48 protein-coding genes (2 of these 48 only partly in view) are annotated in these 57365 nt (G+C 71.5%); 32 read left to right on the top strand and 16 right to left on the bottom strand.

The features are described from left to right. From BHU06_RS13985 to BHU06_RS13965, 5 genes are all read right to left on the bottom strand, one after another. Positions 1–340, bottom strand: the start of a protein-coding gene (locus BHU06_RS13985) for a DUF1631 family protein (RefSeq protein WP_070399787.1). It extends 2096 nt beyond the left edge of the window; 340 of the gene's 2436 nt are visible here — the first part of the coding sequence; its start codon is at positions 338–340; the stop codon falls past the left edge of the window. 95 nt (positions 341–435) lie between these two features. Next, complete coding sequence (gene secF, locus BHU06_RS13980) at positions 436–1386, bottom strand: protein translocase subunit SecF (protein WP_070399786.1); 951 nt, start codon at positions 1384–1386, stop codon at positions 436–438. Between the two features lie 21 nt (positions 1387–1407). Further along, complete coding sequence (secD, locus tag BHU06_RS13975; protein WP_070399785.1) at positions 1408–3291, bottom strand: protein translocase subunit SecD; 1884 nt, start codon at positions 3289–3291, stop codon at positions 1408–1410. A 120-nt stretch (positions 3292–3411) separates the two neighbouring features. Further along, positions 3412–3729: a preprotein translocase subunit YajC gene (yajC, locus tag BHU06_RS13970; RefSeq protein ID WP_070399784.1), complete on the bottom strand. Its 318-nt coding sequence runs from the start codon at positions 3727–3729 to the stop codon at positions 3412–3414. A gap of 91 nt (positions 3730–3820) precedes the next feature. Next, the gene (locus tag BHU06_RS13965) at positions 3821–7420 is read right to left on the bottom strand and encodes an indolepyruvate ferredoxin oxidoreductase family protein (RefSeq protein WP_070399783.1); all 3600 of its coding nucleotides are present in this window, start codon (positions 7418–7420) and stop codon (positions 3821–3823) included. 177 nt (positions 7421–7597) lie between these two features. On the opposite strand from BHU06_RS13965, the gene BHU06_RS13960 reads away from it, so the two are divergent. From BHU06_RS13960 to BHU06_RS13930, 7 genes are all read left to right on the top strand, one after another. Next, positions 7598–8092 (top strand): Lrp/AsnC family transcriptional regulator, encoded by a 495-nt coding sequence (locus BHU06_RS13960; protein WP_070399876.1) that lies wholly within the window; start codon positions 7598–7600, stop codon positions 8090–8092. Between the two features lie 355 nt (positions 8093–8447). After that, positions 8448–9053, top strand: a complete 606-nt coding sequence (locus tag BHU06_RS13955) for a hypothetical protein (protein ID WP_070399782.1) — start codon at positions 8448–8450, stop codon at positions 9051–9053. Between the two features lie 166 nt (positions 9054–9219). Continuing rightward, complete coding sequence (locus BHU06_RS13950; protein ID WP_070399781.1) at positions 9220–9876, top strand: hypothetical protein; 657 nt, start codon at positions 9220–9222, stop codon at positions 9874–9876. Further along, positions 9873–10343 (top strand): hypothetical protein, encoded by a 471-nt coding sequence (locus BHU06_RS13945; protein ID WP_070399780.1) that lies wholly within the window; start codon positions 9873–9875, stop codon positions 10341–10343. The genes BHU06_RS13950 and BHU06_RS13945 overlap by 4 nt, the downstream gene beginning before the upstream one ends. A gap of 7 nt (positions 10344–10350) precedes the next feature. After that, positions 10351–11160, top strand: coding sequence for a hypothetical protein (locus tag BHU06_RS13940; RefSeq protein WP_070399779.1), 810 nt, complete (start codon positions 10351–10353; stop codon positions 11158–11160). A gap of 8 nt (positions 11161–11168) precedes the next feature. Further along, entirely contained in the window at positions 11169–13133 is a 1965-nt protein-coding gene (locus tag BHU06_RS13935) for a carboxypeptidase-like regulatory domain-containing protein (RefSeq protein WP_070399778.1), read from the top strand. A 61-nt stretch (positions 13134–13194) separates the two neighbouring features. Continuing rightward, a complete protein-coding gene (locus BHU06_RS13930; protein WP_070399777.1) occupies positions 13195–13668 on the top strand; it encodes a hypothetical protein in 474 nt (157 codons plus the stop codon). Positions 13669–13784: 116 nt separating this feature from the next. On the opposite strand, the gene BHU06_RS13925 is transcribed toward BHU06_RS13930, so the two are convergent. Then, positions 13785–14225 (bottom strand): helix-turn-helix domain-containing protein, encoded by a 441-nt coding sequence (locus BHU06_RS13925; protein ID WP_070399776.1) that lies wholly within the window; start codon positions 14223–14225, stop codon positions 13785–13787. A gap of 348 nt (positions 14226–14573) precedes the next feature. On the opposite strand from BHU06_RS13925, the gene wbaP reads away from it, so the two are divergent. Genes wbaP through BHU06_RS13835 form a run of 18 tightly spaced genes read left to right on the top strand, consistent with a single transcriptional unit; the run spans position 14574 to position 35229 of the window. Next, complete coding sequence (gene wbaP, locus BHU06_RS13920; RefSeq protein WP_070399775.1) at positions 14574–16148, top strand: undecaprenyl-phosphate galactose phosphotransferase WbaP; 1575 nt, start codon at positions 14574–14576, stop codon at positions 16146–16148. Then, positions 16148–17149, top strand: coding sequence for a GDP-L-fucose synthase (locus BHU06_RS13915; protein ID WP_070399774.1), 1002 nt, complete (start codon positions 16148–16150; stop codon positions 17147–17149). Before wbaP ends, BHU06_RS13915 begins: the two co-directional genes overlap by 1 nt. Then, positions 17146–18297 carry a GDP-mannose 4,6-dehydratase gene (gene gmd / locus BHU06_RS13910; protein WP_070399773.1) on the top strand — a complete coding sequence of 384 codons (1152 nt, stop codon included), beginning with the start codon at positions 17146–17148 and terminating at the stop codon, positions 18295–18297. Before BHU06_RS13915 ends, gmd begins: the two co-directional genes overlap by 4 nt. 18 nt (positions 18298–18315) lie before the next feature. Next, complete coding sequence (locus BHU06_RS13905; RefSeq protein WP_070399772.1) at positions 18316–19638, top strand: lipopolysaccharide biosynthesis protein; 1323 nt, start codon at positions 18316–18318, stop codon at positions 19636–19638. Continuing rightward, positions 19635–21215: a GMC oxidoreductase gene (locus BHU06_RS13900; RefSeq protein WP_070399771.1), complete on the top strand. Its 1581-nt coding sequence runs from the start codon at positions 19635–19637 to the stop codon at positions 21213–21215. The genes BHU06_RS13905 and BHU06_RS13900 overlap by 4 nt, the downstream gene beginning before the upstream one ends. Next, a complete protein-coding gene (locus BHU06_RS13895; protein WP_070399770.1) occupies positions 21212–22159 on the top strand; it encodes an aldo/keto reductase in 948 nt (315 codons plus the stop codon). Before BHU06_RS13900 ends, BHU06_RS13895 begins: the two co-directional genes overlap by 4 nt. Then, the gene (locus tag BHU06_RS22830; protein WP_070399769.1) at positions 22147–23433 is read left to right on the top strand and encodes a hypothetical protein; all 1287 of its coding nucleotides are present in this window, start codon (positions 22147–22149) and stop codon (positions 23431–23433) included. Before BHU06_RS13895 ends, BHU06_RS22830 begins: the two co-directional genes overlap by 13 nt. Further along, a complete protein-coding gene (locus BHU06_RS22825) occupies positions 23430–24437 on the top strand; it encodes an acyltransferase (RefSeq protein WP_175442857.1) in 1008 nt (335 codons plus the stop codon). The genes BHU06_RS22830 and BHU06_RS22825 overlap by 4 nt, the downstream gene beginning before the upstream one ends. Positions 24438–24461: 24 nt before the next feature. Further along, positions 24462–25592 (top strand): glycosyltransferase, encoded by a 1131-nt coding sequence (locus tag BHU06_RS13880; RefSeq protein WP_070399767.1) that lies wholly within the window; start codon positions 24462–24464, stop codon positions 25590–25592. Further along, complete coding sequence (locus tag BHU06_RS13875) at positions 25589–26800, top strand: polysaccharide pyruvyl transferase family protein (protein ID WP_070399766.1); 1212 nt, start codon at positions 25589–25591, stop codon at positions 26798–26800. The genes BHU06_RS13880 and BHU06_RS13875 overlap by 4 nt, the downstream gene beginning before the upstream one ends. Then, positions 26797–27369 (top strand): putative colanic acid biosynthesis acetyltransferase, encoded by a 573-nt coding sequence (locus BHU06_RS13870; protein WP_083293235.1) that lies wholly within the window; start codon positions 26797–26799, stop codon positions 27367–27369. Before BHU06_RS13875 ends, BHU06_RS13870 begins: the two co-directional genes overlap by 4 nt. After that, complete coding sequence (locus BHU06_RS13865; protein ID WP_070399765.1) at positions 27362–28318, top strand: nitroreductase family protein; 957 nt, start codon at positions 27362–27364, stop codon at positions 28316–28318. Before BHU06_RS13870 ends, BHU06_RS13865 begins: the two co-directional genes overlap by 8 nt. A gap of 10 nt (positions 28319–28328) precedes the next feature. Continuing rightward, complete coding sequence (locus BHU06_RS13860; protein WP_070399764.1) at positions 28329–29300, top strand: glycosyltransferase family 2 protein; 972 nt, start codon at positions 28329–28331, stop codon at positions 29298–29300. A 14-nt stretch (positions 29301–29314) separates the two neighbouring features. Beyond that, the gene (locus BHU06_RS13855; protein WP_070399763.1) at positions 29315–30217 is read left to right on the top strand and encodes a hypothetical protein; all 903 of its coding nucleotides are present in this window, start codon (positions 29315–29317) and stop codon (positions 30215–30217) included. Further along, positions 30214–31476, top strand: a complete 1263-nt coding sequence (locus BHU06_RS13850; protein ID WP_070399762.1) for a glycosyltransferase WbuB — start codon at positions 30214–30216, stop codon at positions 31474–31476. Before BHU06_RS13855 ends, BHU06_RS13850 begins: the two co-directional genes overlap by 4 nt. 34 nt (positions 31477–31510) lie before the next feature. After that, complete coding sequence (locus BHU06_RS13845) at positions 31511–32281, top strand: polysaccharide biosynthesis/export family protein (RefSeq protein WP_139147072.1); 771 nt, start codon at positions 31511–31513, stop codon at positions 32279–32281. A gap of 13 nt (positions 32282–32294) precedes the next feature. After that, the gene (locus BHU06_RS13840; RefSeq protein WP_083293234.1) at positions 32295–34694 is read left to right on the top strand and encodes a polysaccharide biosynthesis tyrosine autokinase; all 2400 of its coding nucleotides are present in this window, start codon (positions 32295–32297) and stop codon (positions 34692–34694) included. A 10-nt stretch (positions 34695–34704) separates the two neighbouring features. After that, entirely contained in the window at positions 34705–35229 is a 525-nt protein-coding gene (locus BHU06_RS13835) for a DnaJ domain-containing protein (protein WP_070399759.1), read from the top strand. On the opposite strand, the gene BHU06_RS13830 is transcribed toward BHU06_RS13835, so the two are convergent. From BHU06_RS13830 to BHU06_RS13810, 5 genes are all read right to left on the bottom strand, one after another. Further along, positions 35226–36458 carry a murein transglycosylase A gene (locus BHU06_RS13830; protein ID WP_175442856.1) on the bottom strand — a complete coding sequence of 411 codons (1233 nt, stop codon included), beginning with the start codon at positions 36456–36458 and terminating at the stop codon, positions 35226–35228. The genes BHU06_RS13835 and BHU06_RS13830 overlap by 4 nt on opposite strands. 112 nt (positions 36459–36570) lie before the next feature. Then, positions 36571–37200: a response regulator transcription factor gene (locus BHU06_RS13825; protein ID WP_070399758.1), complete on the bottom strand. Its 630-nt coding sequence runs from the start codon at positions 37198–37200 to the stop codon at positions 36571–36573. A 34-nt stretch (positions 37201–37234) separates the two neighbouring features. Beyond that, complete coding sequence (locus tag BHU06_RS13820) at positions 37235–39283, bottom strand: nitrogen regulation protein NR(II) (RefSeq protein WP_070399873.1); 2049 nt, start codon at positions 39281–39283, stop codon at positions 37235–37237. A gap of 151 nt (positions 39284–39434) precedes the next feature. After that, positions 39435–40244 carry a carbon-nitrogen hydrolase family protein gene (locus BHU06_RS13815; RefSeq protein WP_070399757.1) on the bottom strand — a complete coding sequence of 270 codons (810 nt, stop codon included), beginning with the start codon at positions 40242–40244 and terminating at the stop codon, positions 39435–39437. Between the two features lie 61 nt (positions 40245–40305). Beyond that, positions 40306–44448, bottom strand: coding sequence for a YhdP family protein (locus BHU06_RS13810; RefSeq protein ID WP_070399872.1), 4143 nt, complete (start codon positions 44446–44448; stop codon positions 40306–40308). A 14-nt stretch (positions 44449–44462) separates the two neighbouring features. On the opposite strand from BHU06_RS13810, the gene glnE reads away from it, so the two are divergent. Both glnE and BHU06_RS13800 read left to right on the top strand, forming a co-directional pair. Beyond that, on the top strand, positions 44463–47258 hold the full coding sequence (gene glnE / locus BHU06_RS13805) for a bifunctional [glutamate--ammonia ligase]-adenylyl-L-tyrosine phosphorylase/[glutamate--ammonia-ligase] adenylyltransferase (protein WP_254668175.1): 2796 nt from the start codon (positions 44463–44465) through the stop codon (positions 47256–47258). A 7-nt stretch (positions 47259–47265) separates the two neighbouring features. Continuing rightward, entirely contained in the window at positions 47266–47865 is a 600-nt protein-coding gene (locus BHU06_RS13800; RefSeq protein WP_070399755.1) for a rhomboid family intramembrane serine protease, read from the top strand. 7 nt (positions 47866–47872) lie between these two features. Here BHU06_RS13800 and BHU06_RS13795 read toward each other — a convergent pair whose 3' ends face one another. Continuing rightward, entirely contained in the window at positions 47873–48712 is an 840-nt protein-coding gene (locus tag BHU06_RS13795) for a ferritin (protein ID WP_070399871.1), read from the bottom strand. Between the two features lie 356 nt (positions 48713–49068). Between BHU06_RS13795 and BHU06_RS13790 the strand changes: the two genes are divergently transcribed. Beyond that, the gene (locus tag BHU06_RS13790) at positions 49069–50418 is read left to right on the top strand and encodes an NAD(P)/FAD-dependent oxidoreductase (RefSeq protein WP_083293232.1); all 1350 of its coding nucleotides are present in this window, start codon (positions 49069–49071) and stop codon (positions 50416–50418) included. A gap of 13 nt (positions 50419–50431) precedes the next feature. On the opposite strand, the gene BHU06_RS13785 is transcribed toward BHU06_RS13790, so the two are convergent. Then, on the bottom strand, positions 50432–51046 hold the full coding sequence (locus BHU06_RS13785) for a glutathione S-transferase N-terminal domain-containing protein (RefSeq protein WP_070399754.1): 615 nt from the start codon (positions 51044–51046) through the stop codon (positions 50432–50434). Between the two features lie 111 nt (positions 51047–51157). On the opposite strand from BHU06_RS13785, the gene purB reads away from it, so the two are divergent. Continuing rightward, positions 51158–52573, top strand: coding sequence for an adenylosuccinate lyase (purB, locus tag BHU06_RS13780; protein WP_070399753.1), 1416 nt, complete (start codon positions 51158–51160; stop codon positions 52571–52573). Positions 52574–52609: 36 nt separating this feature from the next. On the opposite strand, the gene BHU06_RS13775 is transcribed toward purB, so the two are convergent. After that, on the bottom strand, positions 52610–53023 hold the full coding sequence (locus tag BHU06_RS13775; RefSeq protein ID WP_070399752.1) for a DUF3717 domain-containing protein: 414 nt from the start codon (positions 53021–53023) through the stop codon (positions 52610–52612). 66 nt (positions 53024–53089) lie between these two features. Next, complete coding sequence (locus BHU06_RS13770) at positions 53090–53770, bottom strand: TerC family protein (RefSeq protein ID WP_070399751.1); 681 nt, start codon at positions 53768–53770, stop codon at positions 53090–53092. 343 nt (positions 53771–54113) lie between these two features. Here BHU06_RS13770 and BHU06_RS13765 point away from each other — a divergent pair, with 343 nt between their 5' ends. Both BHU06_RS13765 and BHU06_RS13760 read left to right on the top strand, forming a co-directional pair. Next, the gene (locus tag BHU06_RS13765) at positions 54114–54824 is read left to right on the top strand and encodes a TerC family protein (RefSeq protein ID WP_070399750.1); all 711 of its coding nucleotides are present in this window, start codon (positions 54114–54116) and stop codon (positions 54822–54824) included. 7 nt (positions 54825–54831) lie between these two features. Beyond that, on the top strand, positions 54832–55182 hold the full coding sequence (locus BHU06_RS13760; protein ID WP_070399749.1) for a phage holin family protein: 351 nt from the start codon (positions 54832–54834) through the stop codon (positions 55180–55182). A 30-nt stretch (positions 55183–55212) separates the two neighbouring features. Here BHU06_RS13760 and BHU06_RS13755 read toward each other — a convergent pair whose 3' ends face one another. Then, positions 55213–56817 carry a M48 family metalloprotease gene (locus tag BHU06_RS13755; protein WP_083293231.1) on the bottom strand — a complete coding sequence of 535 codons (1605 nt, stop codon included), beginning with the start codon at positions 56815–56817 and terminating at the stop codon, positions 55213–55215. 127 nt (positions 56818–56944) lie between these two features. Between BHU06_RS13755 and moaC the strand changes: the two genes are divergently transcribed. Continuing rightward, positions 56945–57365, top strand: the 5' portion of a protein-coding gene (gene moaC / locus BHU06_RS13750) for a cyclic pyranopterin monophosphate synthase MoaC (protein ID WP_302622819.1). The gene runs 47 nt beyond the window's last position; only the first 421 of its 468 coding nucleotides appear in the window; it begins with the start codon at positions 56945–56947; its stop codon lies beyond the right edge, outside the window.

The raw sequence follows: 57365 nt of genomic DNA, 5'->3' as shown, positions 1-57365 counted from the left end.
TGCGCGAGGCCAGGATCTGATCGTCGATGGCGCCTTCGGTCACCAGTTCGAGCTGGCCCGAAAGGCTGGCGGGTTCGGTGAGGCCGGCGCGGGCGGCCAGGTGCTTGCGCAGCGCGTTGCGGCAGTCCTCGACCCAGATGGTCTGGCGCTTCTTGAAGGCCGCCCAGGTGTCGCGGCGGATCTGCACGTCGCTCGAGGTGCCCGGCTGGTCGAGCAGGACGGTGAGGCGCTGTTCGATGGCCTTGGCCAGGTCCGGCAGGGACCGCCCCACGTGCAGCACATGGCGCTCACGCGCCTGCTGGGCAAGGGCAAACCCCGTCGGTTGGGAAGGCGACACCATGTTTTTCAGTATGACACGAAGACCCTGCGTTCCATGCCCGCGAAACCCCTGGACGCCGCCGTTGGGCGGGCTTGGTATGGCAACTACGCCACGGACTACACCACGGCGCCGGCGTTCGGGTCGTCCGGATCGCCTTCGCTCTTGGTTGGCTTGACCAGGTCTTCGCGCTTGATGCCCAGCCACAAGGCCATGGCCGCCGCGACGAACACCGAGGAATAGATGCCGAACAGGATGCCGATGGTCAGCGCCAGGGCGAAGTAGAACAGCGTGGGGCCGCCGAAGAGCAGCATGGACAGCACCATGACCTCGGTCGAGCCGTGCGTGATGATGGTGCGGCTGATGGTGGAGGTGATGGCGTGGTCCACCACCTGTTGGGGCGTCATCTTGCGCTGGCGCCGGAAGGTCTCGCGGATGCGGTCGAAGATGACCACCGATTCGTTGACCGAGTAGCCCAGCACCGCCAGCGTGGCCGCGAGCACGGCCAGCGAGAACTCCCACTGGAAGAAGGCGAAGAAGCCCAGGATGATGACCACGTCGTGCAGGTTGGCGATGATGGCCGAGACCGCGTACTTCCATTCGAAGCGGACGGCCAAGTAGATGATGATGCCCCCGATCACCAGGGCCAGGGCGATCAGGCCGTTGTGCAGCAGCTCCTCGCCCACCTGCGGCCCGACAAACTCGGTGCGGCTGAGCGTGACGGCCGGGTTCTGGGCCTTGAGCGCGGCGAACAGGGCCTCGGCCTGCTGGCCGGAGCTTTGTCCCTGCACGGCGGGCAGGCGCAGCAGCACGTCGCGCGAACTGCCGAAGTTCTGCACGGGCACCTCGAGGTAGCCCAGATCCTCGACCACGCGCCGCACGGCGGCGAGGTCGGCCGGCTGCTCGTAGGCCACCTCGACCACGGTGCCGCCGGTGAATTCCACCGACAGGTGCAGGCCGCGCGTCACGAGGAAGAACACGGCCAGCAGGAAAGTGATGAACGAGATCGCGTTCAGCACGATCGCGTGCCGCATGAACGGGATGTCGCGGCGGATGCGGAAGAACTCCATCGTGGGCTCCGGGTGCGGGGGTCAGTCGGCCTTGGCGGGGGTGGCGTCGCCCTCGGGGCGCCACACCGTGCCGACGGAGATGGACTTGAGCTTCTTCTGGCGGCCGTACCAAAAGTTCACCAGGCCGCGCGAGAAGAACACGGCGGAGAACATGCTGGTGAGGATGCCCAGGCAGTGCACCACGGCGAAGCCGCGCACCGGACCCGAGCCGAACAGCAGCAGCGCCAGGCCCGCGATCAGCGAGGTGACGTTGGAGTCGAAGATCGTCGCCCAGGCGCGGTCGTAGCCCGCGTTGATGGCCGCCTGCGGCGTGGCCCCACGGCGCAGCTCCTCGCGCACCCGCTCGTTGATGAGCACGTTGGCGTCGATGGCCATGCCCAGCGCCAGCGCCATGGCCGCCATGCCGGGCAGGGTGAGCGTGGCCTGCAGCATGGACAGCACGGCCACCAGCAGCAGCACGTTGAAGCCCAGCGCGATGGCGGAGAACACGCCGAACATCATGTAGTAGACGCACATGAAAGCCGCCACCACCACGAAGCCCCAGGTCACGCTGTGGAAGCCCTTGGAGATGTTCTCGGCGCCCAGGCTGGGACCGATGGTGCGCTCCTCGATGATCTCCATCGGCGCGGCCAGCGAGCCGGCGCGCAGCAGCAGCGCGGTGTCGCTGGCCTCCATGGTGGTCATGGCGCCGGAAATCTGCACGCGCCCGCCGCCGATCTCGGTGCGGATCACGGGCGCCGTCACGACCTCGCCCTTGCCCTTCTCGAACAGGATGATGGCCATGCGCTTGCCCACGTTGTCGCGCGTGACGTCGCGGAAGATGCGCGAGCCCTTGCTGTCGAGCGTGAGGTGCACCGCGGGCTCGTGGGACTGGCCGTCGAAGCCGGCCTGCGCGTCGGTGAGGTTCTCGCCGGTGAGCAGCACCTCGCGCTTGACGATGACGGGGCGGCCGCTGCGCTCCAGGTAGCGCTCGGAGCCGAAAGGCACGGGCCCGGTGCCGCGCTCGGCGGCCAGGCCGTCGGCGCTTTCGTCGACCAGGCGCACCTGCAGCGTGGCGGTGCGGCCCAGGATGTCCTTGGCCTTGGCGGTGTCCTGCACGCCGGGCAACTGCACCACGATGCGGTCGGCGCCCTGCTGCTGGATCACCGGCTCGGCCACGCCGAGCTCGTTGATCCGGTTGTGCAGGGTGGTCATGTTCTGCTTGAGCGCCTGATCCTGAACCGCGCGCGCGGCCTCGGGGCGGATGGTCGCGGTGATGCGGGTGTCGCTGCCCTCGGCCGTCTCGGTCAACACCAGCTCGGTGAACTGCGCCCGCGCCAGGTCGACCACCGCGTTGCGCGTGGCCTCGTCGCGCACGCGCAGCTCGATGGTCTGGCCGCTGCGCTGGATGCCGCCGTGGCGGATGTTCTTCTCGCGCAGGGCGTTGCGCAGGTCGGTGGCCAGCACATCGGCGCGGCGCTCCAGGGCGGCCTTCATGTCCACCTGCAGCATGAAGTGCACGCCGCCGCGCAGGTCCAGGCCCAGGTACATGGGCCGGGCGTGCAGGGCCGACAGCCAGGCCGGCGTGCGCGGCACCAGGTTCAGCGCCACCACGTGGCTGGGATCGGCGGCGTCGGTGTTGAGCGCGCGGTCGATGGCGTCGCGCGCCTTCAGCTGGGTATCGGTGTCATCGAAGCGCGCGCGCACCGAGCTGCCTTCGAGCGAGAGCGCGCTGGGGGTGATCGAGGCCGCCGACAGCGCCTGCTCGACCCGCGCGACCGTGCCCGTGTCCACGCGCACCGTGGCCTTGGCCGCCGACACCTGCACCGCCGGCGCTTCGCCGAACAGGTTGGGCAGCGCGTAGATCGCGCCAACCAGCAGGGCGATCACGATGATCGCGTACTTCCACAGCGGGTATCGGTTCATACAGGGCCTTCGGCGCTCGCGAGGTCTTGGTCAGAAACGCGACGGACCGGCCTGCGCCGGTCCGCTCGCGTGGCCCCCTTGACGGGGCCACGGGCCGGTGTCGGCCGGCCCGTGCGGGGTTTACTTGATCGTGCCCTTGGGCAGCACCTGCACGACGGCGGTGCGCTGCATCTGGACTTCCAGGCCGGCGGCAAGTTCCACGCCGATGTAGGTGTCGCCGATCTTGGACACCTTGCCGAGGAAGCCACCGGCGGTGACGATCTCGTCGCCCTTGGCCACGGCCTCGATCATGGCCTTGTGCTCCTTCTGGCGCTTGAGCTGCGGGCGGATCATCACGAAGTACAGCACCACGAACATCAGCACCAGGGGCAGCAGGCCCAGCAGGGTGGACTCGGTGCCACCAGAGGCGGCTTGGGCGTAGGCGGGGGAAATCAACACAGGCGGTCTCCAGCGGGTTCAGAACAACCGGCGATTGTATGCCGCCCCCTTGACAGAGGCGGGTTTCTCAGCCGCTGAAGCCGCCGCCGCGTCAGGCGGCCTGGCGCGCCGGCGCCGCGGTGGCGCCTTCACGCCAGCGCGCCAGCAGCGCCTCGCGCCGCGCGGCGGCGGCCTGGGCGTGGCGCTCCTTCACGTGGCCAAAGCCCTTGATCTGCTCGGGCAACCGCGCGATCTCCAGCGCCAGCGCCTGGCTGTCGGGCGTGAGCCCGGACAGCAGGGCCTCGACGTCGGCGCGGTACTGGGCGATCAGGGCGCGCTCCATGCGGCGCTCGGCGGTGCGGCCGAAGGGATCGAGCGCGCCGCCGCGCAGGCCCTTGAACTTCGCCAGCCAGCGGAAGGCCGTGAACATGAAAGGACCGTAGGGCCGCTTGACCAGCTCGCCGCGCTCGTTCTTCTTGGCGAACAGCGGCGGCGCCAGGTGCACCTTGAGCGAGAAGTCGCCCTCGAACTGGGCCGCGATCTTGTCGTGGAAGGCGGCGTCGGTGTGCAGGCGCGCCACCTCGTACTCGTCCTTGTAGGCCATGAGCTTGAACAGCGAACGCGCCACAGCCTCGCTCAGCGCGGTCTTGCCCAGGGCCTGCGACTCGGCCTGGCGCACGCGCTCGACGAAGTCGCGGTATTCGCGGGCGTAGGCCGCGTTCTGGTAGCCGGTGAGGAAATCGGCCCGGCGGGCGATGAGCTGCTCCAGCGTCTCGCGCGGCTGGAACTGGATGACCTGCGCGGCCGGACCGGCCAGACCGCTGGCGGCCAGCACGGCCGGCAGGTCGTGCGCGGCGCGGCGGCCCCATTCGAAGGCGGCCTTGTTTTGCTCCACCGCCACAGCGTTGAGCTCGATCGCGCGCATCAGTGCGGCCTGGCCCAGCGGGATCCAGCCCTTCTGCCAGGCGTAGCCCAGCATCAGCGGGTTGGTGTACAGGCTGTCGCCGAGCAGGCGGGTGGCCAGGTGCTCGGCGTCCACCACGCCCACCGCCTGATGGCCCAGGTGGTTGACCAGGGTGTCCACGCAGGCCTGCGCAGGGCTGAGCCAGTCGGGGTTCTTCACGAAGGCCGCCGTGGGCGTGGCGCTGCTGTTCACGGCCACGTGCGTGCGGCCTTCGCGCAGGCGCTGCCAGGTTTCCTTGTTGGCGGCCACGATCGGGTCGCAGCCGATGACCAGGTCGGCCGAGGCGGCCGAGACGCGGGTGGTGCGGATGCGCTCCTGCGAGTCGCCGATCAGCACGTGGCTCCAAGTGGCGCCGCCCTTTTGCGCCAGGCCCGCCGCGTCCTGCGTGACGATGCCCTTGCCTTCCAGGTGCGCGGCCACGCCCAGCAGCTGGCCGATGGTAATGACGCCCGTGCCGCCCACGCCGGCGACGATGATGCCCCAGGCGTCGTGGCCCAGCGCTGGCAACGTCGGGTGCGGCAGCGCGCCGCCCTCCCACCCGACCTTGGCCGCGCCCTTCTTCTTGCGCAGCTGGCCGCCCTCCACCGTCACGAAGCTCGGGCAGAAGCCGTTCACGCAGGAGAAGTCCTTGTTGCAGGTGCTCTGGTTGATCTGGCGCTTGCGACCGAAGGGCGTCTCCAGCGGCTCCACCGACAGGCAGTTGGACTTCTCGCCGCAGTCGCCGCAGCCCTCGCACACCAGCTCGTTGATGACCACGCGCTGGTTCGGCTCGGCCATGGTGCCGCGCTTGCGGCGGCGGCGTTTTTCGGTGGCGCAGGTCTGGTCGTAGATGATGACCGTGGTGCCCTCGATCTCACGGAACTCGCGCTGCACGGCGTCCAGCGTGTCGCGGTGCTGGATGGCGATGCCCTCGGGAATGCCCGTCACGCCGTCGTATTTGTCGGGCTCGTCGGTGACGATGGTGATCTTTTTCACCCCCTCGGCGCGCATGCTCTGCGCGATCTGCACCACGCTGTGGCCCTCGGGGCGCTCGCCCACCTGCTGGCCGCCGGTCATGGCCACGGCATCGTTGTAGAGGATCTTGTAGGTGATGTTCACGCCCGAGGCGATGCTCTGGCGGATCGCCAGGATGCCCGAGTGGAAGTAGGTGCCGTCGCCGAGGTTGGCGAACATGTGCTTGTCGGTGCTGAAGGGCTGCTGACCCACCCAGGGCACGCCCTCGCCGCCCATCTGGGTGAAGCCCACGGTGGCGCGGTCCATCCAGATGCTCATGAAGTGGCAGCCGATGCCGGCCATGGCGCGCGAGCCCTCGGGCACCTTGGTGCTGGTGTTGTGCGGGCAGCCGGAGCAGAACCAGGGCTGGCGCTCGGCGCCGGGCACGCCCTGGGTCAACAGGGTCTGCAGCGAGCGCTCCTGGGCGTCGAGGATGGCCAGCTGCGCGTCGATGCGCGCCATCACGTCCTCGGGCACATTGCCCAGCTTCTTCAGGCGCCTGGCAATGGCGCGCGCGATCAGCGCCGGATTGAGGTCGGCCTTGGCGCGCAGCAGGGTGTTGGCGCTGGGGTTGGGGCGCGACCATTCGCCGCCGCTGAAATCGTCCTCGGACTCGTCGAACTTGCCGAGCACGTTGGGGCGCACGTCGGGCCGCCAGTTGTACAGCTCTTCCTTCAGCTGGTACTCGATGACCTGGCGCTTTTCCTCCACCACCAGGATCTCGCGCAGGCCGGTGGCGAACTCGCGCGTGGTCTGAGCCTCCAGCGGCCACACCACCGCCACCTTGTGCAAGCGCAAACCGATGCGGCGGCAGGTGGCGTCGTCCAGGCCCAGGTCCACCAGCGCCTGGCGCGTGTCGTTGTACGCCTTGCCGCTGGCGATGACGCCGAAGCGGTCGTTGGGTCCGGCCACCACGTTGTGGTTGAGCTTGTTGGCGCGCACGTAGGCCAGGGCCGCGTACCACTTGTGGTCGAACAGGCGGGCCTCCTGCTCCAGCGCGTGGTCGGGCCAGCGGATGTGCAGGCCGCCGGGTGGCATCTCGAACTCGGGGATCACGATCTGCACGCGCTCGGGGTCGATCAGCGCGGTGGAGCTCGATTCGACGATCTCCTGGATGGTCTTCATGCCCGTCCACACGCCCGAGAAGCGGCTCATGGCGAAGGCGTGCAGGCCCAGGTCCAGGATCTCCTGCACGCTGGCCGGAAAGAACACCGGCAGGCCGCAGGCCTTGAAGATGTGGTCGCTTTGGTGCGCGGCGGTGGAGCTCTTGGCCACGTGGTCGTCGCCGGCCACCGCGATCACGCCGCCCCAGGGGCTGGTGCCGGCCATGTTGGCGTGCTTGAACACGTCGGAGCAGCGGTCCACGCCCGGGCCCTTGCCATACCAGATGCCGAAGACGCCATCGAAGCGGTTCGTGCCCGGGGGCGCGAAGCCCAGCTGCTGCGTGCCCCACAGCGCCGTGGCCGCCAGCTCCTCGTTCACGCCGGGCTGGAAGACGATGTTCTGCTTCTTGAGGTGCGGCGCCGCCTTCTGCAGGGACTGGTCATAGCCCCCCAGCGGCGAACCGCGGTAGCCGCTGATGAACCCCGCCGTGTTCTTGCCGATCAGCGCGTCGCGCTGGCGCTGCAGCATGGGCAGCTTCACCAGGGCCTGCACCCCGCTCATGAAGGCGCGGCCGTGGTCCAGTGTGTATTTGTCGTCCAGGGTGACGGTTTCCAGGGCCTGGCGGATGTGCTCGGGCAGCGGCGCGTTCATGTTCTGTCTCCTTCGTGGGCGGGGCGTCTCGTGGACGCAGGCGTGCGGGGGCCGGCCCCGGGTAGGGACCGGCCCCCAGTCTGCCGCGCAGTGTATGCCCCAGCTTCCGATAGGTGTTTGCTTTTCATGCCCGGAATTCGCATCATTCAGAAAGAATATTTCTTCATTCCGCCCATCATGGAAACACTGGACAAGTTTGACCTCTCGATCCTGCAAGAACTGCAAGCCGATGGCCGGCTCACCAACGCCGAGCTCGCGCAGCGCGTGGGCCTGTCGCCGGCGCCCTGCTGGCGGCGCGTGCGCTCACTGGAAGAGCGGGGCTTCATCCAGGGCTACCGCGCCGTGCTGGACCGCGACAAGCTCGGCCTGGGGGTGCTGGCCTTCGTGCGGCTGGACGCCGACCGCAACAACGGCGACACCACGCGCCAGCTCGAACAGGCCATCCGCGCCATCCCCGAGGTGGTGGCCTGCCACTACATCAGCGGCTCCGGCACCTTCGAGCTGCAGGTGGTGAGCCGCGACCTGCACCACTTCAGCGCCTTCGCACGCGAGGTCCTGCTCAACCTGCCCAACGTCAAGGACCTGCACACCAGCTTCTCCCTGGGGGAGGTCAAGGCGGGCGGCGCGCTGCCCCTGAGCCACTTTGCGACCCTGCCCAAGCACTCGGCCTAAAGAAAGACCTAACGCCTGGGCATGGCCCCGGCCGCCCTGGGCCCTGAAAAGGCGCCGCCCGATCAAAAGCCGACGCCCCGCGCCCCGGCCGGCGCCACGCTGCCTTTGTTCTGATGGCCTGCCGGGCAAAGGTACGCACACGGCAATACCAGACAAAACTTAAGCAAAACAATCGTCCATTTGTGATCGAATTTCGACCGCTAAGTCACCTATGTGCCTCAAGTGCTTGAAAAACGTGACTTTTTCCTATCTGATGAATTGTCACAGGGAGTTTCCGCGCCTAGCATTCGGCCCAACGTAGAACCAAAGTGGTACACAACAAAGTACTCAATTTTTCAAATTTGAAGGAACCCTTGTGAAGAACTCCCTGCTGCTCCGCTCGGCCCTGGCCCTGGCCCTGGCCCTGGCCACCCCCCTGATGGCGTCCGCCGAATCCCAGCTGGTCACCGGCGCCGGCAACGCCGCCGCCCGCCTGGATTTCCGCGTCATCGTGCCGCGCGTGCTGTTCCTGGGCGTGGGCACCGGCGCCGCCGCCGCCACCCCGGCCAACAACACCACCATCGACACGGTCACGTTCGACTACACCGCCAACCCGGCGGCCGTCGGCACCGGCGCGGCGGCCGGCACCATCACCGGCAACGTGGTGCCGGTGCGCGTGATCGGCAACAACGGCCAGATCACCCTGGCGGCCTCCACCACCGGCGCCTTGACCAACGCCAGCGCCGACACCATCGCCTGGTCCGAGATCACCGCCACCAGCAACCAGGCCGCCACGCTGCCCAGCCCGGTCATCCCGAACACCGGCGCGGGCGCGGCGAGCAACGTCTCCCTGTCCTCCGGCACCAAGGTCACGGACCGCTCGGCCAACTGGACCTTCAGCTACGCCAACTCGGCCGTGGTGGCCCCCGGCACCTACGGCACCAGCAACGGCCGCGTGACCTACACCGCGTCCATGCCCTGAAGGCGCGGGCCCGGCCGCAGGCTCAGCCCCCTGTGACACCAGGCCCCGGCCTGCGCCGGCGAACGAAGGGGACACACCATCCCCTTCGCCCGGCCTCCCCACCCGATCCGCCACCCCGATGGGACGCTCGACGAGCCGCCCCGGAAGCCCTAGGTCCCGAGACACCATGCCGCGCGCCGCGCCCTCGAGCCCCCTGAGAACCGCCGTCGGTGCTGGCCTGCTGCTGCTGGGCCTGGCGGGCATGGCCACCGCCCACGCCTGGTCGCTGAACATCAACTCCGGCAGCCGCCGCCTGTTCCTGCACGTGGGCAATGGTTCGGTGAGCAACGCCAGCGGCAACTTCAACGGCGCCACGGGCACCCACGGCGCGATCAACCTGGTGCAGGTCACGGTGCCGGCGGCCCAGCTGGGCAACGGCACCGACCTGGCCATGACCAGCGACAGCACCCAGTCCACCAGCCTGTACGGCGATGGCAACAACACCTGCCCGACGCCGTCCAGCCAGGTGATGGTGGGCGCCGGCTACCGCCGCAACGGCGGCTCGGCCAGCGCCACGCTCGGCGTCACCTCGCCCGGCAACCTCACCAGCGCCGCCGGCGACACGATCCCGTTCACCGAAATCAGCTGGACCGTCTCGGCCCCGGGCAGCGGTGTGCCGAACGTGATTCCCGCCGGCACCTTCAGCGGCGCCACGCAGACCCTCGCCACGGTGCCCGGCAACACCTACATCGAAAACTGCCACAGCTTCAGCTACGCCAACAACGCCGTGCGCGCGGCGGGCACCTACAACGGGCGGGTGACCTACACCCTGAGCGCGCCATGAGCCGCGCGCGCCCACGGGCCCGCCTGGCCAGCGCCCTGCTGGGCGCCACGCTGGCCCTGCCGGCGGCGGCCAACCCGCACCGCCTGGACGATTCCCAGAGCTACACCGTTCCGCCCAATGTGCAGATGCAGTGGCTGCCGCTCAAGCCCGGCCAGCCCTTCGGGCAGGGCATGGAGGCCTGGCTGCGCGTGAACGTGCGCATCGACACCCGCCAGTGGGCCGGCCGCAGCGGCCGCGTCTACATGGTGCTGCCCTCGGACCAGGCCTCCCGCGTCGAGGCCGTCTGGACCACCCAGGGCCGGCTGCAGGCCGGGCGGCTGCTGTCCGGCGAGAGGGCCCTGGTGTACGCCGGCCCCATCCCCGGCCCGACGCTGCAGGACCAACTGCAGGTGCACCTGCGCGCCAACCCGGACTGGACCGCCAACAGCCGCCGCCTGGACTTCCATTTCGAACTGGACGTGGACTGAACGCCCCATGCGCATCGCCTCCTTGACACGCCTGCTGCTCGCCGCCGGGGCCGGCGCACTCTCCCTCCAGACCGTCCCCGCCGGGGCGCAGGGCTTCGCCGCCTACATCACGCCGCCCCGCTTCGAGCTGCAGCTCAAGGCCGGCGAGGCCTCGCGCCAGGTGGTGGAGATCCAGCACGCGGGCCTGCAGAAGGGCAGCTACCGCCTCTACACGAACGACTGGAGCCTGCGCGCCGACCAGTCGGTGGACTTCAGCGACGCCCTGGCGCCCGACAGCTGCCGCCCCTGGGTGGCGATCGAGCGGCGCGAGCTCACCATCGAACCCGGCGCGCGCTACCGCTACCGCTTCGAGATCGCGCCGCCGCCGGGCACGCCGGCGCGCGAGTGCCGCTTCGCGCTGATGATCGAAGGCCTGGACACCACGCGCGTGCAGGGCGACCTGAACTTCCCGGTGGGCGGGCGCATCGGCGTGATCGTCTACGCCAGCGTCGGCGACGCCGCGCCGCAGCTGGCCATCACCGGCACGCGCGTGGTCACGGTGCAAGGCCAGCCCACCGCCGTGGTCGACGTGCGCAACAGCGGCAACGCCCATGGCCGGCTGGAGGGCTTCGTCAACGGCACCGACGCCCGCGGCACGCGCGTGGAAATGGCGCCGGCCGACCTGCCCATCCTGCCGGGCGAGACCCGCTCGGTGGCGATCCTCCCGGTGCCGGAGAACGGCAAGCCCGCGCCCGAGCTGCACTTTCCGCTGACGGTCAAGGGCCAACTGGAGTGGGGCAAGAACCGCCTGCCGCTGGACGCCCGCTTCGCGCCGTGAAGGCCCCGATGCCGCGTCCGCGCCTCGGCCTGCTGATCCTCCTGGGCGCCTGGACGCCCTGGCTGGGCGCCCAGACCGGCGAGGCCCCGCCCGCCGGCGGCGCCGCGCCCTACGTGGACCGCGTGATCGAGAACCTGCCGCCCGAACCGGCGGACACCGCCGCCGACTATCCCTACGACCGCGACGGCTGGCCGCGCTACCTGCGGCTGGAGGCGCGCGTGGGCTCGTTGCCCTTCGACCAGCAGCGCCGCACCCGCATCGGCTACGGCCTGTACGGCCTCCTGGAAACGCCCAACCACGGCAGCCTGTCCATCGATGGCACCTACACCCCGGCCGACAGCAGCGGCACGCTGACGCTGCGCCAGCGCGCCATGCCGCTGGACGGCGGCTGGCTGGCCAGCCACGAACTGGGCGTGATCAACCCGCCCATGCCGGGCATCCTGCGCCTGCCGGCGCGCGTGTTCGTGCCCAGCGCGCTGCTGCAGGGCGCCAGCGCCGAGTGGGAGAACCCGGGCCGCGGCCTGCAGTTGCAGGCCAGCACCGGCGAACCCGGCCGGCTCGACTTCCTGCCGGCCAACGGCTTTCGCCGCCTGCCCGGCCAGCGCACGGCCTTCGGCGGCCAGTGGCGCCTCGGCGCCGACGAGGCCAACCCGCTGGCCACCCAGGGCTGGACGCTCGCCCTGCGCCACGAGGACGGGCGGCGCGTGTCGGTGCTGGACACCCCCGCTCAGCCGAGCGACACCGTCAACGCCGACTCCACCCTGCTGGCCCTGCGGCGCGAAGACGCCGGCTACCGCCTGCAGGGCCAGCTGATGAGCACCCGCTCCAGCCAGTTCAGCGGCTCGCGCAGCGGCTTCTGGTTCGACGGCGAATGGGACGACGGCCCGCGCACCCACGGCCTGGGCGCCTACCGCCTGCAGCCGGACCTGAGCTGGGCGAACCTGCCCATGGCCAACGACCTGGTCGGCGCCTACGCGCGCACGGCCTGGCGCACGCGGCAGTGGTCGGCCGAGGGCTCCATCGACTGGCTCGACTCCCTCAGCGGGCGCAGCGGCAGCGGCACCTTCGCCACCGGCTCGGCCCGCTGGCGCCTCAACCGCGACCACAGCCTGGGCGCCGGCGCCACGCTGCGCCGCTTCGACGGCGACGCCTGGAGCACCTGGGGCGACTGGCGCTTCCAGAATGGCTGGGGCACCACCGGCCTGCGCCTGGAACTCACGCACGGCCAGGGCGAGCCCGACTCGCGCTGGCTGAGTTGGGACCAAGAGTGGGCCACGCAACAGGGCTGGGCGGTCTCCACCAGCCTCGGCCTGCGCAACTACGACGCCTTCCAGGTCCAGCCCGCCGAGAACGCCTGGAACGCCGCGCTGAGCCTGTCCGCGCCGCTGGGCAACCGCGCCGGCCTGCGCGGCAACCTCGCCACCGAGCGCGGCGACAACGGTCAGTCGCGCCACAGCCTGAACCTGAGCGCCAACTGGCGCATCGACCCGCGCTGGAGCCTGGAAGCCCACTACAACCGCTCCACCGGCCGCAGCCGCCTCGCGCCCTCGCTGGACCCGCTGGCGCCCTTTCTGCCGCTCACCGTGCCGGACTCGGACCGCTCGTTCTACGTGCTGCTGCGCTACGAGTTCGAGGCCGGCAGCCGCAGCGTGCCCCTGGGCGGGCGCGCGGCCGACGGCGGCGGGCGCATCGAAGGCACGGTGTATTTCGACACCAACCGCAACGGCACGCAGGAGGCCAGCGAGGCCGGCGTGCCCAACGCCACCGTCTACCTGGACAACCGCTACGCCGTGCGCACCGACAGCCAGGGCCGCTTCGAATTCCCCTTCGTGGCCAGCGGGCCGCGCACGCTCAGCGTGCGCAACGACAGCCTACCGCTGCCCTGGGGCGTGGTCGACAAGGGCCAGGCCCTGCTGGAGGTGCGCCGGCGCGAGAGCGTGTCGGTGAGCCTCCCGGTGCAGCGCAATGAATAAGCGCTGACGAACGGGGCCTCGCCCCATTCAAGTTCGGGCCCAAAAGCACGATAAGGGGTGCATGTCCACCCCCCTTCGCCCGTTCCTGCCCGCCGCGGCCGCCTGCGCGCTGCTGCTGGCGCCGGCCACCGGCATGGGCGACAGCGCGTGGGCACCGCGGGGCAATGCCAGTGCCGCGCTGGACTTCCGCATCGTCATTCCGCCGGTGATGCGCGTGCTGGAGAACAGCCACCCGCGCCAGCTCGACGCCTCCGCCGGCGGCGAGGCCAGTGCCCAGCAGCGCCTGGTGGTGCTCTCCAACCTGAAGCACGGGTTCTGTGTCTCGCTGCGCCGCGCCGCGCCCCAACTCGGCACCTGGGAGCTGCAGGCCGACCCGAACAGCGGCGTCCAGCTCAGCCCCACGGCCGACGGCTACCGCCTCTGCAGCACCCGCCCGGGGCAATACACGGTGCTGCTGCAGCACCGCTTCGGCACCCGCGACAGCCAGACCAGCGCCTTGCACTGGCCGGTGCAGACCGACATCTCGGCCATCTGATCCCCGCGCGCCGTGGCCGTTCGCCCACGAAACGCCGTGTCGGGATGTAAGCCTCACGCCCCGATCACGCATTCGAGCGTGGCCTCGCGGCGCGGCTGCGCCAATCTGTTCTGTACTTATCGGCGGGGGCGCGCGGACAGGTGCGGCGCGATGCCGTGGCGCTGCCACACCCGGCGCACGGTCGTGGCGCTGAGACCCAGGTAAGCCGCCAGGCTGCGCGTGCTCCAGTTCGTGCCCGCGGCCGGCTGCTCGTCCCGCGTCGCGCGCAACACGTACCACTCGACCGCGGCGGTCACGCTCGGCGCGCGCCCCGAACGCGGCGCGTCCTGCAGCAAGGCCTGGACGCCACCCTCGATGAAGCGCCGGCGCCACAAGGCCACCTGGCGCCGATCGAGCTTCACCTCCTCGGCGATGTCCTTGTTGCGCCAGCCCTGCGCCGCCAGCAGGATCAACCGGGCGCGCTGCTGCACACGGGCCTGCACGCGCCGCCCCTTGGACAGCGCGCGCAATTCGCGCTCGGTTTTCGCATCCGTCTCGATCGCTTCGGCCACCCGCATCTTGGCTACCTCCTGGGCGACTGAGCCCTTCTCGCGAGCATAAGTTCCATCAATTCTGGCGCGCTGTACACCGATGCGCGCGAACGAATTTCCGCGCGGGTATCGGTCGCATGCATCACGCGGCTCAACTCAAGCTTCGTTACATGCGACCCAGGGGCGGGCTCCAAGAATGAATTGGCGAGCGCGGGCCCCGCCTGTCCGCGCCTTACCCCCCAACCACCCCGACACGCAGGGAGTCATGCATGCCGTGCTTCAGCCGCCAGCCTTTGCCATGCGCCCTCCAGGTGCATACCAAGCACCCACACAGGGCGCGCCCGTCCAACCCCAGCATCCGCGGTGGGCCCTGACATGGCCCGCGCGCACGCCCAAGGGCTGGAGAGGCGCCGATCCGCGCAAGGCGGACCGGGCGTCGTCGTCCCGCTCCACACCGAACACGACCTCGCCCACAGCCTCGCGCCCTGGGCCGACCTCGGCCGGCGCGAACAACAGGTCAGGGCCTGGCTGGTGCTCACCGACCTGTGCGTGCTCGGCCTGTGCTTCATCGCCGGGCGCCTGCCGGCGTGGCTTCGCGACGAGGTGAGCCTCTCGCAGGCCATGAACGTCTGGTGGGCCGCCAACGGCCACCTGCGCCTCACCCTGTTCGCCGCCATCGCCGTGGCCATGGTGAGCTGGATGTGGACCGTGCAGGGCCACTACACAGCGCACCGCCGCAAACCCTGGTGGGACGAAGCGCGCCAGCTGATCCAGGTGATCGTGCTCGCGGCCCTGCTCGACGCCATGGTCATCTACCTCGCCAAGTGGCCGCTCTCCCGCCTGTGGACCGGCGCCACCTGGGGCCTGGTGTTCATCTGTCTGCCGCTGGCCCGCCTGGCGGTGCGCGGCCTGTTGTTGCGCGCCGGCCTGCTCACGCAACCCTACGTGCTCATCGGCCACCCTGGCGACGTCGAGAAGGCCGCCGCCGCCTTGGCCAGCGAGCCCCTGCTGGGCTACCGGCCGGTGGCCGTCGTCTGCCCCGACCCCGGCGCGCGGCTGGTCAAGCTCGCCGGCGGGCACGTGGTCGCGCCCACGGCGCTCACGCCCGGCGTGCGCGACTTCCTCGCGCGGCCCGGGCCCCACCAGCTGGTGGGGGTGCTGGGCCTGCGCGACAACAACTGGCTGCGCGAACTCGCGCAGGAGCTCATGCTCACCCGCGACGACCTCGTTATGGTGCCCGCACTCGGCGGCCTGCCCATCTACGGCATGGAGGTCTCGCACTTCTTCAGCCACGACGTGCTGCTGCTGCGCGCCCGCAACAACCTCAACCGCCGCGGCCCGCAGGTGCTCAAGCGCGCGCTCGACATCGTGGGCGCGGCCACCCTGCTGGTGCTGCTGGCGCCGCTGCTGGCCTGGGTCGCCTGGCGCATCAAGCGCGACGACGCCGGCCCGGTCTTCTTCGTGCAGAAGCGCGTGGGCGTGGACGGCCAGCTGTTCGACTTCATCAAGTTCCGCAGCATGGTGATGGACGCCGACGCCGCGCTGGAGCGCTGGAAAACCGAGAACGAGAAGCTCTACGTGCAGTACCTGGCCAGCAACTTCAAGCTGGCCAACGACCCCAGGGTCACCCCGATCGGCCGCCTGATCCGACGCACCAGCATCGACGAGCTGCCCCAGCTCATCAACGTGCTGCGCGGCGAGATGAGCCTGGTCGGTCCGCGCCCGCTGCTGGCCCGCGAGCTCGGCGAATACGGCAAGAGCATCGCCGCCTACGGCAAGGCCCGCCCCGGCATCACCGGCCTGTGGCAGATCAGCGGCCGCAGCGCCAGCACCTTTCAACACCGCATCAACATGGACCTCTGGTACGTGCGCAACTGGTCGCTCTGGTACGACCTCGTGATCATGCTGCGCACCGTGCGCGTGGTTCTCAGACAGGAAGGCGCTTGCTGATGAACACACCCGACAGCATCTACGTCGCGGGCCACCGCGGCATGGTCGGCTCGGCCATCGTGCGCCGGCTGCTCGCCGCCGGCCACCCGGCCAGCCGCCTGCTCACCCGCACGCACGCCGAGCTCAACCTGACGGACCAGGCCGCCGTGCGCGCCTTCTTCGCGCGGATCCAGCCGAAGCAGGTGTACCTCGCCGCGGCCAAGGTCGGCGGCATCCACGCCAACAACGTCTTCCCCGCCGACTTCATCTACCAGAACCTCATGATCGCGGCCAACGTGATCGAAGCCGCGTTCTGCAACGGCGTGCAGAAGCTGCTGTTCCTCGGCTCCAGCTGCATCTACCCCCGGCTGGCGCCCCAGCCCATGAGCGAGCAGGCCCTGCTCACCGGGCCGCTGGAGCCCACCAACGAGCCCTACGCGGTGGCCAAGATCGCCGGCATCAAGCTGTGCGAAAGCTACAACCGCCAGTTCGGTGCCAGCCATGGCGTGGACTACCGCTGCGTCATGCCCACCAACCTGTATGGGCCGGGCGACAACTACCACCCGGACAACAGCCACGTCATCCCCGCGCTGATCCGCCGCTTCCATGAAGCGAAGGAGATCGACGCGCCCGAGGTCGCCATCTGGGGCAGCGGCGCGCCGCTGCGCGAGTTCCTCTACGTCGACGACATGGCCGCCGCCTGCGTGCACGTGATGAACCTGCCCAAGGCCCGCTACGCGCAGCACACGCAGCCCATGCTCAGCCACATCAACGTGGGCTCGGGGTCGGACCTGAGCATCGCCGAACTCGCGCACGGCATCGCCCGCGTCGTGGGCTTCAAGGGCCGCATCGGCTTCGACGCCAGCAAACCCGACGGCGCGCCGCGCAAGCTCATGAACAGCGACCGCCTGCACAGCCTGGGCTGGCGGGCCCAGGTCGACCTGCCCCAGGGACTGGCACTGACCTACCAGGACTTCCTCCAGACCACCGCCCTCCGCCAATTGCCGATCGCCGCGCTATGACCACCAACCCGCCCCTCCCCCACGCCAAGCCCCGCGTCGCCCTCATCACCGGCGTCACCGGCCAGGATGGCTCCTACCTCGCCGAGCTGCTGCTCGACAAGGGCTACGTCGTGCACGGCATCAAGCGCCGCAGCAGCCAGTTCAACACCCAGCGGGTGGACCACATCTACCAGGACCCGCACATCGACGACGCCCGCTTCCACCTGCACTACGGCGACCTGAGCGACACCAGCAACCTGATCCGCATCGTGCAGGAAACGCAGCCCGACGAGGTCTACAACCTCGGCGCGCAGAGCCACGTGGCGGTGAGCTTCGAGAGCCCCGAGTACACCGCCGACGTGGACGGCATGGGCACGCTGCGCCTGCTCGAGGCCATCCGCATCCTCGGGCTGGAGAAGAAGACGCGCTTCTACCAGGCCAGCACCTCCGAGCTGTACGGCCTGGTGCAGGAGATCCCGCAGAAGGAAACCACGCCCTTCTACCCGCGCAGCCCCTACGCCGTGGCCAAGCTCTACGCGTACTGGATCGTGGTGAACTACCGCGAGGCCTACGGCATGTACGCCTGCAACGGCATCCTGTTCAACCACGAGTCGCCGCGCCGCGGCGAGACCTTCGTCACCCGCAAGATCACGCGCGGCCTTGCCAACATCGCGCAGGGACTGGAGCGCTGCCTGTATATGGGCAACCTCGATTCGCTGCGCGACTGGGGCCACGCCAAGGACTACGTGCGCATGCAGTGGATGATGCTGCAGCAGGAACGGCCCGAGGACTTCGTCATCGCCACCGGCGTGCAGTACAGCGTGCGCCAGTTCATCGACATGGCCGCGCGCGAACTGGGCATCAGCCTGCGCTTCGAGGGCGAGGGCGCGAACGAGCGGGCCATCGTGCAGGCCGTCGAGGGCGACCATGCGCCGGCGCTGCGGCCGGGCCAGGTGATCGTGCAGGTGGACCCGCGCTACTTCCGCCCCACCGAGGTGGAGACGCTGCTGGGCGACCCCGCCAAGGCCAAGGCCTCGCTGGGCTGGGTGCCGCGGATCGCCCTGCGCGAGATGGTGACGGAGATGGTGGCCGCCGACCTGGCGCAGGCCCGCCGCCACGCCCTGCTCAAGACCCACGGCTACGCCGTGGCGGTGTCCGGCGAGCACTGACCCAGCGGACGCACGGCCATGTTGCTCCCCCAGCCCTTGCGCCCATCGGCCCTGGCCCGCTCGCCCCTGGCGCGGCGCATGGCCTCGGGCGCGGGCGCCTACGGCTACGCGCAGGCGGTGAGCATCGGCACGCAGCTGGTCTCGCTGCCGCTGTTCCTGCACTACTGGGACATGGCCACCTACGGCTACTGGCTGGCCCTGACGGCCTTGCCCTTCTACCTGTCGATGGCCGACGCCGGCATCTCCCACGCCGCGTGCAACCGCATGATCGGCCTGATCACGCAAGGCCAGAAGGCGCGCGCCGTCGAGGTGTTCCACAGCGCCGTGGCCTTCGTGGCGGCGGTCTCGCTGCTGGCCCTGCTGGCCGTGGGCGGCACCTTGCTGCTGCTGCCCGCCGGCACACTGCAGGCGCCCGGCTGGAAGGCGGTGCTCATGCTGCTGTCGCTGAGCGTCGTGCTCAGCCTGTTCTGCAGCCTGGCCGAGGTCATCTACAAGGCCACCGGCGGCTACGCGGCCGGCACCTACCTGGTGACCACCGGCCGCCTGGTCGACTGGACCGGCGGCCTGGTCGGCCTGGCGCTCACGCAGCGCTTCATCGGCGTCGCCGCGGCCATGCTGCTGGCGCGCCTGGGCTACACGCTGCTCAGCCTCTGGCTGAGCCAGCGGCGCACCGACTTCCTGCGCTGGGGCCTGCGCCACGCCAACGCGGCCGACATCCGCCAGACCGCGGCACCCGGCATGCTGTTCCTCTCGCTCTCGCTCACCAACGCGCTGAGCCTGCAGGGCTTCACGCTGCTGGTGGCCGCCACCCTGGGCCCCGCCGCCACCGCCGTGTTCAACACCTACCGCACCATCGCCCGGGTCGTGGTGCAGGTCACCAACGCCCTGAGCAACCCGCTCTGGCCCGAGCTCACGGCCCTCAAGGGCCAGCGGGACGACGCCGCCTTCTGGCGGCTCTACCGCCGGGCCAAGCGCCTGGGCCTGTTGATCGCGGTGGCCGGCGCCGCGCTGGTGTACGCGGCCTCGCCCCACCTGCTGGAGGTCTGGACCCACGGCCAGATCCCCTTCACCGCCAGCGGCATGGCGCTGTTCCTGCTCTACGCCGCCGTGTGTTCGGCCACCCAGGTCCCGCGCGTCGTGCTCATGTCCATCAACCGCCACGCCGGCCTGGCCGCGCAGAGCCTGGCCGCCGCCGTGGTCTCGCTCGTGGTGGCCTGGCTGGTCTGGCGCGGCGCCGGCATGGCGGGCGTGGTGGGCGCCATGGTGCTGGGCGAGGCCCTGGTCTGGCTCACCGCCACGCGCGCGGTGCAGCGCCTGCACGCCACGAAAGGCGCCGCATGATCGTCGACCTCGTCCACGCCCCGCCCCCCGACACGCCGCACGACGTGATCGTCGTCGGCGGCGGCACGGTGGCCCTGCTGCTGGCGGTGCTGCTGGAGCGCCAGGGCCAGCGCGTGCTGGTGCTGGAGACCGGCGGCGGCGGCTTCGAAACTCCGGCGCAGCAGCTCAACGAGGCCAGCGTCATCGGCCGCGCCCACAACGGCATCGCCATGGCGCGCGGGCGCGCGCTGGGCGGCACCTCCAACCTCTGGGGCGGCCAGCTCACCGGCTTCGTGCCGTCCGACTTCGAGGCCCGCGCGGGCGTGTCCGACGCGCCCTGGCCGATCGCCTACCAAGACCTGCTGCCCTGGTACGACGCCGTGGCCCGGGAGCTGCGCCTGGCCGACGCACTCGACGAGGACACGCCTCAGGCGCACAAGCTGTTCGGCAACGGCTACCCCGAGATCCCGGGCTTCACCTTGTTCCTCACCCGCTGGCTCAAGGAGCCCGCCATGGCCCGGTACTTCGGCGAGCGCCTGCGCCACGCGCCCCGGCTCACCGTCCTGCTGCACGCCCACGCCACCGGCCTGGAGCTGTCGGCCGACGGCCAGTGCGTCGCTGCCGTGCGCGTGGCGCGGCCCGACGGCCGCTCGGCCACCCTGCGCAGCCCGCGCGTCGTGCTGGCCAACGGCACCATCGAAATCGCCCGCCTGCTGCTGGCCTGCGCGGCCGAGCAGCCCCAGGCCCCGTGGGCGGCCAACCCCTGGCTCGGCGCCGGCTTCCAGGACCACCTGGAAATGCGCGGCGGCCAGGTGCACCCGCTCGACAGGCCGCGCTTCCTGCGCACCTTCCAGAACATCGTGCTGGGCGGCCACAAGTACCAGCCCAAGCTGCGGCTGAACACCGGTGCGGACCCCGCGCTCCAGGTCTCGGGCTACTTCGCGTTCGAGTCCAGCATCGCCGAGCACCTGCAGCACCTGAAGGTGCTGGCCCGCTCGCTGACCCGCGGCGCCCTGCCGCGCCAGGGCCTGGGCGAGGTGCTGCGCCACGTGCGGGGCATGGGCAGCGCCTGGCTGCCGATGGCCGTGCAGTACCTGCGGCACCACCGCATCTACAACCCGGCCGACCGGGGCGTCTGGCTCGTCATGCACGCCGAACAACTGCCCCGCGACGACAGCCGCATCGCCCTCGACCACCAGCGCAAGGACCGCTTCGGCATGCCCCTGGCCGCGCTGGACTGGCGCATCGGCGGGCGGCCCGAGGTGCAGGCCATGGCCGCTTTCGTGCGCCGCGCCGGGCGCAGCCTGCAGGCCGCCGGGCTGGCCCGCGTGGAGATCGATCCGCTGCTCGCCGACGAGGACCCGCGCGCGCTGGACCGGGCCACCGACACCTACCACCAGTGCGGCGGCGCCCGCATGGGCCACCACCCGCGCGACGGCGTGGTCGACCGCGAACTGCGCGTGTTCGGCACCCACAACCTGTACGTGGCGGGCGCCGCGGTGTTCCGCACCTCCAGCTACGCCAACCCCACGTTCACCGCCATGGCGCTCACGGCCCGCCTGGCCGACCAGCTGGGCCGCGAGGCGGCCACGGCATGACCATGGACAGCCACGCCGCCCTCATCGCCCAGCGCCTGGGCTTTGGCTGCGGCCGCCTCAAGGGCGGCCATGAAAAAGCCAACGCCCTGCGGCTGGTGCACGCCGCGCTGGACATGGGGCTGCGCCACTTCGACACCGCGCCACCCTATGGGCTGGGCATGTCGGAAGCGGTGCTGGGCGAGGCCCTCAAGGGCCGGCAGGAGCCCGTCACCGTGTTCACCAAGGCCGGGTTGGCGCGCCCCGCCTCGCCCGGCCTGCTGCACACGGCGCGCGCCATCGTCCGGCCCCTGGCCCAGCGCGTGCCGGGGCTGCGCAGCGCGGTGCTCAAAGGCATGGCCCAGCGCGCCGCGCCCGCGCAGTTCCACCCCGACTTCATCGCCCGCTCCTTCGACACCAGCCTGCGCCTGCTGCAAACCGAGCGGGTGGAGGGCCTGCTGCTGCACGAGGCGCAGGCGCACGACGCGCTGGCGCCCTTGGAGCCGCTGCTCGAGCGCCGCGTGGCCCAGGGCCAGCTGGGCGCCTATGGCAGTTCCACCGGCGAATCCGCCGCCCGGCTGGTGCGCTTTGGGGCGGTGCGGCAGTACCGCTGCCCCCTGCCCGGCACCGAAGGGCCGCCGGCGGGGCCCACGGACATCCAGCACGGCGCGTTCCGGTGCATCGCCCCGGCCATCGCGCAGCGGATCGAACAGGACCCGCGGCTCAAGGACCAGCTGGCCAGCCTCCTGCCCCCCGGCACGGACCCGATGACCGCGACCGGGGCGCTGGCGCTGGCCTATGCGCTGGCGCGCGGCCAGCACCGCCTGCTGTTCTCGACCGACCAGCCGCGCCGCCTGGTCGGCACGCTGTCGCTCCTGTGGCACGTCACGGGCTCGGCCCACTGGCGGCCCGCGATGCAGGCGCTGCACGCGGCCTTCGTCCCGAGAGGTACCCCATGCGCGGGCTGAGCACGCAGCTGTCGCGCTGGTTGCTGGGCGGCGCCATCTACCTCACGGGCTGGTACTACGAAGGGCCGGCGCTTCAGGCCGCCCAGATGGGCGCCATCAGCCTGCTGCTGATGGCCGGCTTCTTTTCCCTGCTGTCGGGCGACACGCTGCGCATCCGGCCCAGCCTCGTCGAATGGCTGTTCAGCGCCGCCTTCCTGTTCGCCATGCTGGTGGCCTGGGCCAGGGGCAACGCGCTGTCGACGATGTACGGCGCCATGCTGCTGCTGGTGCTGGCGGCCATCGCCCTGATGGTCCGGCACGGCCGGGCGGACGGCTTGGTCGCCGTGTTCCGGTGGGCCTATGTCGCGCTGCTCGGCACGCTGCTGCTGGTGGAGCCCCAGGCCCTGTTCGCCTCGCTCGCCGGCCACGTGGAGTACGGCCAGGGGCTGGTGCGCTACCAACCGCTGGGCATGCACCCCAACCTGAGCGGGCTGGTCTACGGCGGGGGGGCGCTGCTGTTCTTCCAGCACAGCCTGGCCGTGCGGCAACGGCCCCGACAGCTGTTCGCGCTGGCCATGGCGGGGCTGTGCCTGTGCGTGCTGCTGGCCGCGTCCGCGCGCGCCGGGATGCTGGCGCTGGCCATCACCGGCGCGACGGGCGTCACCCTGATCGCCTGGCGCGGCTCGCGCCGTGCGCGCATGGGCCTGGCGCTGGCGGTGCTCGCCGGCCTGGCGCTCGTGCTTCTGAAGTGGGCCGACATCAAGGACTACCTGTCCCTCATCCTCGATGTCGACTCGCCCACGCGGGGCGTGGAGTCCGGCGCCACCGGGCGCACCGATCTCTGGCGTGCCGGCGTCGAACTGGTGTTCTCCGACGGCGCGCTGCTGTTCACGGGGCGGGGCATCCGCTCGGCCCTGCCCGAGATCATCGGCTTCCCGGTCGAGAGCTCGTACATCAACCTGGCGCTGGAGCACGGGCTGTTCTTCGGCTCGCTCATCGTGCTGGCCTTCGCGGTCACCGGCTGCCGTGCGCTCAAGCACGGGCTGCAGGCCCAGCCGCCGCACTACCCGCTGTTCATGGCCGGGCTGATGGTGGTCTTCATCCTGGCCCAGTCGGTCTTCAACCGGTACCTGATCGGCGTGGGCAACCCCTATTCGCTCTGGATCCTCGTGCTGATCCTGCAACTGAACCTGCGGGCCATGCCCTCGGACCTGCGGGCCCGGCGCGCGCGAGCGGCGGCGCGCGCATGGCCCATGGACCGCGAAGCCTTCACCCCCCCTGGGAGCCTGACATGACACACAGAGACACGGACACCACGCTGATGCTGTGCCTGGCGACGGTGCTGATCACCCTGTCGCACCTGGACGCCTTCGTGCCGGACCCGCGCATCGCCACGGGCGGCGCCATCGGCAACTCGCTCTTCTTCTTCCTCTCGGGCTTTGGCCTGGCCAAGAGCCTGAACGCCGAGGCGGCGGGGGGCGCGCCGCCTTCGCTGTCGACCTACCTGCGCAAACGGGTGGTTCGCCTCTACCCCGCCGTCCTCATCGTGGCCTGCGCCATGCTCGCGGCCGGCATGGTCCACGTCGGCGGCATCGCCGAACTGGCGGCGGTCTTCGTCTGGCCCACGCCGTTCTGGTTCATCTCCGCGGTCATGGTGTTCTACGTGCCGGTGTTCTACCTGGCGCGCCTGCGCCCCACCGGCATCGCCACGGCCATGGCGCTGTTGCTGGTGCCCTACGCCTTGTTCTACAGCCAGCTGGACCTGTCCACCTTCGTCGTGGAAGGGCGGGGCAACGATTTCACCTGGGCCAACCACTTCAAGTGGATCAACTACTTCGGCCTCACGCTGATGGGCTGCCTGGTCGCGCGCCTGGGCCTGACGCCCCGGCTCGGCCCCGCCGCCATCGCCTGGCTGCTGAGCGGCCTGCTGCTGTTCCTCGTCGCCAAGCTCACGCTGTTGCGCCTCGGCCTGGGCCATCTGCAGTTCGTGTTCCAGGCCCTGCTGTACCCGATCGTCTATGGCTGCTTCCACGTCTTCGCCTCGGAGGCGCTGCTCAAGCCCCTGCGGTCCACGCCGCTGTTTCCCGTGGTCGCGCTGCTGGGCGGCCTGACCCTGGAGATCTACCTGACGCAGACCGCCTGGATCCGTTGGCTGGAAGCCCAGAGCTACCCCTACGGCCCGCTCGCGCTGCTGCTCCTGGCCCTGGTGCCGCTGCTGGTGTTCTCGGTGCTGACGCGCTGGGTGTCGCAGCGCATGGGCTCGGGCGTCTCGCGCCTGTTCCAGCCCGCCACCGCTTGACCCCATTTGACAGGCCGATCCGACATGCACTTCGTCTTCTGGCATTCCTACCTGATGTTCCACCAGGCCGCGTACATCCGCGAGCTGGCGAACACGCCCGGCAACACCGTGCACTGGTGCGTGACGCAGGCCCTGCCCGCGCACTACCGCGACCGCGGCTACCCGCAGCCCGACACCGGCCGCATCCAGGTCCACGTCGCGCCCACGCCGGCGCAGGTCGCCGAGCTGGCCACGCTGCCCGGCTCGGTGCAGGTGTTCTTCGGCCTGCGCGGCTTCGCGCTGCCGCTGGCGGCCTTCCAGGCCAGCCGGGGCGCGCCGGTGCACCGCTTCCTGATGACGGAGAACCGCTACGAGCCGGGCGCGCGTCTGCTGCCGCGCTGGCTGGTCTACACCTGGGACGCGCTGCGCCACCGCCGGCACTTGAGCGGCGTGTTCTGCATCGGCCACGCGGGCCGCTATGGCGGCGCCCGGTTCTTCGCGGCCTGCGGCTACCCCCGCTCGCGCACCGTGCCCTTCGTGCACGTGGTGGACCCCACGCCGGTGCCGCGCACGCCGGTGTCGCACGGCCATCTGCAGGTGCTGTACGTGGGCCAGCTGATTCCGCGCAAGCGCGTCGACCTGCTGCTGCGGGCCTTCAGCCAGCTCGACGTGCCCACGGCGCGCCTGCGCCTCCTCGGCCAGGGCCCGGAAGAACCGGCGCTGCGGCGGCTGGCCGCGCGGCTGGGCATCGCCGAACGGGTGAGCTTTTCGCCCGGCCTGCCCAACGCCGAGACCGTGGCCGCCATGGCGGGCGCCGACGTGCTGGTGCTGCCCAGCCGGTTCGACGGCTGGGGCGCGGTGGTCAACGAAGCCCTGATGGTCGGCACGCCGGTGATCTGCAGCAACCGCTGCGGGGCCAGCGACCTGATCGAAAACGGGCGCAACGGCTACGTGTTCGAGGCCGGCAGCGCCAGCGCGCTGCGGGAGCGCCTGCGCCAGTACTGCGAGGACTTCCACTGGAACCGCACCGAACTGGCGAACACGGAAACCGCCCGCCTCGGCGGGCCGGCCGTGGCCGCGCGCTTCCAGCACAGGCTCGCGCAACTGCTGGCCCCGCAGCAGACGCCCCCGCAGCCCGCGGTGCCCGGCACCGCCACCCCGATGGTGAAGCGATGAACGTCGGCATCCTGACCTTCCACTTCAGCGACAACTACGGCGCCGCGCTGCAGGCCTACGCCCTGCGCCGCTGGCTGACGGAGCAAGGCCACCGCGCCAGCTTCATCGACTACCGGCCCGTGCACATCGAGCGCGGGGGCCGGCTCAGCCTGCCGACCTCGCCCGCCCGGCTCAAGGCCAATGTGAAGGTGGCCTACCTGGCGCTGTCGTCCTTCGTCCACCAGCACTTCGGCCACCCCGGCCAGCGCGACAAGTTCCTGCGGTTTCGGGAGCAGCACCTCGGCGTCGGGCGCGCCGCCGCGCCCAGCGACAACCGCGCCTCGCTGGCCGCCGCCCGAGCCTTCGACCTGATCGTGGCGGGCAGCGACCAGATCTGGAGCCCGTCCCAGCATTTCGGTTTCGACCCGAACTACTTCCTGGCCTTCGCCGAGTCCTTCGGCGCCCGCAAGATCGCCTACGCCGCCAGCTTCGGCCGGGACCAGGTGTCGCCCACCGAGGCCGCGCAGCTGCCCTACCTGCTGCAGCACTTCGACGCCATCTCCGTGCGCGAGGCCTCCGGCGTCGCCCTGGTCGAACGGGCCACGGGCCAGCCGCCGGCCAACGTGCCGGACCCGACCCTGCTGCACAGCGACTACTCGGCGCTGACCGAGCGCGCGCCGGCCCCGCACCACGGGCCCTACGTCTTCTGCTACGGACTGCGCTCGCCCGACAACATCCGCTCCAGCGCCGAGTGCGTGTCGCGCGAGCTCGGCTGCCCGGTGCTGTCGCCACACAACCCGCACCGGCGCTGGCCGGAGATCGGGCACACGGTGTACCCCGATCCCGGCGAGTGGGTCTCGCTGGTCCAGCACGCGCAGTTCGTCGTCACCAACTCCTTCCACGGCACAGTGTTCGCCCTGCTGTTCCGCAAGCCCTTCATCGTGGCCGGGCTCACCGGCGAGAAGGCCAGCGCCAACGCCCGCGCGCTGAACCTGCTGCGCGCCGTCGGCCTGGAGCGGCGCTTCGCCGCCGGGTTCTCGGCGCCGAACGTGCGCTCGCTGGTGGCCAGCGACATCGACTGGGCCGACGTGGAGCAGCGCCTGGCGGCGATGCGGCACACCGGCCGGGCGTTCCTGCGCGCGCAGCTGGAGGCGGTGGTGCCGGGCGAGGCCCGGCCGCTCCCGCCGCGCCCAGCGCCGCCACGCGTTGCACGGGAGGTCCTGCAGTGAGCGATTCCCTCAGCGATTTCCGCTCGCTGCGCTACCGCAGCGGTTTCGGCGGCGCCGCGCTGCTGCGCCGGCTCGCGTGGGAGCTGGTCTGGCTGCTGGCCTTTCGGCCGACCCCGCGCTGGGCCCTGCACGGCTGGCGGCGCTTCCTGCTGCGCGCCTTCGGCGCGCGCATCGGCGCGGGCTGTCGCATCGCGCCCTCGTGCCGCGTCTGGGCGCCCTGGAACCTGACCATGGGCGAGTTCTCCGCGCTGGGCGACGGCGTGGACTGCTACAGCATGGGCCGCATCACCATCGGCTCCAAGGTCGCCGTCAGCCAGCGCAGCTTCCTGTGCGCCGGCTCGCACGACATCCGCAGCCTGTCGCGGCCCCTGGTGACCGGACCCATCGCGATCGAGGACCACGTGTGGATCGCGGCGGAGTGCTTCGTGCACCCGAATGTGTCGATCCGCGAGGGCACCGTGGTCGGCGCGCGCTCGGTGGTGACGCAGGACCTGCCGGCCTGGTCGGTCTGCGTCGGGCACCCGTGCCGAAAGATCAAGGACCGCGTGCTGGGAGAGGCCCATGTTTGACAAGGTGGCCAAGTTGGCGGGCATCTTCAGCGAGGCCTTGCGCGACGCGGCGCTGTTCCTGCGCTTCAACTCGTACTCGCCGTTCGTGGACAAGTCCCGGCGCGCCTTCTACAAGATCATCATCGAGGCCCACACGATCGAGAAGGGCCTGTCGCTGCCGAGCCCGAAGCCGCTGTTCGGCAAGGACAAGGTCCGCTTCGTGATGAGCGCGCTCTCGCGCTACGACATCGGGCACTCGCCGGTGCCGGCCCACATGTCGCTGGGCGCGCTGGAGGCCTACCTGGCCTTCCACGCCCAGGCCGGCGCCAGCGACCCCCTGCTCGACGAGATCAGCGGCTACCTGAAGCAGTGGGAAACCCGGCTGCCCAGGCCGTGGCGGGGCGGCACGCGGGACTACCGTTTCGACGGCCAGCCCGCCGGCGACCTGCAGCACCTGATCGCCGGCCGCTCGAGCGTGCGCACGCTGTCGCCCGCGCCGCTCGACCCCGCGCGCATCCTCGAGGCGATCGCGCTCGCGCAGCAGGCGCCCTCGCAATGCAACCGCCAGGCCACCCGGGTGCACACCTACCAGGACCCGGCCCGCATCCAGGCACTGCTGGCGCTGCAGGGCGGCTCGCGCGGCTTCGCCGACACGGTCGGCAACCTGTTCGTGGTGAGTTCCGACATCTGCGCCTGGGGCGGCCCCGGCCAGCGCAACCAGGCCTATGTGGATGGCGCGCTGTTTGCCATGTGCCTGCTGCTGGCCTGCCGGGCCCTGGGCTGGGGCGCCTGCCCGCTCAACCTGGCGATCGACCACAAGACCGAATCGGCGATCCGCCGCGCGGGCGGCATTCCCGCCGGCGAGCGGCTGATCCTGATGATCGCCTTCGGTGAACCGGCCGCCCCGCAGACCCGCGTGGCCTTCTCGCCGAGAAGGCCTGCCGCGGAAATCGCCACCCTTCACGCCTGAGGAGAGCTTGATGCGCATCACGGCGATCATCCTGACCCACAACGAATCCCTCCACATCGAGCGCGCGATCCGCTCCATCCAGGCCTTCGCGGACCAGATCTTCGTGGTGGACTCCGGCTCCACGGACGGCACCACCGACATCGCCCGGCGCCTGGGCGCGCAGGTCTGCGCCCACGCCTTCGTCAACCAGGCCCGGCAGTTCCAATGGGCGCTGGACACGCTCGACATCCGCGGCGACTGGGTGCTGCGCCTGGACGCCGACGAAATCATCGAGCCCGACCTCGCCCGCGAGATCGCCGAGAAGCTGCCCCGGCTGCCGACCGACGTGGTCGGCGTCAACCTCAAGCGCAAGCACATCTTCATGGACCGCTGGGTGCGCCACGGCGGCCGCTACCCGCTGCGGATGCTGCGCCTGTGGCGCCAGGGACACGGCCGCATCGAGAACCGCTGGATGGACGAGCACATGGTGGTCTGGGGCGGGCGCACGGTCACCTTCGATGGCGGCTTCGCCGACCACAACCTCAAGGACCTGGCCTACTTCATCGACAAACACAACCGGTACGCCACGCGCGAAGCCATCGAGGTGCTCAACCAGCGCCTGGGCCTGTTCGCCCAGGACGGCGCGCTCAACGCCCGCGGCGCCTCGCACCAGGCGGCCTTCAAGCGCTGGGCCAAGGAGCGGATCTACAACCGCATCCCCTTCACCCTCAGCGCCACGCTGTACTTCGTGTGGCGCTATGTCTTCCAGCGCGGCTTCCTGGACGGCCGCAGCGGGCTGGTCTACCACTTCCTGCAGGGCTACTGGTACCGCTTCCTGGTGGGGGCCCGGGTCATGGAGCTGCAACAGGCCGTGGCCCACCTGCACGACAAGGCCGCCATCTGCGCCGAGCTGAGCCGGCTGACCGGGCACAAGCTGGTGGCGCAGAGCGACACCACCCCGGACGTGGACGTCGGCGACCAGCGGCTGGCGCCGCGGCATTGACCGGAGGGCATGGCATGCACCTGTTCTCCCTCTCCCCCTGGCGCCTGGGCCTGCTGGCCACCCTGGGCCTGGCGGGGCCCGTCCTGGCCCAGGCCCAGACTCAGGCCGGCGGCGCCCTCATCTGCGAGGCCGCCACGCCGCCGCCGGGCGCCCTGCAGGTGGGCGCGGTGCAGGCGCTGTTCCGCGATTGCCCGCGCCTCGGCGACGTGGACTTCACCGGCAAGGCCGACGGGCACAAGTACTACAGCGGCGTCTCCTTCGCGCCGCTCAAGGGCCCCAGCCTCTACGGGCCCGCCGACGACGGCGTGGTCCTCAAGCGCGGCGGCCTGCTGGCCACCGCGAAGGCCACCGCGCACCCCGGCCAGTTCCCCCTGCTTCGGGGCGACCGGCCGTTCTACATCGAGGCCCAGGTGGCGATCTCGTCGAACGACCGCGACAACTTTCCCGCCGTCTGGCTCATGCCCATCGAACACAACCCGCGCATGGAAGACGTCTACGAAGGCGATCCCAAGGGCTTCGAGCGCTGGTTCGAGCTGGACATCGACGAAGGCGGCTTCGGCCCCGGCGGGCACCACACGGCCATTTCGTGGTCCGGCATCTACCCCAACTACAAAAAAATCCAGAACCCCAACCCGACCTCCAAAGAACCGCTGGACCGCACCCAGCCGAACGTCTTCGGCGTGTCCTACTCGCCCGACACCCTCAGCGTGCGCTGGTGGCTCAATGGCCGGCCGGTGCTCGAGGCCTCGCACCCCTATGTGCCCGAGATCGCGCGGCGACAGAATTTCTACCTGATCGTCTCGGCGCAAAGCCACAAGAACATCAGCGACTACACCCTGATGTTCATGGGCGTGCGCGCGTTCGCGGGCGAGGCGGCCCGGCCCGCCAGGCCCCCCCAGCCAAGGGGCGCGCCATGAAGCTGCTCGTCTACGGCATCAACTTCGCGCCCGAGCTCACCGGCATCGGCAAGTACACCGGCGAGATGGCGCAGTGGCTGGCCCAGGCCGGGCACGAGGTGCGCGCCATCACCGCCCCGCCGTACTACCCGGCCTGGCGGGTGCAGGAGGGCCACAGCGCCCGCCGCTACCGCCGCGAGCACTGGCAGGGCGTTCGGGTCATCCGCGCGCCGCTGTGGGTGCCGCGCCAGCCAGGCGGCCTGCAGCGCCTGCTGCACCTGGCCAGCTTCGCGCTGAGCAGCCTGCCCGCGCTGTGCGCCCAGTGGCGCTGGAAGCCCGATGTGGTGTGGGTGGTGGAGCCGCCGCTGATGTGCGCGCCCGCCGCGGCGCTGTTCGCCACCCTGCGCGGGGCCAGCGCCTGGCTGCACATCCAGGACCACGAAGTCGACGCCGCTTTCGACCTGGGGCTGGTCAAAGGCCGCGCGCTGCGCGGCGCGGTCCAGCGCGCCGAGCGCTGGCTGATGCGGCGCTTTGACCGTGTCTCCACCCTCTCCGGCCGCATGGTGGAGCGCACCCTCGACAAGGGCGTGGCGCCCGAACGCGTGGTGCACTTCCCCAACTGGGTGGACATCGACGGTATCGCGCCGCTGGCCGCGCCCAGCCCCTACCGGGCCGAGCTGGGCCTGGCGCCGGACGCCGTCGTCGCCCTGTACTCCGGCAACATGGGCAACAAGCAGGGGCTGGAGGTCATCGCCGACGTGGCGCGCCTGCTGCGGGACGAACCCCGCATCCGCTTCGTGCTGGGCGGCAGCGGCTCGGGGCGGGCCGCCCTGCAGGCGCGCTGCGCGGGCCTGCCCAACGTGCGCTTCCTGGACCTGCAGCCGCTGGAGCAGCTGAACGACTGGCTCGGCCTGGCCGACGTGCACCTGCTGCCGCAGCGGGCCGACGCGGCCGACCTGGTGATGCCATCCAAGCTCACCGGCATGCTGGCCAGCGGCCGCGCCGTGCTGGCCACCGCGATGGCCGGCACCGAGCTGTGCCGCGTGGTGACCCACGACGCCGCCTGCGGCCAGGTGGTCCCACCCGAGAACCCGGCCGCCATGGCCGAGGCGCTGCGCGCGCTGGCGGCCGACCCGACCGGCCGCGCCGCGATGGGCGCCAGCGGCCGCCGCTACGCCGAGGCCGAACTGAGCCGGGACGCCGTCCTGCGCCGGTTCGAGGCGCAGCTGCTGGCCCTGGCGCAGGCGAGCCCGAGCGACACCCGCCGGGCCGCCGTCTGAAGCAGGCCCCACCCGGGCCGGAAAGGAGTTGATCATGCACAACCACCCCTTCGCGAACGCCCGGCCCTGGGCCCTGGCGGGCGCGGCGCTGCTGGCCGTGGCGGCCGCCGTGCCGCTGTGGGCCCAGACGCCGCCCGAGGCCGGCCCTGGGGCCGCGCACGCCGTGCCGGCCAGCGCGCCGCTCGAGGCGCCGGGCACCGCCGCTGGCGCCACCGCCGCGCTCAGCGCGGCCCCGGCCGACGGCGTGGGCCCGAACTACCGAATCTCGCCCAACGACCTGATGGAGTTCGACGTGTTCGGCGTGCCCGACATGAAACGCGACCTGCGCGTGAACGCCACGGGCGAGGTCTCGCTGCCGCTCATCGGCCAGGTGCCGGTGGCCGGGCTGACCACGCAGGCGGCGGCGCGGCTGATCGCCGACCGCTACCAGGAGAAGTACCTGCAGGACCCCCAGGTGTCGCTCTTCATCAAGGAGTTCACCACGCGCCGCGTGGCCATCGAAGGCGCGGTGCTGCGTCCCGGCGTCTACCCGATCGCGGGCCAGCTCACGCTGCTGCGCGCCCTGGCCTTGTCGGGCGGCTTCGCGCCCTATGCCGACATCAACAAGATCGTCGTCTACCGCAACCAGGCGGGCGGCGCGCGCGAACAGTTCACCTACGACCTCGACAAGGTGCGCGCGGGCCAGGAAAAGGACCCCGACATCCGCTCGGACGATGTCATCGTGGTCCAGCGCAACGCCCGGCGAACGGCCCTGCGGGACTCGCTCTTCAGCGACATCCTGAACACGCTCAACCCATTCAACTGACGGGGAGGGATCCATGGCCATTGAACGACACCCGCTGCCCGCGATGCCCGATCCGAGGGACGCGCTGGCGGTGCAGCGCGAAGCCGCCCTGTCCGAGCTGTTGCTCGCGCGCAGCGAATCCAGCGCCCCGGCGGAAGACCGCATCGACCTCAAGACCCTCTGGCGCGCCCTGGCGCGGCACCGGCGGCTCATCCTGGGCGTGACCGCCCTGTTCACCCTGGCGGCCGGCCTGTACACGCTGCGCATCACGCCACAGTACGAGAGCACGGTCATGCTGCAGATCGACCGCGCGGCGCAGAAGGTGGTGGGCTTCAACACCGAGTTCGAGGTCGAGGAGGGCCCGCTGTCCGAGCAGCTGCAGCTGCGCACGCAGGTCGAGCTGCTCAAGAGCCGCAGCCTGGCCGAGCGCGTCATCGACGAGATGGGCCTGTACAAGCCCGGCGCGTCGGCGCCCCCGGCCGCCGCGCCGGGCGAAGGCGATGCCGTGGCCGCGGCGCCCGCCGGGCCGCTCGAACAGGCCACGGCCCTGCTGGGCGGCTGGCTGGCCCGGCTGCATGGCCTGGTGGCCGCCGCGCCACCCGAACAGAACACGCTCAACCGCGCCAGCGCGCTGGCGCAGTTTCAGCAGTCGCTCGCCGTGGAGCCCATCCGCAACTCGCGCCTGGTGCAGATCAGCGTGCGCAACGCCGACCCGCAACTGGCCGCCGGCATCGCCAACACCACCGCCCGGGCCTTCCTCGCCACGCACATCGAGCGCAAGCTGGAGTCCTCGCTCTACGCGCGCCAGTTCCTGGAGGAGCAGATCCGCCAGACCAAGGCCAAGCTGGAAGAGAGCGAGCGGGTCATCAACACCTACGCCAAGAAGAACCAGATCCTGAACCTGGGCGACAAGGGCAGCGCCGCCACCCAGACCTTCGTGGATTTTTCCGCCGCGCTGGCCAAGGCGGAGCAGGACCGCATCAAGGCCGAGACGCTCTACAACCAGGTCAGGCTCGACCCCGAGAGCGCGCCCCAGGCGGTGGTCAACGAAGCCATCCGCGCCTACAAGGAGCAGCGCGCGCGCCTGGAAGCCGACTACGCCAAGAACCGCTCCGTCTTCAAGCCCGACTACCCGAGCATGGTGCAGGCGCGCGCCCAGATCGCCGAGCTGGACGGGCGCATCAAGACGGAGGTGAACAACATCCTGTCGAGCATCCAGGGGCAGTACCTGGCGGCCAAGAAGGCCGAGGACCAGCTGCGCGCCAAGGTGGCCAGCACCCGCGCGGAGGTGCTGAGCGTGCAGGACCGCAGCGTGGACATGAACCTGCTGAGCCGCGAGCTGGACACGAACCGGCAGGTGTACGACAGCCTGCTGCAGCGCCTGCGGGAGGTGAGCGTGACAGCGGGGCTCACGACCAACAACGTGAGCATCGTCGACCGGGCGGCGGTGCCGCTGTTTCCGGTCTCGCCCAACGTCAAGCTCAACGTCGGCCTGGGCCTGATGGCCGGCCTGTTCCTGGGCCTGCTGCTGGCCCTGCTGCGCGAGCAGATGGACGACTCCGTGAAGAACGCCAACGACATCGAAACGCGCTACCGCCTGCCGCTGCTGGGCCTGATCCCCTTCACGCGCCCGCCGAAAGGCCGCAAGGAGGCGGTGGCGCTGCTGGCCCACCACGAGCCGCGCGGCACCTTCGCCGAGTCCTACCGATCCATGCGCACCGCGCTGCAGTTCAGCACGGCCGATGGCGCCCCCGAGCGCTTCATGGTGACGAGCTGCGGCAAGAACGAGGGCAAGAGCACGACGGCGCTCGCGCTGGCCATCAACTTCGCGCAGATGGGCCAGAAGGTGCTGCTGATCGACGCCGACATGCGCAAGGGCGGCATGCACAGCCTGCTCAAGCTGCCGAACGACAGCGGCCTGTCGAGCTTCCTGAGCGAAGACCTCGACAGCGCGATGCTGATCCGCGAGACGCCGGTGCCCCACATGGGCCTGATCACGGCCGGGCCGGTGCCACCCGATCCGGTGGAGCTGCTGATGGGCCCGCGCCTGGGCCGGCTGCTGGACCAGGCGCGGGCGCTGGGCTACGAACAGATCGTGATCGACGGGCCGCCGCTGCTGGGCATTTCGGACGCGATCGCGCTGGGCAACCAGGTGCACAACATCGTGCTGGCCGTGCGGGCCGGCGTGACGCGCAAGGAGAGCCTGAAGGACGCGCTGCGCCGCCTGCGCACCGCCGGGCTGCGCCCGATGGGCGTGGTGCTCACGCACGCGCGCAGCGAGCACATCATCGACCGCGCCTACGCGGACTACTACGGCCACGGCCACGCCCCGGGCGAGCGGCGCGCGCCGCGCACCGCCCGGCCGGCCCCCAGCCCGGTGCCGCTGACGGCCCAGCCCCGCATCGAACCCACCATGGGCCCGCATTCGGCATGAGGGCCGTGCAGTGACCGCGCCCGGCCGCCCCGCGCCCGACTGGAACCGCCTGCTGCCCACATTGCTCGATTTCGAGCGCTCGCCCGGGCGCTACCCGGTGCGGCTGCGTGAGCCGCGCCCCCTGTTCGACGGCGTCGGCAGCGTGATGCTGCTGGCCAGCGGGCGGGCGGTCCAGGGGCTGCCCGCGACCCCCTGGAACGAGGCCGAGCTGCGCCGCGCGGCGCGCTACTTCGTGCGCACCGTGATGCTGCGCCCGGGCGCCGACCCGTTCACCCTGCTGGGCCTGACACCGGACTTCGAGCCGGCGCAGCTGCGTGAGCACTACCGCCTGATGATCCGCCTGACGCACCCGGACTTCATCGCCGCGGGCGGCCACTGGCCCGCCGACGCCGCGACACGGGTCAACCGGGCCAAGGAGTTGCTCTCATCGCCGCAGCAGCGGGCCCACTTTGCCGCCACGCTGCGCCTGCCGGCCAGCCGGGGGGCGGCGGTGCGCACCAGCGCCTTCCTGCTGGAGGTGCTGGGGGGGCGCTAGCGGGGCCACAGGACCCACAGGCGCAGCGGCTGCTTGAGCGTGGCCGCCTGCCGGTAGGCCTCGTCGTTCCAGCCGCCCCAGCCGGTGAACAGGTCCGCGCGCACCGCGCCCAGGATGGCGCCGCCCGTGTCCTGCGCCAGCACCAGGCGGTTGGCCACCAGGGCGGGGCCCTGCGTGGCCAACCACACCGGCGTGCCGTAGGGAATGCTCTGCGGGTCCACCGCGATCGAGCGCCCCGGCGTCAGCGGCACGCCCTGAGCGCCGCGCGGGCCGAAGCGCGCGTCCAGCGGGCTCAGCGGGTCTTCCTTGAAGAACACCGTGCGCGGGTTGCTCCACAGCATCTCGTTCAGCCGCTCGGGGTTCTGCCGCGCCCAGGCCTTGATGGACTCCCACGAGGCCTCGCGGATCGCGCCCTGGTCGAGCAGCCAGCGCCCCACGCTCTGGTAGGTGTGGCCGTTGTGCGCCGCGAAGGCCAGGCGCACCTGGCGCACGCGGCCATCGGGCTCGGTCAGGTTGACGCGGCCCGTGCCCTGGATCTGCAGGATCAGCGCGTCGATCGGGTCGGCCAGCCAGGCGATGGCGCGCCCGCGCAGCGCCGCCTGCGCCTCGGGCAGGGTGTCGATCTGCTGGCGCGTGTACCAGCGCTGGCCGCTGGCGGTGGCGGGCAGACCGGCGGGCACGCCATACAGCGGCACACGGTGGGTCGCCGTGGGCTCGCGCGTGGCGTCCATGATGGGCTCGTAGTAGCCGGTGAGCAGGCCGTCCGGCTCGCGGCCGTCGGCCTCGAGCACGCGGTAGGGCTGCAGTCGCTCCTGCATCCAGGCCTGCTGGCGCGCGGCGTCGGCAAAGGCCAGCGGCCGCGCCTCGGCGCACACCGCCTCGAAGCCCGGCGCCGGCCGGTCGCAGCCCTGGAGCAGGGCGTTCCAGGCCTCGTGCAGGCCGTCCTGGCCCCAGCCGGGCAGGGCAGTCCAGTCCACCGGCACCCAGCGGCTCTTGCTGTGCTGCTTGGCCGCCGGGCCCATCGCCGCTTGCGGCGCGGGAACTTCCGGCCGCGGTTCGGGCACCACCCGTGGGCCCACGGCGCAGGCCGCGAGGCTGCCTACAATGCCCGCCGCCACGGCCCACCGCGCCAGCCTGTTCATTCCTTCGATTCCGTCCGCCATGACCTTGTTGTTGCTCGAAGCGCTGGGCGCGCTGCTCCTGTTGGTGTTCATCGTGTGGTGGACCATGTTCTCCGGTCGCCGCAAGGGCGAACTGCCCGAGGACGCCGAACGCGACAAGCCGGCCGCCCGGGAACAGGACCCGCCCGGGCGCTGATCGTTCCCGCGTTCGGGCGCCTGTTCACGCATCGCGCAGGCGGTTGGCCAGTTCCACCGCCGACTTCACGCCCATCTTGTCGAACACGCGCGAGCGGTGCACCTCCACCGTTCGCACGCTGATCTGCAGCTGATCGGCCACCAGCTTGTTCGGCAGGCCGGCCACCACCAGGTTCATGACGTCGCGCTCGCGCTCGGTCAGGCTGTCCAGGCGCTGCTGCAGCTCGTGCCGCACGGCGCGCTCGGCCAGCTGCGCGGCCGACTGGCGCAGCGCCTGCTCGACCCGGTCGACCAGGGCGTTGTCGGAGAACGGCTTCTCGCAGAAATCGAAGGCGCCCCGCTTGACCGCCGCCACCGCGGTGGCGACGTCGGCGTGGCCCGACAGGAAGATGATGGGCATGGCCGCCTGCCAGGGCAGCAGGCGCAGCTTCTCGAACAGGGCCAGGCCGCTCATGCCGGGCATGCGCACGTCCAGCAGCACGCAGCAGGGCACGTCGGGCGCCTGGCGCGCGACGGCGGCGCCGGCCAGGAAGTCCTCGGCGCTGTCGAAGCCGTCGCTGATCAGGCGGCGCGTGCGCAGCAGCCAGGCCAGCGCCTCGCGCACGCCGGCGTCGTCGTCCACCAGGTAGATCTTCGCGTCGGGGAATTCGGTCATGGGCGGATGATAGGAGCGCGGCCCGCCCGGCCCTTCAGGCGGCGTGGGCCTCCAGCGGCTGCGCCGCGTGCGCCTCGGCCACGGGCAGCGTGAAGGAAAAGCGCGTGCCGCGCGGCAAGGCCGGCTCGAAGTGCAGGGCGCCGCCGTGCTGCTCCACCACGGTGCGGCACAGGCTCAGGCCCAGGCCCATGCCCTCGGCCTTGGTGGTGAAGAAGGGCGTGAACAGGCGCTGGGCCACCTCGGGCGGCAGGCCCTGGCCGTGGTCGATCACGTCCACGCGCACCCAGCGCGCGCAGCGCCCCGTGCCCGGCTCGTGGGCCTCGCCCATCACCGGCGCGATGGCGATGCGCAGCACGCGCAGGCCGCTGGCCGTGCCCGGGTCGCCCAGCGGCATGGCCTGCATGCCGTTGCGCGCAAGGTTGAGCAGCACCTGTTCGACCATGGTGCGGTCGCACCACACGCGCGGCGTGCCGGGCGCGATCTCCACCTGCAGCCGGATGCCGCGCTTCTTGGCCTGCAGCGTCAGCAGCGTGGAGATGCCCTCGATCAGCAGATGCGGCTCCACCGCCTCGCGCACCTGGTCGCGGCGGCGCACGAAGTCGGCCACGCCGCGGATCACGCGGCCCGCGCGCTCGGCCTGCTCGGCGATGCGCCGGATGGCGCGCTCGATGTCGTCGCCCACCGGGTCCTCGCCCCGGTCCGGCTCCTGCTGCAGCAGGTTGAGCGTACCGCTGGCGTAGCTGGCGATGGCGGCCAGCGGCTGGTTGAGTTCGTGGCTGATGAGCGAGGCCATCTCGCCCACCGTGGCCAGGCGCGCCGTGGCTTGCAGCTTGTCCTGCGAAGCGCGGTTGAGCTCCTCGATGCGGCGCTGCTCGGTGAGGTCGATGATGGCGCTCATGTAGCCGGTCTGCACGCCCTGCGCGTCGATCAGCGGGGCCTCGATGATGAGCACCGGAAAGCGCGTGCCGTCGCTGCGCCGGAACACCGATTCGTAGCCTTCGCGCGGCAGCGTCTGCCCGGCCAGGCGCACGGCCTGGCGCTGCTGGTACTCGTCCACCAGCTCGGGCGGCCACCAGGGCGCGGGCAGGCCGCTGCCCACGAGCTGCTCGGCGCTCAGGCCCACCATCTGGCAGAAGGCCGGGTTCACGTAGGTGATGCGCCCGCTCATGTCGCGCGCCCGCAGGCCGGTGACCAGCGAGTCCTCCATGGCCTTGCGAAAGGCCAGGGCGTCGGCCGCGCGCTGCTCGGCGCGCTGGCGCCGGCGCATGTCGCGCGCCAGCAAGGCCAACACGGCCAGCAGCGCCAGCGACAGCGCGCCCACCACGCCGGTGAGCACGTTGGGGAACAGGCCGAGCGCGCGGCGCGGGCTCTCCAGCTGCAGCAGCAGGGTGTGGCCGGGCAAGTCGAGCAGGGCGTGCGCGCTGAGGGTGCGCCGCTGCAACGGCACCACGCTGTGCACGGCCAGCCGCGCGCCGTCGCTCTCCACGAAGCTCAGGCCGCGCCCGCGCAGCGTGGCCGCGTCGGTCAGCTCGGCCAGCATGGCGGGCAGCGAATAGGTGGCGATGAGAAAGCCGCGCGACTCGCCGGCCTCGCTCAGGGGCAGGCACAGCTCCATCACCTCCAGGCCGCGGCCGTCGCGCTTGGGCCAGAAGTAGCTGGCGGAATAGGCAGGCCCCGACAGGCGCAGGGCGGCGTCGCAGGCCTGGCGCACCTCGGGCAGGGCCTGGCTGCGCGGCAGCAGGTCGAACACGTCGGGCCGGTAGGGTGACAGGCGCTGCGCCAGCACCTGCATGGCCGGATCGCGCCACTCCAGCCGCACGAGCTCGCGCCGCTGCGCCAGCAGCTCGGCGGCGGGCGGGTCCCAGCCCGTGGGCGTGGGCGAGAAGGCGTTGAGCGACTGCAGGGTCTGCACGTTGCGCAGCAGCGCGCTGCGGATCTCGCCGACCACGGTGGTGGCGTCCTGGTCGAGCGCGGCCTGATCGCGGCCCACCTCGTACTCCGCCGCCAGGAACACCAGCACCGCGAGCAGCGCGGCCACCAACAGCAGCAGGGCGCCCCACAGCGGCCAGCGATGGGATTTCACGAAGCCACCCCCCTGGTGTTTGCGCGATACCACCGACAGTCCGTCGCGGTGGCTGGCGGTGTCGGGGCTGTGCCCCAGGCCCTGGGCACGCCCACCCAGCCACGAGCGCAATGCCTCACCACCACACGAGCCCCACGGCCAACGAGAACACTCAGCAGAGCACGCGGTGTTCCAGGCAGGGCAGCTGCTCGCGCACCTGGCGGATGCGCGCCATGTCGATGTCGGCGAGCGCCAGCCCCGGGCCCTCGGCGTGCAGGGCCATCACCTGGCCCCAGGGGTCGATCACCATGCTGTGGCCCCAGGTGCGGCGGCCGTTCTCGTGCACGCCGCCTTGCGCGCTGGCGATCACGAAGGCCTGGTTCTCGATCGCGCGGGCGCGCAGCAGCACCTCCCAGTGGGCCGAGCCGGTGGTGTAGGTGAAGGCGGCCGGCACCAGCAGCACCTCGGCCGCCAGCAGGCGGTACAGCTCGGCGAAGCGCAGGTCGTAGCACACGCTCTGGCCGATGCGCCAGTTCTCGCCGTCGCGCGCGCGCAGCTCGAAGTGGGTGGGCGTGTCGCCGGCCTGCAGCACCGCCGCCTCGTCGTAGCGCTCGCGGCCGTTGTCGTAGCGGAACAGGTGGATCTTGTCGTAGCGGCTCAGGCGGTGGCCCTTGGCGTCGAAGCTGAGCGAGGCGTTGGCGGCGTGCAACGGGTCGCTGGTGGCCATGGGCAGGGTGCCGCCGACGATGCACATCCCGAGGTCGCGCGCGGCGTCGGCCAGGAAGTCCTGCACGCGGCCCAGGCCCTCGTTCTCGGCGATGAGCAGCTTGTCCTCGTCCTTGGCGCCCATGAAGCAGAAGTACTCGGGCAGCACCGCGAGCTCGGCCCCGCAGGCGGCGGCCTGGCGCAGCAGGCGCAGGGCTTCGCTGAGGTTGGCGTCCAGGCTGATGCCCGAGACCATCTGGATGGCGGCGACTTTCATGCGGTCAATCCTCCGGCGGAAGGGGGCGTGCCAGCGCCCTGGTGGGGGGGAGCCGGCGAGCTTACTGCAGCGGGGGACTGGGCGTGGGCGCTGGGGTCGGGCGCGCCAGCTTCTCCACCTGCGGGTCGGCCCAGCCACCGCTGACGCGAAATTCCTGCGTGGCCGCGCTCTGCAGCGGCTGGCGCAGCAGGAACTGCGCGAGGAAGCTGCCCAGGCCCACCGCCGGGTTGATGGCGGTGGCGATGAGCGAGGCCGTGCCGGCATTGAGCTCGGGCACCACCACCACCTTCAGGTCCTGCGTCTCGCGCGCGAGGTCGGCCGAGCCTTCCATCAGCACCGCCGCGTTCACGCCCTTCATCTGCAGGTTGTTGGTGTGGATGACGCCCTGGTCGATGCGCGCATCGCCGCGCACGAAGTCGAAGGCGAAGCCCTCGGAGAAGACGTCGCGGAAGTCCAGCACCAGGCGGCGCGGCAAGGCCTGCAGGCTGAGCACGCCGAGCAGGCGGCCCGCGCCCGGGTCGGCCTTGAGGAACTGGCCGCGCTCCACGTCCAGGCGCAGCGTGCCCGCCAGCGTGCCGAGGTCGAGATCGAAGGGCGTGCCGATCCAGCCGACGCGCCCCTCCAGCCGGCCCTTGCCGCCGCGCACCAGGCCGTCCTTGCCGAAACGGCGCAGCAGCGCGCCGCTGTCGTCCACGTCGAGGCGGAACTGCAGCGCGGTGCGGCGCGCGCCGCCCTCGCCGCCGCCCAGCGGCGCCCAGTTGCCGGAGGCGCTCAGGCGCGCTTCGGGCAGGGTGGCGCGCAGCGCGTTGAGCCGCCATTCGCCCACGCGCGTGGGCCCGCCGCGGTTGACGGCCTCGATCTCCACCCGGCCGAGCGAGCGCCCGCCCCACTGCAGGTCGTCCACCGCCACGTCCAGCGCGGGCACGCTGCTGGGCTGCTGCAGCAGGGCGTCGGCCTCGCTCGGTGCGGCGGGCGAGAGCGTGAGGCGCGCCAGGCGCGCGTAGAGGCTGCCGGCGCCGGCCGGGCCCGCGGGGCGGAATTCCACGTAGCCGTTGAGCTCGTTCGCGTCGACGTTGGCGCGCCAGACCGCGCCCTCGCGCGAGGCGCCGACCACCACGCGGTGGAAGCGCCGCCCGCCGGTGAGCACCGCGTCGGCGCGCAGCGAGACGGCCTGCGGCACGGCCTCGCCCGCGCTGGCCAGGGCGTCGGTGCCGCTGCTGCGCAGCAGGGCCTGCCAGGCGTCCAGATCGAGTTCGCCCACGCGCACCTGGGCGTGCAGGCCCTGCGGCGGCAGGGCCAGGCGCTCGCCGGCCGGCAGGCCCACGGCCAGGGTGCCGCGCACCAGGCGCGCGCCGTCGCCGCGCAACTCGCGCTCGGCGAGCAGGTCCACCAGCGGCTGCGCGGCCGGGCCGAGCTGCAGGCTGAGGCGGTCGCTGCTGGCCCGATCGTTGTGCTGGGCCAGCACGCTGGTCTCCACGCGCAGCGGCCAGACCGCCTCGGCGGGTTTGGCCAGCGGCGCCGGCAGGTTCAGCGCCAGTCCCTGCAGGTTGCTGTCGAGGCGCAGTTCGGGCGCGCCGCCGCGAAAGGCCAGCGTGGCGGTGTAGCGCGCGCTGCCGCTGGCGTGCGCGGCCAGGGCCGACAGCGGGCCCAGCCCGCTCTCGCGCAGGCCGGCCGCGCTGGCGCTGCCGCTGCCGCGGAACTGCGCCACGGCGCGGCCCTGGGCGTCGGGGCGCAGGCTGCCGTCGAAGCTGAGTTCGCCGCCCAGCACCTGGGTGCGCGCGCCGCTGAAGGCGAACCCCTGGTGCGTGAAGCTGAGCGTGCCGCGCGTGCGGGCCAGCAGCGGCGCGCCAGGCGCCAGGCGCAGGTCGGTGCCGTCGAGCTTGACGCTGCCGCTGACCGTGCTGTCCTTCAGGTGCCTGAGCGGCAGCTCGATCTGCACCGTGGCCTCGCCTGGCCCGCTGGCGCTGGCCGCGGCCAGCGCCCCCTGGGTGAGCGCGTTCACCGGGGAGCGCTGCGCGAAACCCAGCAGCTCGGCGGCCGGGCCCTGGCCATGGGCGCGCACGCGCACCCGCGTGTCGTGCGCCATGTCCTCGATGTCCACGCCGCCCTGGTCCAGCGCGACGCCCGGCGCGCCGTCCAGGCGGCCGCGGATGTCGCTGATGTGGATGTTGCCGCGGTCCAGCACGAAGCGCGCACTGGCCTGGCGCACGCCGGGCCAGCGCGCCTCGCCCGGTGGCTGCAGGGCGGCCGGCAGGTAATCGAAGTCCACGCCTTCCAGCGCCGCCTCGATGCGGAAGGTGCCAGGGCTGTGCCGCGCCTCGTCGAAGGGGATGTCGTCCACCAGGCCCTGGATGCGGAAGCCCACCTGGCGCGCGCCGCCGGCCCGCGCGGCCTCGCGCACATAGTGGCGTGCGTCTTCGGGCACGGACAGCGGCAGGTAGCGGTGCACGGCGGTGCCATCGGCGCGCGTGAGCTGGGCGCTCAGGTCGAGCACGCCGGGCAGGCGCGGCTGCGCGGGCTGGGCCGCCGGGTCGCCGGTGTGCCAGCGCGCGCGCACCGTGCCCTCGGCGTGCGCATTGGCCAGCGAGGCCTGGTCGAGCTCGACGTTGAGGCTGTCGCCCTTGATCTGCCAGCGCACGCGGCCGTCGAAGCGGTCGAGCGCGACCCGCGGGTCCTCGAACACGTCGGGCAGCAGGAAGGCCCCCTGGCGCACGGCCACCGTGGCCTGGCCGCCGTTCTGGTCGAGGTCGAAGTCGATGTCGGCGCCCTCCACGCCGGGCCGCCCGGGCAGGGGGAAGCGGCCGCTGCGCGAGCGGCGGCCGCTGGGCTCGCCGGCCAGGGCCAGCGCGCTCACGCGGCCCTTGGCGCGCGCCACCACGTGGTCGGCCATGGGGCCGCTGCCGCGCGCCTGCCAGACCAGGTCCAGGGTGTCCACCCGCCCGCGCGGCTGCAGGCGCGCAAGCCAGCCGCGCGCGTGCGCCGGCAGCGGCAGCCGCTCGGCGATGGCCGCCACGGTCTGCAGGTCCACGGCCTGCGCTTGCACGGCGGTGCGCGCCCCCTGGCGTTCGCGCGCCAGGGTGTGCTCCAGGCGCACGCGGGCGCCGCTCCAGACCAGGCCCTCGCGCGTGATGAAAGCCAGGTCGTCGAAGCCCAGGGCCATGCCGCGCTCGGACCACTGCGCCTCCAGGCGACCGCGCGCCTGCGACAGCGCCAGGTCGGGCAGATCGGGCGCGAGCTGCAGGTCCAGGCCGTCGAGCGCCAGGTCCAGCGTCAGGCCCTGCACCTGGCCCTGTTGCACCCGCGCCCAGGCGCGCAGCGCGCCCTCGCCGCTGCGCACGCTCACGCCCCAATCGCTCAGGTCGGCGTGGGCGCGCAGGCGCGAGATGTCGGCGCGCGCGAACTCGGCGTAGAGCTCGCCGCTCCAGTCGTTCCAGGGCGCCTGGCCGGCCGGCCGCTCCAGCGGCAGGCGCAGCAGGGGTTCGCGCAGGCGCGCGCGCAGGCTGAAGCGCTCGCCCCATTCGGGCTCGGGCGTGGCGTCCAGGCGCAGCTCGTGGGCGCGCGTGCCGTTGCGCGCCACGAAGTCGAGGTCGCGCAACAACACCGGCGGCTGCTGACGTTGCTCATCGATCCAGCGCACGGTGCCGCCACGCACCACGAATTCGGTCTGCTCGAAGAACCAGTCGGCGGCGGCGTGGTCGCCGTCGCCCTGGCCCGAGACGTCGATGCCCGCGATCTCAAGGCGGCCATCGGCGCGCCGGCGCACGTCCAGGCTGGGCTGGGCGATCAACAGTTGTTCAAAGCCGCCGTTCCAGAGCGAGCGCACCGACACCGCCCCGCGCACCAGCGGCAGCTCCAGGGCGCTGCGGCCGCTGGCGTCGTGCAGGCGCACGTCGAGCAGTTCGAAGGAGGGCACCAGCGGCGGCAGCACCCCGGCCAGCTTCGGGGCCTCGACGGCGCGGATGGCGCCGATGCTCACGGGTATCCCGACCGCCTGTGTGGCCCAGCGTTCCAGGTCGGGGCGCCAGGTTTCGATCCTTGGCACAATCCACGCCTGCAAAACGAGCCAGGACAGGATGAACACGCCCCACAGGCCCGCCAGCAGCCACAGCAGCACGCGCATCGCGCGCGCCCACAGCCGCAGCCCCCGGCCGGCCGGGGCGTCGCCTTTGGCGCGCGAAGCGCTGGCGTCAAGAGATCGGTTCATGTCCACCGCAAATTATGAGGGTGCGCCTCTGGGCAGGTTCCAGTTGCGTTGAACACCGCTTGTCAACGATTGTGAACACCGTCGACGCCCAGACCCCGGCCACCCGCCAGGCCGACCACTCCCGATTCGTCCAGCGCGTGCGCCGCCGCTACGCCGCCGAGCTGGCCTGCCTGCCGCCCGGCGCGCCCGACAAGGCCGCCATGCGCGCCTGCCTGGACGCCCTCATGGCCCGCGGCCTGGCCCTGCCCGCCGCCCTGCGCGTGCTGCGCCAGCTGGTGCTGGAGCGCCTGGTGGTGATGGACTGCGAGGCCGGCGCTTCGCTGGAGGCGGTCACCGGCCCGGTCACCTGGCTGGCCGAGTTCGCGCTCGACCAGGCCTGCGCCCTGGCCTTCCAGGAACTCGACGCCCTGCACGGCGCGCCACTGTGCGCAAACGGCGCGCGCGCCCAGCTCTGGGTCATCGGCATGGGCAAGCTCGGCGCGCGCGAGCTCAACGTGTCCAGCGACATCGACCTGATCTACGTCTACGACCAGGACGGCGAGACCGCGGGCAACGCCGACGGGCGCAACCGCATCAGCCACCACGAGTACTTCGCCAAGGCGGTGAAGCACCTCTACAGCACCGTGGGCGAGACCACCGAGCACGGCAACGTGTTCCGCGTCGATCTGGCGCTGCGGCCGAACGGCAACTCCGGCCCCAGCGCCGTTTCGCTGGGCGCGCTGGAGGAGTACTTCCTGGTGCAAGGCCGCGAATGGGAGCGCTTCGCCTGGCTCAAGAGCCGGGTGATCGCGCCGGCCACGGCCCTGGCCGATGCCGCCGGCATGGCCGCGCTGCGCGGCACCGTGCTGCCCTTCGTGTTCCGCCGCTACCTCGACTACGGCGTGTTCGAGTCGCTGCGCGTGCTGCACCGCCAGATCCGCGAGCACGCGGCGCGCCGCGCCGCCGGCAACCCCGGCCGCGCCAACGACGTCAAGCTCTCGCGCGGCGGCATCCGTGAGATCGAGTTCACCGTGCAGCTGCTGCAGGTGGTGCGCGGCGGCCAGTTCCCCGAGCTGCGCACGCGCCCCACGCTGGGCGCGCTGCAGCGCGTGGCCAAGGCCGGCCTGATGCCGCCCGAGAAGGCCCAGGCGCTGGCCGAGGCCTACGTCTTCCTGCGCCGGGTGGAGCACCGCATCCAGTACCTGGACGACCAGCAGACCCATGTGCTGCCCGAGCGCGACGACGACCTGGCCTGGATCGCCGCGACCCTGGGCTTCGCCAACACCTGCGCCTTCCTGCACGCGCTGGACGCGCACCGCGAGCTGGTGGCCGAGGAATTCGACACCCTGCTCGGCGGCAGCGGCCAGGGCAGCTGCAAGGGCAAGGGCTGCAACGGCGGCGCCCCGCGCCCCGCCGACGACGACCTGTCCGCCACCCTGCCGCAGCTGCCCGCCGCGCTGGCCGAGCGCGTGCAGCGCTGGGCCGAGCACCCGCGCGTGCTGGCCCTGCGCGAGGACACCCGCGCGCGGCTGGTGCGCCTGGTGCAGCGCACCGGCTCCTGGATCGAGGAAGGCCGTGTGGGCGAAACCGCCGCGCTGCGCATGATCGATTGGATCGAATCGCTGCTGCGCCGCGAAAGCTACCTCGCGCTGCTGCAGGAGCGGCCCTCGGTGCACGAGCGCCTGCTGCGCCTGCTGGGCGCGGCCAAGTGGCCGGCGCGCTACCTCATCCAGCACCCGGGCGTGATCGACGAACTGGCGAGCCGGCAGTTGCTGGCCGAGCGCTTCGACGCCGAGGCCTTCGAGGCCGAATGCGAGGCGCGCCTGGCCTCGCTGCGCGTGACCGGCGAAGACGACGAGGAAACCCTGCTCAACCTGCTGCGCCGCGCCCACCACGCCGAGACCTTCCGCACCCTGGCGCGCGACGTGGAAGGCGTGCTGACCGTGGAGCAGGTGGCCGACGACCTCTCGGCCCTGGCCGACGCCGTGCTGCGCCTGACGGCGCGCTGGTGCTGGGCGCGGCTGAAGACCCGCCACCGCGAGGTGCCGGCCTTCGCCATCATTGGCTACGGCAAGCTGGGCGGCAAGGAGCTGGGCTACGGCAGCGACCTCGACATCGTCTTCGTCTACGAGGACGAGCACGAGAACGCGGCCGAGATCTACGCCGCCTTCGTGCGCAAGATGATCAACTGGCTGCAGGTGAAGACCGGCGAGGGCGACCTGTTCGAGATCGACACCGCGCTGCGGCCCAACGGCAACTCGGGCCTGCTGGTCACCCGCTTCGAAGCCTACGAGAACTACCAGACCCGGCGCGGCAGCAACACCGCCTGGACCTGGGAGCACCAGGCCATGACGCGCGCGCGCTTCGTGCTCGGCAGCGCCGGCCTGGCGGGCCGTTTCGACGCCGTGCGCGAGGCCGTCATCACCGCGCCGCGCGACGAGGCCGCGCTGCGCACCGAGATCGTGGCCATGCGCGACAAGCTGCGCGCCGCGCACGCGGTGCGCGCGGGCCGCTTCGACGTCAAGCACAGCGCCGGCGGCATGGTCGACGTGGAGTTCGTGGTGCAGTACCTGGTGCTGCTGCACTCGAACGCGCACCCCGAGCTGCGCGCCAACACCGGCAACATCAACCTGCTGCAACGCGCCGAGGCGGCGGGCCTGCTGCCCGCGGGCATGGGCCAGGCCGCCGCGCTGGCCTACCGCCGGCTGCGCCAGGTGCAACACCGCGCGCGGCTGGACGAAACCTCCACCCAGGTCGACCCGGCCGAGCTGGCGACCGAGGCCGAGGCCGTGCGCGCGCTGTGGCGGCAGGTGCTGGGCCCCGCCGCCTGAACCGCCCATGAGGGGCTCGCGCAGCTGGCTCGCGCTGTGCACCCTGCACGGCGTGGCCAGCCTGGTGCTATGGGCCTCGCCAGCGGCGCTGGCGCAGGCCCTGGTGTGGCGCTCGGCCGACTGGGCGCAGCGGCCCTGGACGCCGTGGACCAGCGCCTGGGTGCACCTGAACGCGCCCCACCTGGTGGGCAACCTGCTCGCGCTGGGCGTGCTGGCCGCCATCGGCTGGCGGCTGCGGCCCTCGCGCGGGGCCACGCTGGCCTGGGCGCTGAGCTGGCCGCTGCTGCAGCTGAGCCTGCTGCTGTGGCCGCTGATCGGCTATGCGGTGGGGCTGTCGGGCGTGCTGCACGCCGGCGTGGCGGTGCTGGCCGTGTGCCTGCTGCTGGACGGCCCGAAGGCCTTGCGCCCCTGGGGCCTGCTGCTGGCCAGCGGCCTGCTGCTCAAGCTCTGGCTGGAGCGGGGCTGGTCCGGTCCGGTGGTGTGGGACCCGGGTGGCCAGATGTCGGTGGTGCGCGCCGCCCACCTGGGCGGCGCCGCCTGGGGCGCGCTGCTCGGCGCGCTGGGCGTGGGCTGGGACCGCTGGCGCGCGCGCCGCGCCAGCGGCTGAACCGCGCTCAGGCCGCGGCCGGCGCGGTGCCCAGCGACTTGCGGAAGCGGTTGAGTTCCTGCACGGACTTGAAGCTGCCGTCCATGAGCAGGCTCAGGTTGTGCAGGATGCGATCGACCACCTTGCTTTCCCACACGGCGTCGAAGTTGATCTGCTGGTCCAGCCAGTGTTCCAGCCACTCAGGGTTGGGCAGGCGGCTCTGGATGGTGTCGTTCGGGAACAGCGCCTTGTTCACGTGCAGGTTGGTGGGGTGCAGGGCCTGCGCGGTGCGCCGCGCGCTGGCCATCAGCACGCCCACCTTGGCGAAGGCGGCCCGGGCCTCGTTGCCGAACTTGCCGATGGCGCGCTTCATGTAGCGCAGGTAGGCGCCGCCGTGGCGCGCCTCGTCCTGGCTCAGCGTGGTGTAGATGTGCTTGATGACCGGCTCGCTGTGCCACTCGGCCGCGCGGCGGTACCAGTGGTTCAGCCGGATCTCGCCGCAGAAGTGCAGCATGAGCGTCTCCAGCGCGGGCGCGGGATCGAACTCGAAGCGGATGTCGTGCAGTTCCTGCTCGGTGGGCACCAGGTCGGGGCGGAAGCGGCGCAGGTACTCCATCAGCACCAGCGAGTGCTTCTGTTCCTCGAAGAACCAGATCGACATGAAGGCCGAGAAGTCGGAGTCGTCGCGGTTGTCGCGCAGGAACATCTCGGTGGCCGGCAGCGCCGCCCACTCGGTGATGGCGTTCATCTTGATCGTCTGGGCCTGCTCGTCGCTGAGCCGGCTGGCGTCGAACTGCGCCCAGGGAATGTCCTTGTCCATGTCCCAGCGGACGGATTCCAGTTGTTTGAACAGTTCAGGATACAGCATGGTCATCTCTCTGGGTCTGGGCAAAAAACGCGCAACATTGTAGGCGGGGGGTATAACGGGCACCCGGATTGCCCTATGCCTCGCACAGAAACGGTTTCCTTTTCCCCGCGGAACTTCCCCCGCCGCCGCCCGCTCCAACCCGCCGTGTCGGGGAGGGAGACATCCACCGACCACCGTTTTCCGCTGCGAAGCCTTCCAGCCCCACCGGGGCCGGATGCAATCCCGGGGCGCTTCTCCTCCTCCTCCCTCCCTCCCTCGTTCGCGCCGGGGCGCTTCGCAGCTTCTTGTCCACCCCATCGCCGGCCGCGGCCGGCGGTGCCGGCCCGGGCCCCTCGCCTGACTGGAGCCCGCGCGCCATGAGCCCTCACCGCCGACCCCAGATCCGCGTGGCCGTCGTCGGCGGCGGCGTGGCCGGGCTGGCCGCCGCCCACACGCTGCAAGGGCTGGCCGAGGTCAGCCTATTCGAAGCCGCCGGGCGCTTCGGCGGCGACGCCCACACCCTGGACGTCGCGCTGCCCGGGGCCAGCGGCGCGCCCGTGGCCTTCACCGTGGACACCGGCGTGCTGGTGTTCAACGAACGCACCAGCCCCAACCTGCTGGCGCTGCTGGCCCGGCAGGACCTGGCACCGACCGAGGCGGACGCCTCCTTCTTCGTGCGGGGCGGCGCGCTGGCCTGGGGCGGCCCCGACCTGGGCCGCGCGCTCTCGCCACGCCGCCAGCTCATGAGCCCGCGTTTCTGGCGCCTGCTGGCCGACCTCCCGCGCTGGCAGCGCCTGTGCGCGGCCCTGGCCCCCGCCCTGGATACCCCCGACGACGCCCTGCTGGCCCCGCTGGACGGCTTCCTGCGCGCGCGGCACTTCTCGACCGAATTCCGCGACGCCTACCTGCTGCCGCTGTGCAGCGGCTTCAGCGGCCGCCCCGCGCACGCGCTGCTGCAGGCGCCCGCCGCCGCCGCGCTGCGGCTCTGGCACCACCACGGCCTGCCCACGCTGGGCGGGGCCTCGCCCTGGCGCGGCGTGGCGGGCGGCACGCGCCGGGTCGTGCAGGCCCTGCTGGCCGAACTGGCCGATGCGCGACTGTCCACGCCGGTGCGCCAGCTCGCGCGCGACGGGCAGGGCCTGCGCCTGATCACCGACACCCAGGTCGAGCGTTTCGACGCCGTGGTGCTGGCCTGCCACGCCGATCAGGCGCTGCGCTTGCTGGGCGCCGCGGCCAGCGAACAGGAGCGCGCCGTGCTGGGTGCCTTCCGTTTCGAGCCTGAGCGCGTGGTGCTGCACACCGACCCCAGCGCGCTGCCCGCGGCGCGCGGCGACTGGGCGGCGTGGAACGTCGCACCCGCCGCCGGCCCGGCGCCGGCCAGCCTGCACGTCTGGCTCAACCGCGTGCAGCCGCTGCCGGTGGAGCAGCCGGTGCTGCTCTCGCGCAACCCCGGCGAGCCGATCGCCGGCGACCGCGTGCTGGGCCAATGGGCGCTCGAACGGCCGGTGTTCGACCTCGCGGCGCTGCGCGCCCAGGCCCGGCTGCCGGCCCTGCAGGGCCAGGGGCACACCTGGTACGCGGGCGCCTGGTGCGGCAACGGCCTGTTCGAGGACGGCCTGAAAGCGGGTCTGCACGCGGCGCGCGCGCTGATCGACCGCTTCGCGCTGGTGCCGCGCCTGAGCGAACGCGGCGCGCTGCGCCAGGCCCTGCCGGGCGTGCTGGCCTGAGGGCCGCCGCCGCTCAGACGGGCTGGGAGTCGATGAAGCTCTGGCGCTGCACGAGCTTGTCGTTCAGCTTGGCCAGATTGGGAAAGTCGCCGCGCCAGTCGATGGCGGGGAAGCGGAAATCGAGGTAGCCCAGGGCGCAGCCCACGGCCACGTCGGACAGGCTGAAATGAATGCCCGAGCAGAACGGCTTGTCGCCCAGGCCCTGGCTCATGGACTTGAGCGCGGCGTGGATCTTCACCATCTGGCGCTCGATCCAGGCCGGGCTGCGCTGCTCGGCCGTGCGGTGCGGCCAGGTGGATTCCAGCCGCGCGAGCACGGCCGCGTCGAGCACGCCATCGGCCAGCGCCTCCCAGGTCTTGACCTCGGCGCGCTCGCGGCCCGAGGGCGGGATGAGCTTGCCGACCGGCGACAGACCGTCGAGGTACTCGACGATCACGCGCGAATCGAACACCGCCTCGCCGCCTTCCATGACCAGGCAGGGCACTTTGTGGAGGGGGTTGGACGCGCCAATGGTGGTGGCGTCCGACCACACATCTTCCAGCACGAACTGGTAATCCAGTTTCTTCTCGGCCATGACGATGCGCACTTTGCGCACGTAGGGGCTGGTGATGGCTCCGATGAGTTTCATGGTCTGTGGGGTTCTGGAACGGTCGGCGATTTTAGCCAGCACCCTGGGCCTTTCGCCTGACACGCCCGGCGCCGGGGCGGCCCGCGGCGGGCGCACTCCTACAATTCCGGGATGCGCCAGACTCCTGCCTCCGCCGCGCCCACGGGCGCCGAACTCTCCCCCATCACCGCCCTGTCGCCGCTGGACGGCCGCTACGCGGGACGCCTCGCGCCGCTGCGCCCCTTCATGAGCGAACTGGGCTACATGCACCGGCGCGTGCAGGTCGAGATCGCCTGGTTCATTGCCCTGTCCGACGCCGGCTTTGCCGAATTCAAGCCCCTGTCGCCGGGTGCGCGCACTTACTTGCTGGGCCTGGTGAAGAACTTCGGCGAGGCCGATGGCGAAGCCATCAAGGCGATCGAGAAGACCACCAACCACGACGTCAAGGCCGTCGAGTACTGGATCAAGTCCAAGTTCGAGGCCCGGCCCGAACTGGAGCGCGCGGCCGAGTTCGTGCACTTCGCCTGCACCAGTGAGGACATCAACAACACCAGCCACGCGCTGCAGCTCAAGGGGGCGCGCGAACTGGTGCTGCTGCCCGCGCTGAACGCGGTCATCGACAAGCTGCGCGAGATGGCGCATGCCTTCGCCGCCGTGCCCATGCTCAGCCGCACCCATGGCCAGACCGCCAGCCCCACCACCGTGGGCAAGGAACTCGCCAACGTGGTGGTGCGCCTGGCGGGCGCGCGCGAGCGCATCGCCTCGGTCAAGCTGCTGGGCAAGATGAACGGCGCGGTGGGCAACTACAACGCCCACCTCTCGGCCTGGCCCGATTTCGACTGGGAGGCCTTCAGCCGCAAGGTGGTGGAGACGCCAGAGCCCCTGGGCCTGGGCCTCACCTTCCAGCCCTACAGCATCCAGATCGAGCCGCACGACTACATGGCCGAGCTGTTCGACGCGGTGGCGCGCGCCAACACCATCCTGATCGACCTCGCGCGCGACATCTGGGGCTACGTCAGCGTGGGCTACTTCAAACAGAAGCTCAAGGCCGGCGAGATCGGTTCCTCGACCATGCCGCACAAGGTCAACCCGATCGACTTCGAGAACGCCGAGGGCAACCTGGGCCTGGCCAACGCGCTGCTGCGCCACCTGAGCGAGAAACTGCCCATCAGCCGCTGGCAGCGCGACCTGACCGATTCCACCGTGCTGCGCAACATGGGGGTGGCCCTGGGCTACGCCGTGCTGGCCTACCACGCGCTGGGCGTGGGCCTGAACAAGCTCGAGCTGAACGAGGAGGCGCTGGCCGCCGACCTCGACGCCTCCTGGGAGGTGCTGGCCGAGCCCATCCAGACGGTGATGCGCCGCTTCGGCGTGCCCGGCGCCTACGAGAAGCTCAAGGAAGTGACACGCGGCAAAACCGTCACCGCCGAGGCCCTGCACGCGCTGATCCGCAGCCTGGAGATTCCCGACGCCGAGAAGGAACGGCTGCTGGCCATGACGCCGGCCAGCTACACCGGCAAGGCGGCCGAACTGGCCCGCCGGTCCTGAACGCCTTGCGGACACCCGCCGCCGGGCGGGCCGGCCTCAGGTGGCCGCGTCCAGCGCCCGCTCGCGGTAGCGGTTGAAGCGCCAGGCGTCGCCCTCGATGGTGATGCGCCGCCAGGTGGCGCGCTTCTGGCCGGGCGACATTTCGGTCCAGCGCTGCACTTCCTCGAACAGGCGGCCGCAGCCCTTGCAGACCTCGTCGCCCTGGCTGGTGGAGCAAATGGCGATGCAGGGCGTGTCCGGCGTGGTGGCGTACCAGGCCAGCCAGGCCTCGCGTGCCTTGGGCGGCAGGGTGTGCTCGTCGGCCTCGGTCTCGCGAAAGAAGACCATCAGGGCGTAGACCTCGGCCAGCGCGCGCGTGGGCGCGGGCAGCGAGACGTTGTCGGGCGAGGGCGAGCGTTCGCGCCACCAGTTGATGGCCGCCTCGATGTCGGTGATGTGGATGCCGGCCATGGGGAGGGCGATCATACGGCGCCCCCGCCGCGCGCCGGGCGGCGCCCCCACGCGCCGCCGGGGCGATCAGGCCGCCTTGTTGTTGCGGTTCTGCAGGTACTTGCCCGTGACCACCACCAACAGCGCGCCCAGGGCGGCCGCGGCGTAGAAGCCCAGGGAGTTGTGCGGCACCCAGGGCTCGATCACCTTGTCCGAGACCAAGGTCTCGGCGCCCACCCAGCCGATCAGCGCCGCGCCCAGGGTCACGATGACCGGGAAGCGCCCCATGATCTTGAGCATCAGCGTGCTGCCGAAGATCACGATGGGAATGGCAATCGCCAGGCCGGCGATCAGCAGCGGCACGTTGCCGTTGGCCGCGGCGGCGACGCCGATCACGTTGTCCAGGCTCATCACCAGGTCGGCCACCAGGATGGTGCGGATGGCGGCAAGCAGGCCGCCATCGGTCTTGCCCTCAGTCTGCTCGTCGTCGCCGCCGTTGAGCAGCTGCACGCCGATCCACAGTAGCAGCAGGCCGCCCAGCACCTGCAGCCAGGGCAGCTGCATGAGCTTGACCGCCACGACGGTCAGCACCACGCGCAGCACCACGGCGGCGGCGGTGCCCCAGAAAATGGCCTGCTTCTGCTGGCGCGGCCCGAGCCCGCGCGCCGCCAGCGCGATCACCACCGCGTTGTCGCCCGAAAGAATGATGTTGATCCAGATGATCTGGCCCAGGCCCAGCCAGAACTGGGGGCTCGACAGCAATTCCATGGTGTGGCTTTCGACGGCCGGCAGCGGCCAAAAAGACGGCGCCCGGGGCGCCGACCCCACAGTGTAGGCATGCTCACCGCCACGCCCCGTGAGGGTTACCGCGTACGCATTTCCACCGGGGGGATGGCTGGCGGACCCGCGGCCGTGCCGCATACAATCCGGGGTTTCGCGGAAGGGGAGTAGCTCCCGGGCGCGGTGGCGGCTCCTTCTGGCGCCTTGCCGCGCCGGTCAACGCGTCGTCAGTACGGTGTCCGCTGCGCGGCACCCGGCGCGTTGGGCCCACGGACACGTGGCGCCGGGCAAGACCTTCAGACCTCGTCCCCCTCTGGAGCCCCTTTTCACCATGGAATTCATGTCCGCTGCCTGGTGGTCCGCCCTGCTGGCCATCATCCTCATCGACCTCGTGCTCGCCGGCGACAACGCGATCGTGATCGCCCTGGCCGCGCGCAACCTGCCCAAGCAGCACCAGAAGAAGGCCATCGTCTGGGGCACGGTCGGTGCCATCGTCGTGCGCTCAGCCATGACGCTGGTGGTGGTGTGGCTGCTGCGCATTCCGGGCCTGATGGCCATCGGCGGCATCGCGCTGATGTGGATCGCCTACAAGCTGATCGCCGAGGACGAGGGCGACGGCGACGAACACGGCCCGGGCGCCACCACCTTCTGGGGCGCCATGAAGACCATCATCATCGCTGATGCGGTGATGGGCATCGACAACGTGCTGGGCGTGGCCGGCGCGGCGCAGGGCGCCTTCGACCTGGTGGTCATCGGCCTGCTCATCAGCATCCCCATCGTGGTGTTCGGCAGCACGCTGATCCTCAAGCTGGTCGAGAAGTACCCGGCCATCATGTACATCGGCGCGGGCGTGCTGGCCTTCACCGCCGGCAAGATGGTGGTCAACGAGAAGCTGCTGGCGCCCTGGTTCAAGGGTGGCGAGCCCATGCACCTGGCGGCCTACTGGGGCTTCGTGGCGCTCACCATCGCCGTGGTGCTCACGCTGGGCTACCTGCACAACCGCCGCGTCGCGCAGCGCGCCGCGGCCGCCGACAAGGCCTGAGGCGGGCATGCGGCTGATCCTGCGCTGGATGCTGGCGGCCTGCGCGCTGCTGCTGGTGGCCTGGCTGTACGACGGCGTGGAGGTGCGCAGCTTCCCGTCGGCGCTCATCGCCGCCGCGGTGATCGGCCTGTTCTACCTGCTGCTGCGCCCGGTGCTGGTCATCCTGACGCTGCCGGTGACGCTGGTGACCTTCGGGCTGTTCCTGTTCGTCATCAACGCCCTGCTCTTCTGGGCGGCGGCCAGCGTGCTCGACGGCTTCTATGTCGCCGGCTTCTGGGCGGCCCTGCTGGGCTCGCTCATCTACTCGGTGATCATGCTGGTGGTGGACGCCGCCCTGCGCAGCCTGCGCCTGGGTTGAACCACACCGTGGCCTGAGCGCGGCGCGCGCTCAGCGCTTGTCTTCCTCGCGCATCGCTTCGCGCAAACGCTCTTCCACGTCGCGGCGGCGGCTGTCCACAATGGCCAGCTCGATCGGATCCGCGTTGCGCTGCGCGGGCGGCAGGGCCTGGGCGGCCCGCAGACGCTCCAGCGCGCCGTCCCAGTCGAACTGCGCGGCCCGCGCCTCGGCCTCGGCACGCACCGCCCGCAGGGTGTGGCCCTGGGCCTGGTGCGCGCGCGCGAGGATCTGCCAGGCCTGCGCATCGCGCGGGTGGTCCACCACCCATACCTGCAGGCGCGACGCGGCGCGCCCGGCCTCGCCGCTGGCGATGGCCGCCTGCGCGCCCAGCAGCAAGGGCCCGCGCGAGCCAGACGCCAGCGCGCCGTCGCGCAGCTCGGCCAGCAGCGTCGGGTTGGCGGGCATGCCCGGCGACATCAGCAGCTCCAACATCAGGGCGTCGGCCATGCCGCGCGCGTCGCTGCCGGCCACGGCGGTGCGCAGGCGCTGGGCCAGTTCGGTTGCACGCTCGCGCTGGCCCAGCCGCTGCGCCGCCAGGGCGCCGGCGTACAGCTCGCCGGGCCGGGCCGTGGGCGCGAGCGCCGTCTGCACCCAGGCCGACCAGCGCGCGCTGTTGCGCTCGGCCAGCACGCGCGCGCGCGCCGAGGCCAGCGCATGCATCGCGGCCGACGGCAGCCCCATGGAACGCACGGGCGCGTCCGCGCGCGGCCCGACGCCGGCGGCGGCCGACGGCAGGCGCGACTGCATGTCGGCGATGCGCTCGCCCGTGAGCGGGTGGCTGCGCAGGTAGGGAAAGGCGCCGTCGTCGTTCAGGCGCGAGGCCTGCGCCAGCTTGTCGAACATGCTCACGAAGCCCTGGCCGTCGAAGCCCGCGCCGGTGAGCACGCCGAAGCCCACGCGGTCGGCCTCGCGCTCCATGTCGCGCGAGAACTTGAGCGACTGCTGCGCGGCCACGGCCGTGCCGCCGGCGACGGCGGCGCCCGCGGCCTGGGGGTTGGAGCCGGCCGCCAGCGCGCCCAGGACCATGGCGGCGATCATCCAGGGCGCCATGCGCTGCTCGTTGGACATCATCCGCGCGATGTGGCGCTGCGAGACGTGGCTGAGTTCGTGCGCCAGCACCGAGGCCAATTCCTCCGGCCGTTCCGTCACCGCGAGCAGGCCCAGGTTGACACCCAGGTAGCCGCCCGGCAGCGCGAAGGCGTTGACGCTGCGGTCGCGCGAGATCATGAGTTCCCAGGCCAGGCGCTCGGCCAGCTCGGGCGCCACTTCGCCGCGCTGCTTGGCGGCGGCCAGCAGGGGCTGCCACAACAGCTGCAGGTAGTCGACCAGCATGGGGTCGTCGAGGTAATCCGGGTCTCGGTAGATGCTGCGCGCGATGCGGTCGCCCAATCGGCGCTCGGCGGACACGGTGAGGCCTTCACCATCACCCAGACTGGGCAGGGCGAGATGGGCGTTCGGGCTGGGGTTCTGGGCCGGGGCACGCGCGGCGCCGCTGGTCTGCGCCTGAACGCCCGTCGCAGGCCAGGCCAGGGCCAGCGCGAGGAGGGACAGCGCCAGTCGCGGAGGCCGCCGGGGGCCCGCAGGGGTCGAAAACATGGCCGTATGATGCCGCCAACCCCCTCCGGTTCACCGCGCCCCCGCGCAAAGCCGCCATGAAGCGGCGTTACCAAGCGTCACGAACGTGCCTCAGCCTCCCGCCCCATCCGCCCCCACCGACAGCCCGCTGACCCATTTCGACGCCCAGGGCCAGGCCCACATGGTGGACGTCGGCGCGAAAGCGAGCACCCACCGCGTGGCGGTCGCCGAAGGGCGGATCACCATGCAGCCAGAGACGCTGGCCCTGATCGAATCGGGCACGGCGAAGAAAGGCGACGTACTGGGGGTGGCGCGCCTGGCCGGCATCATGGCCGCCAAGAAGACCAGCGACCTCATCCCCCTGTGCCACCCGATCGCGCTGACGCGGGTGGCGGTGGACTTCTCGGTGGACTCGGCCAGTCACAGCGTGCTGTGCACCGCCACCGCCGAATGCACGGGGCAGACGGGGGTGGAAATGGAGGCCCTCACCGCCGCGTCGGTGGCCTTGCTCACGATCTACGACATGTGCAAGGCGGTGGATCGGGGGATGGCGATAGGGGGGATTAGAT

Source organism: Hydrogenophaga sp. PML113 (assembly GCF_001777155.1).
GTDB classification, from domain to species: domain Bacteria; phylum Pseudomonadota; class Gammaproteobacteria; order Burkholderiales; family Burkholderiaceae_C; genus Hydrogenophaga; species Hydrogenophaga borbori.
The sequence above is the reverse complement of the archived record's forward strand: the minus strand, read 5'-3'. Positions and strand labels throughout refer to the sequence as shown.

What these genes read in the sequence shown, in the direction of transcription:
- secF (WP_070399786.1), bottom strand. Translation starts at nt 1,386, where the DNA reads ATGGAGTTCTTCCGCATCCGCCGCGACATCCCGTTCATGCGGCACGCG.
- secD (WP_070399785.1), bottom strand. Translation starts at nt 3,291, where the DNA reads ATGAACCGATACCCGCTGTGGAAGTACGCGATCATCGTGATCGCCCTG.
- BHU06_RS13965 (WP_070399783.1), bottom strand. Translation starts at nt 7,420, where the DNA reads ATGAACGCGCCGCTGCCCGAGCACATCCGCCAGGCCCTGGAAACCGTC.
- BHU06_RS13960 (WP_070399876.1), top strand. Translation starts at nt 7,598, where the DNA reads ATGGAAACACTGGACAAGTTTGACCTCTCGATCCTGCAAGAACTGCAA.
- BHU06_RS13950 (WP_070399781.1), top strand. Translation starts at nt 9,220, where the DNA reads ATGCCGCGCGCCGCGCCCTCGAGCCCCCTGAGAACCGCCGTCGGTGCT.
- BHU06_RS13945 (WP_070399780.1), top strand. Translation starts at nt 9,873, where the DNA reads ATGAGCCGCGCGCGCCCACGGGCCCGCCTGGCCAGCGCCCTGCTGGGC.
- BHU06_RS13940 (WP_070399779.1), top strand. Translation starts at nt 10,351, where the DNA reads ATGCGCATCGCCTCCTTGACACGCCTGCTGCTCGCCGCCGGGGCCGGC.
- BHU06_RS13935 (WP_070399778.1), top strand. Translation starts at nt 11,169, where the DNA reads ATGCCGCGTCCGCGCCTCGGCCTGCTGATCCTCCTGGGCGCCTGGACG.
- BHU06_RS13930 (WP_070399777.1), top strand. Translation starts at nt 13,195, where the DNA reads ATGTCCACCCCCCTTCGCCCGTTCCTGCCCGCCGCGGCCGCCTGCGCG.
- BHU06_RS13925 (WP_070399776.1), bottom strand. Translation starts at nt 14,225, where the DNA reads ATGCGGGTGGCCGAAGCGATCGAGACGGATGCGAAAACCGAGCGCGAA.
- wbaP (WP_070399775.1), top strand. Translation starts at nt 14,574, where the DNA reads ATGGCCCGCGCGCACGCCCAAGGGCTGGAGAGGCGCCGATCCGCGCAA.
- BHU06_RS13915 (WP_070399774.1), top strand. Translation starts at nt 16,148, where the DNA reads ATGAACACACCCGACAGCATCTACGTCGCGGGCCACCGCGGCATGGTC.
- gmd (WP_070399773.1), top strand. Translation starts at nt 17,146, where the DNA reads ATGACCACCAACCCGCCCCTCCCCCACGCCAAGCCCCGCGTCGCCCTC.
- BHU06_RS13905 (WP_070399772.1), top strand. Translation starts at nt 18,316, where the DNA reads ATGTTGCTCCCCCAGCCCTTGCGCCCATCGGCCCTGGCCCGCTCGCCC.
- BHU06_RS13900 (WP_070399771.1), top strand. Translation starts at nt 19,635, where the DNA reads ATGATCGTCGACCTCGTCCACGCCCCGCCCCCCGACACGCCGCACGAC.
- BHU06_RS13895 (WP_070399770.1), top strand. Translation starts at nt 21,212, where the DNA reads ATGACCATGGACAGCCACGCCGCCCTCATCGCCCAGCGCCTGGGCTTT.
- BHU06_RS22830 (WP_070399769.1), top strand. Translation starts at nt 22,147, where the DNA reads ATGCGCGGGCTGAGCACGCAGCTGTCGCGCTGGTTGCTGGGCGGCGCC.
- BHU06_RS22825 (WP_175442857.1), top strand. Translation starts at nt 23,430, where the DNA reads ATGACACACAGAGACACGGACACCACGCTGATGCTGTGCCTGGCGACG.
- BHU06_RS13880 (WP_070399767.1), top strand. Translation starts at nt 24,462, where the DNA reads ATGCACTTCGTCTTCTGGCATTCCTACCTGATGTTCCACCAGGCCGCG.
- BHU06_RS13875 (WP_070399766.1), top strand. Translation starts at nt 25,589, where the DNA reads ATGAACGTCGGCATCCTGACCTTCCACTTCAGCGACAACTACGGCGCC.
- BHU06_RS13865 (WP_070399765.1), top strand. Translation starts at nt 27,362, where the DNA reads ATGTTTGACAAGGTGGCCAAGTTGGCGGGCATCTTCAGCGAGGCCTTG.
- BHU06_RS13860 (WP_070399764.1), top strand. Translation starts at nt 28,329, where the DNA reads ATGCGCATCACGGCGATCATCCTGACCCACAACGAATCCCTCCACATC.
- BHU06_RS13855 (WP_070399763.1), top strand. Translation starts at nt 29,315, where the DNA reads ATGCACCTGTTCTCCCTCTCCCCCTGGCGCCTGGGCCTGCTGGCCACC.
- BHU06_RS13850 (WP_070399762.1), top strand. Translation starts at nt 30,214, where the DNA reads ATGAAGCTGCTCGTCTACGGCATCAACTTCGCGCCCGAGCTCACCGGC.
- BHU06_RS13845 (WP_139147072.1), top strand. Translation starts at nt 31,511, where the DNA reads ATGCACAACCACCCCTTCGCGAACGCCCGGCCCTGGGCCCTGGCGGGC.
- BHU06_RS13840 (WP_083293234.1), top strand. Translation starts at nt 32,295, where the DNA reads ATGGCCATTGAACGACACCCGCTGCCCGCGATGCCCGATCCGAGGGAC.
- BHU06_RS13830 (WP_175442856.1), bottom strand. Translation starts at nt 36,458, where the DNA reads ATGGTCCACCACACGATGAACACCAACAGGAGCAGCGCGCCCAGCGCT.
- BHU06_RS13825 (WP_070399758.1), bottom strand. Translation starts at nt 37,200, where the DNA reads ATGACCGAATTCCCCGACGCGAAGATCTACCTGGTGGACGACGACGCC.
- BHU06_RS13815 (WP_070399757.1), bottom strand. Translation starts at nt 40,244, where the DNA reads ATGAAAGTCGCCGCCATCCAGATGGTCTCGGGCATCAGCCTGGACGCC.
- BHU06_RS13810 (WP_070399872.1), bottom strand. Translation starts at nt 44,448, where the DNA reads ATGAACCGATCTCTTGACGCCAGCGCTTCGCGCGCCAAAGGCGACGCC.
- glnE (WP_254668175.1), top strand. Translation starts at nt 44,463, where the DNA reads ATGAGGGTGCGCCTCTGGGCAGGTTCCAGTTGCGTTGAACACCGCTTG.
- BHU06_RS13800 (WP_070399755.1), top strand. Translation starts at nt 47,266, where the DNA reads ATGAGGGGCTCGCGCAGCTGGCTCGCGCTGTGCACCCTGCACGGCGTG.
- BHU06_RS13795 (WP_070399871.1), bottom strand. Translation starts at nt 48,712, where the DNA reads ATGCTGTATCCTGAACTGTTCAAACAACTGGAATCCGTCCGCTGGGAC.
- BHU06_RS13790 (WP_083293232.1), top strand. Translation starts at nt 49,069, where the DNA reads ATGAGCCCTCACCGCCGACCCCAGATCCGCGTGGCCGTCGTCGGCGGC.
- BHU06_RS13785 (WP_070399754.1), bottom strand. Translation starts at nt 51,046, where the DNA reads ATGAAACTCATCGGAGCCATCACCAGCCCCTACGTGCGCAAAGTGCGC.
- purB (WP_070399753.1), top strand. Translation starts at nt 51,158, where the DNA reads ATGCGCCAGACTCCTGCCTCCGCCGCGCCCACGGGCGCCGAACTCTCC.
- BHU06_RS13775 (WP_070399752.1), bottom strand. Translation starts at nt 53,023, where the DNA reads ATGGCCGGCATCCACATCACCGACATCGAGGCGGCCATCAACTGGTGG.
- BHU06_RS13770 (WP_070399751.1), bottom strand. Translation starts at nt 53,770, where the DNA reads ATGGAATTGCTGTCGAGCCCCCAGTTCTGGCTGGGCCTGGGCCAGATC.
- BHU06_RS13765 (WP_070399750.1), top strand. Translation starts at nt 54,114, where the DNA reads ATGGAATTCATGTCCGCTGCCTGGTGGTCCGCCCTGCTGGCCATCATC.
- BHU06_RS13760 (WP_070399749.1), top strand. Translation starts at nt 54,832, where the DNA reads ATGCGGCTGATCCTGCGCTGGATGCTGGCGGCCTGCGCGCTGCTGCTG.
- BHU06_RS13755 (WP_083293231.1), bottom strand. Translation starts at nt 56,817, where the DNA reads ATGTTTTCGACCCCTGCGGGCCCCCGGCGGCCTCCGCGACTGGCGCTG.